The sequence below is a fragment of the Pseudomonas sp. RW10S2 genome (genome assembly GCF_014268985.1).
GTDB lineage: Bacteria > Pseudomonadota > Gammaproteobacteria > Pseudomonadales > Pseudomonadaceae > Aquipseudomonas > Aquipseudomonas wayambapalatensis.
Map to the genome: position 1 here is coordinate 1 of NZ_JABWRO010000003.1, position 56829 is coordinate 56829.

The following is a 56829-nucleotide window of genomic DNA, read 5'->3' on the forward strand; positions in this document are numbered from 1 at the left end:
TTTTTTTTGCATGGCTGGCAAGGAGTAGGGTAATGGCGTTTGGCAGAACGGGTCGGTTGCTGGCCTGCATGGTGGCCTTGGCATCCTCGCAGGCGATGGCCGCCGGCAAATGTGAAAAGCTGGTGGCCACCGGCAGCCCGGATGCACCGCCGTACTCCTGGCAGGACCCGAAAGACTCTCGGCACCTGATCGGTGCCAACGTCGACCTGCTGCGTCAGGTGGCGGACGAGTTGGGGGTGCGGGTCGAGGTGCTGCATGCCGGGCGCCGCGAGCAGGCGCTGGAAGAGGTGCGCAGCGGGCGGATGGACCTGTTGCTGGATACGCCGATGCAAGTCGGTCAGTTGACTGCGCTGGACTACATCCATCCACCCCTGCAGCTCAACGAGTACCTGGTCTGGACCCGCCACGACTCCGCACTGGATTTCGACGGTCCGGCGGATCTGGCCCGCTATCAGGGCAGCCTTTCGGAGAAGGCCCGGCTGACCCCGGCGTTCGAAGCGTTCGCCAAGTCCCAGCTTAAGCTGGTGCCTGCGCAGAATCTTACCCAGGCCTTCCAGAAGCTGGTGCTGGGGCAGGTCGATTACGTATTGGCGGGGCGCTATTCGGGGATGGCCATGACCCAGAGCCTGGGCATGAGCAACGACCTTGTCGCGCGCGGCCTGCCAGTGGATCGTCCGGGGCTGTACCTGGCCGTGTCGCACAATTCGGCCTGTAACGATGCCTGGCTGCGTGGGCAACTGGCTAAAAAGCTGACAGAATTGCCGATCTCTGGCGCCTCCGAGTCGGTGCTGCAGCGGAATGTGGAGCGCTGGAAAGCGCAGATGCAGATGACCGGGGACGCCCCCAAACAGTAGGAAGAATGCGTGAGAACCCAACCACTGATCCTGGTCCTGGCTTTTGCAGCCCTGGCCGGTTGTGCCAACGATCCGGCTCCTCATGAGCAGATGCGCCTGTCCGAGCAGGCGCTGGAGCAGGCCAAGGCTGTCGGCGCGACTGAGCAGGTCGAGGCGTTCAAGCTGGCCGAAGACAAGTTCGCTCGGGCCAAGACCAACATGGCCAGCGAAGATTTTCGTGATGCGCGCATGCGCGCCGAGCAGGCCGAGCTGGATGCGCGCCTGGCCGAGGCTCAGGTGTTGACCCAGAAAAGCGAAGAGCAGTTGAAGGTGACCGAGTCGCGGATCAAGCGCCTGCGCAAGCAGCTGGAGGTACAGCCATGAGCCGTACATTCAAGCCCGGCGCCGCCTTGGTCGTGCTGGCGTTGGCCGTCGGCCTGCAGGGTTGCGCGAGCCAGCGCAGCGAGTCGGCGCTGGACGATGCCACGGCTGCGTTCCAGAAGGTCAAGGACAACTCCGACGTGCTGCGCAGTGCGCCGCGTGATGTGATCCGTGCAGGTGAGTCGCTGGCGCGAGCAGAGCGCCTGGCCAGTTATGTCGGTAGCGGCACTGACGTACGCCACTATGCCTACCTCAGCCAGCGCTACAGCGAGATCGCCCGCGAGCATGCCAATCTGGCACTGAACCAGGAACGCCTGGCCAAGCTCGACCTGGAGCGCCAACGTCTGCAACTGGCGCTGCGTGAAGCGAAGCTGGCCAGCGTGCAGCAGCAGGGCAAGTGGGTCGAATCGCAGATCGCCGCACTGGCATCGGAGCAGGCCGACCGCGGCCTGGTGATGACGCTTGGGGACGTGCTGTTCGATACCGGCGAAGCGGAACTCAAGAACTCCGCCAGTCGCACGGTGCTCAAGCTGGTGCAGTTCCTGCAGCTCAATCCGCGCCGCGTGGTACGAATCGAGGGCTACACCGACAGCACCGGGGCGGCTGAAGACAACCTGAAGCTGTCCCGTGACCGCGCGCAGTCGGTGGCTGACATGCTGGTCGACCTGGGCATCGACGAGAAACGCATCGAGGTCCAGGGGTATGGCGACCAGTACCCGGTCGAGGTCAACGCCTCGGAGCGGGGCAGGGCGCAGAACCGCCGTGTGGAGATCGTGTTCTCCGATGAGAAGGGCAAGCTCGCGCCGCCGCGCTGAGGGCTGTTCGGGTGCTGCCTGGCACCCGTGCTGACGGTTCGTCTGTTCGCCGCTGTCAAGCAAGTGTAATGTCGACTATTCTCGGAACTGTCCCAGTACACTTTGCAACTGTTACGGTATTCTGTCTCGACTGTGAGTCGTACAAGAACAACGAACCCGTCCGCGCTTCGAGAATCACCATGACCAACCTGCTGTTGTACCAGCGCATTGCCCAGCAACTGGCCGATGACATCCGTCGCGGTGTCTACCAGCCAGGCGAGCGGGTGCCTTCCGTGCGCAAGATGAGCGCCCAGCTCAATGTCAGCCATGCCACGGTGCTGCAGGCCTACGCCAACCTCGAGGATCAGGGCCTGATTCGCGCCCGTCCGCAGTCTGGCTACTATGTCCACCAGACACCCGCCCTGACCGCGCAGACCCCGGATATCGCCCGGGTCGAACGCCCCGGGTTGGTTACCCGTGCCAGTATCATCCAGCAAGTGCTCACTGAAGCACGCCGCGATGGTGTTTTCCCTTTCGGGGCTGCTGTTCCGCATGTGGACTACTTGCCGGTTCGAGCGCTGCACCAGCAGATCGCCAAGGTGACGCGGTTCCACAGCCCGCGTGCCTTCAGCTACATGTTCAGCCCGGGGTTCGAGCCGCTGCGTCGGCAGATCGCCATTCGCATGCGTGACGCTGGCGTGCTGGTCGACCCGCGCGAGGTGATCGTCACCCATGGCTGTGTCGACGCCCTGCAGATGGCGCTGCGCGTGTTGACGCGTCCTGGCGACCTGATCGCCGCAGAGTCACCGACCTACTATGGGCTTCTGCAGTTGGCGGACCTGCTGGGTCTGAAGGTGATCGAGATCCCCAGCGACCCGTCCACCGGCATCAGCCTCGAGGCGCTGCAACTGGCCGCCAACCAATGGTCGATCAAGGCCCTGGTGCTGACGGCGCGCCTGAGCAACCCTCTGGGCGGGACCATTCCGGAAGAGCGGCAGAAACAGTTGCTGCGCCTGGCGTCAGACTTCGATATCCAGATCGTCGAGGACGATATCTATGGCGAGCTGATGTTCGAGCAGGGGCGAACCAAGGCGCTGAAGGCGTTCGACCGGCTGGATCGGGTGATTTACTGTTCGAGTTTCTCCAAGACGCTGTCGCCAGGGGTGCGCGTCGGCTGGATGATTCCTGGGCGCTACCAGGACGAAATCCAGCGCCTGCAGACCTTCACCACGCATTCGGCCTGCAGTGTCACCCAGATGGGCGTGGCGGCCTATCTCGAGAACGGCGGCTACGACCGTCACCTGCGCTTCATCCGTCAGGAGTACCGCAAGAACCTCAGCGCCTATCAGCTGGCGGTGCAGCAGCACTTCCCGGAAGGCACGCAGATGACTCGGCCGACGGGTGGGTTCATTCTCTGGGTCAGCCTGCCGGGGCGAGTCAATACTCAGGAGCTGCATGTGCGGGCGCTGGAGCAGGGCATCAGCATCGCGCCTGGCCTGATCTTCAGCAACACCGAGCAATTCAATCACTGCATCCGCCTCAATTGCGGGATTCCCTGGAGCAAGGAGGCAGAGCGGGCGGTGATGACCTTGGGGTTGCTGGCCCAACAATTGTGTCGAGAGTCTGCTGTCTCGATTTTGTAGCTTGTCATAAGGGCAGGGAACAGGGAGCATAAGCATTTTTATGCCATGCTCTTGATGCCCATGAATGCGTTTCGCCCTACTGCCCTGATGCTGTGTCTTGCGCTGTCCTGGTTGCCGGGGGCATCTGTGCAGGCTGCGCAGACGCATGCAAAGAGCGAAGTGTCCCAGGGCAAGACCGCCAAGCAAGCGGTAAAAACCCCGGCGAAGGCGGCCAGCAAGCCGGCAAGCAAGCCTAAGCCAAAGAGCAAGCCGGTCAGCAAGCCACTGCCCAATCCCAAGCTCGATCTCAGCCTGCCGAGCGAGATGGTTAAGAACCTCAAGCCGGATATCGGCAATGCCCCGTTGACGCGCAAGCCCTTGCTGCCGTCGATGTTCCCCGACAAACCCGCATCCGATGACAGCCCGTTCCAGCTCAATGGCCGGCTGATCAGCAACGAGATGCAGCTGCAGTTGCGCAACGACAGTCGCCGTGATGTCGAGGGTGCTGCCATCGATTTCGAATTTCGCAACTGACTACCGAGTCACTTCGGATTTCATCGGCTCGGTAATTTCAAACATATGTTTGAGCGGTTAGTATCCAGGGATGTCCGTCCCGTTCAGCTCCAGGGAGTCCAGTTGTCATGAAATGCCGTGAGGGCTGCGGTGCCTGCTGCATTGCCCCGTCCATCAGTTCGCCGATCCCTGGCATGCCCCAGGGCAAGCCGGCGGGCGAGCGTTGCCTGCACCTGTCCGTGGACAATCTTTGCGCCTTGTTCGGCAAGCCCGAACGGCCAAAGGTCTGTGGCGGGTTCAAGGCGGAGGTGGATGTCTGCGGTAGCGATCGCGACGATGCGATCAGGATCATTGGCTGGCTGGAGCAGATGACGGCGGCGTGACGTTTGGATCTTCGACAAAAGGAACAAGATGATGAGATCGATCAAGCGCGTTGTACTGCTGTGTGGCATGGGTGTCTTGCTGGCGCCGACGGCCTGGGCTGAGAATTGGCAGGTGGCCAAGGACGAGGAGGGTATCAAGGTGTCCCTCAGCGAGGTGGCGGGCTCCAAGTACAAGGCCTATCGCGGGGTGACCTTGATCAAGGCGCCACTGGCCAAGGTCAAGGCGCTGCAGGAGGATGTGGCCGGTGCCTGCGCCTGGGTGCATGAGTGCAAGTCGCAGAAGCTGCTCAAGCATGAAGGTGACCAGAGCTGGACCTACACCCAGTTCAATACGCCATGGCCCGTGACGCCGCGCGATTCGATCCTGCATGTCACCACGGTGCAGGAGGCTGATGGCAGCCTTACCCGCAAGCTCGAGGGTGAGCCGAAGTACCTGCCGGAGGAAAAGGGCTTCGTGCGCGTGGCGCAGGTCGAGGGCTTCTGGAAGCTGGTGCCCAAGGGCGACAGTACCGAGGTGACCTATCAGGTGCACACCGAGCCGGGTGGTAGCGTGCCTTCGTGGTTGGCCAACAAGTTCGTGGTGGATGCGCCGTTCAATACGCTGAAGGGCTTGCGTGAGCGGGCCGAGAAGAACTGAGGTTCTTTCGTCTAATGGCCCAATGAAAAAGGCTGCCGGAGGGCAGCCTTTTTGCGTTCAGCCTGGGCGGCTTACTTGCGGTCTTTCAGTGCGGTGATGTCGCGCTGCGGCTCGCCGGTGTACAGCTGGCGCGGACGGCCAATCTTGTATGGGCCGGAGAGCATTTCCTTCCAGTGCGAGATCCAGCCCACGGTACGTGCCAGGGCGAAGATCACGGTGAACATGCTGGTTGGAATGCCGATCGCCTTGAGGATGATCCCCGAGTAGAAGTCGACGTTCGGGTACAGCGAGCGCTCGATGAAGTAAGGATCGGTCAGGGCGATCTCTTCCAGGCGCATCGCCAGTTCCAGCTGCGGGTCGTCCTTGATGCCCAGCTCGCGCAGGACTTCGTCGCAGGTCTGCTTCATCACGGTGGCGCGCGGGTCGCGGTTCTTGTAGACGCGGTGACCGAAGCCCATCAGCTTGAACGGATCGTTCTTGTCCTTGGCCTTGGCGATGAACTTGTCGATGTTCGAGACATCGCCGATTTCATCGAGCATGGTCAGGACCGCTTCGTTCGCGCCGCCGTGGGCAGGGCCCCACAGTGCAGCGATACCGGCGGCGATACAGGCGAACGGGTTGGCACCCGAGGAGCCGGCCAGGCGCACGGTGGAGGTGGAGGCGTTCTGTTCGTGGTCGGCATGGAGGATGAAGATCCGGTCCATCGCCTTGGCCAGCACCGGGCTGATCGGTTTGATCTCGCACGGGGTGTTGAACATCATGTGCAGGAAGTTTTCTGCGTACGACAGGTCGTTGCGCGGGTACATCATGGGCTGGCCCATGGAGTACTTGTACACCATCGCTGCCAGCGTCGGCATCTTCGCGACCAGGCGCACGGCGGAGATTTCGCGGTGCTGCGGGTTATTGATGTCCAGCGAGTCGTGATAGAACGCCGACAGGGCGCCGACCACGCCACACATGACGGCCATCGGGTGGGCGTCGCGGCGGAAGCCGTTGAAGAAGGACTTCAGCTGCTCGTGGACCATGGTGTGGTTCTTCACGGTGCTGACGAACTGGGCTTTCTGCTCTGCGTTCGGCAGTTCGCCGTTGAGCAGCAGATAGCAGGTTTCCAGGTAGTCCGATTGCTCGGCGAGCTGTTCGATCGGGTAGCCGCGGTGCAGCAGCACGCCCTTGTCGCCGTCGATGTAGGTGATCTTCGACTCGCACGAGGCGGTCGCCATGAAACCAGGGTCGAAGGTGAAGTGACCGGATGCCCCCAACCCGCGGACGTCGATAACATCGGGACCAACGGTGCCGGTTAAAATGGGCAGCTCTACGGGGGCTGCGCCCTCGATGACCAACTGCGCTTTTTTGTCAGCCATGTGGCCTCCTATTAATGCTTGAAATCATCAGACAGACCCCCCACGCAGGGCCCGCACCACTATAGAGGGATAAATTCGAATGTCAATTTGCCTAAAGGCTGGTTGAAACACCCTCCAAGCCCATGATTTTCACGAAATTGCCGCCCATTTACGCCTTTTGTTCGCTAAAGGCAATGCGCTATTCGGGCGAGCCCCTCACGTTGTCATAAGCAGCCTAACTGTCTATACTCGGCAGCCGACTCCCAGGGGCTTTCCAGCCCGCCCTGCTGGGTGTCGTGTTCTCTTCGGTGGTGGGTACCTGACCAGTACACTTACCAACAACTTTGCCCTGTTCGCTAGGGGCTCTTCAGTGTGAAAAAAGCCGTGAAAAGCCAACGACCTGTAAACCTAGACCTAAGGACCATCAAACTCCCGATCACCGCGTACACGTCCATTCTTCACCGTATTTCCGGCGTCATCCTGTTCCTCGGCCTTGCCATCATGCTGTACGCATTGGGCAAGTCGCTGGGTTCCGAGGAAGGCTTTGCCGAGGTGAAGGCGTGTCTGACCAGTCCGCTGGCCAAACTGGTGACCTGGGGCCTGCTGTCCGGCCTGCTGTATCACCTCGTCGCAGGTGTTCGCCACCTGATCATGGACATGGGTGTCGGTGAGACGCTGGAAGGCGGCAAGCTGGGCTCGAAAATCGTGATCGTCATCTCCGTGGTGCTGATCGTTCTGGCGGGAGTTTGGGTATGGTAACTAATGTCACGAACCTGTCGCGTTCGGGCCTCTATGACTGGATGGCGCAGCGCGTCTCGGCGGTCGTTCTCGCGGCTTACTTCATCTTCCTGATCGGCTACCTCGCGATCCACCCGGGCATCGACTATGCCCAGTGGCACGCTCTGTTCTCCAACAACGCGATGCGGATCTTCAGTCTGCTGGCACTTGTCGCACTGGGCGCTCACGCCTGGGTCGGCATGTGGACCATCGCCACCGACTACCTGACACCGATGTCGTTCGGCAAGTCGGCGACTGCGATTCGTTTCCTGTTCCAGGCGGTATGCGGCGTTGCGATGTTCGCTTACTTCGTCTGGGGTGTGCAGATTCTCTGGGGTATCTGATTCATGGCTAACATTCCAACCATTTCCTTCGACGCCATCATCATCGGTGGCGGCGGTGCGGGCATGCGCGCCGCACTGCAGCTGGCTCAAGGCGGCCACAAGACCGCAGTAGTCACCAAGGTGTTCCCGACCCGTTCGCACACCGTTTCCGCCCAGGGCGGCATCACCTGCGCCATCGCTTCGGCCGACCCGAACGACGACTGGCGCTGGCACATGTACGATACCGTCAAGGGTTCCGACTACATCGGTGACCAGGACGCTATCGAATACATGTGTCAGGAAGGCCCGGCTGCGGTCTTCGAGCTGGACCACATGGGCCTGCCGTTCTCGCGTACCGAAACCGGCCGTATCTACCAGCGTCCGTTCGGTGGCCAGTCCAAGGACTTCGGCAAGGGCGGCCAGGCCGCGCGTACTTGCGCCGCGTCCGACCGTACCGGCCACGCCCTGCTGCACACCCTCTATCAGGGCAACCTGAAGGCGGGCACCACCTTCCTCAACGAGTACTACGCCGTTGACCTGGTCAAGAACCAGGACGGCGCTTTCGTCGGTGTGATCGCGATCTGCATCGAAACCGGCGAAACCATGTACATCAAGTCCAAGGCCACCGTTCTGGCCACTGGCGGTGCGGGCCGTATCTACGCTTCCACGACCAACGCCCTGATCAACACCGGTGACGGTATCGGCATGGCCCTGCGTGCAGGCGTACCGGTACAGGACATCGAGATGTGGCAGTTCCACCCCACCGGCATCGCCGGCGCCGGTGTACTGGTCACCGAGGGTTGCCGCGGTGAGGGTGGCTACCTGATCAACGCCCACGGCGAGCGCTTCATGGAGCGTTACGCGCCGAACGCGAAGGACCTGGCTGGCCGCGACGTGGTCGCCCGTTCCATGGTCAAGGAAATCATCGCCGGCAACGGCGTGGGCCCGAACAAGGACCACGTACTGCTGAAGCTGGACCACCTGGGCGAGGAAGTGCTGCACAGCCGCCTGCCAGGTATCTGCGAACTGTCCAAGACCTTCGCCCACGTCGACCCGGTGGTCGCGCCGGTTCCGGTCGTACCGACCTGCCACTACATGATGGGCGGCGTTGCCACCAACATTCATGGCCAGGCCATCACCATGGACGCCGAAGGCAAGGATCAAATCATCCCAGGCCTGTTCGCTGTGGGTGAAGTGGCGTGCGTATCGGTTCACGGTGCCAACCGCCTGGGCGGCAACTCGTTGCTCGACCTGGTGGTCTTCGGTCGCGCTGCCGGCCTGCACCTGGAAAAAGCACTGAGCGACGGCGTCGAGTACCGCGACGCGAGCGACACCGATGTCGACGTTGCCCTGAACCGCCTGAACAAGCTCAACGAGCGTACCACTGGCGAAGACGTTGCAAGCCTCAAGCGCGAGCTGCAGAGCTGCATGCAGAACTACTTCGGTGTATTCCGTACTGGCGAATACATGCAGAAGGGTATCGAGCAGCTGGCCGGCCTGCGTGACCGCATTGCCAACGTCAAGATCAACGACAAGTCCCAGGCCTTCAACACCGCGCGTATCGAAGCGCTGGAGCTGCAGAACCTGCTGGAAGTTGCCGAAGCGACCGCCATCGCAGCCGAAGCCCGTAAAGAGTCCCGCGGCGCTCACGCCCGTGAAGACTTCGAAGACCGTGACGACGAGAACTGGCTGTGCCACACCCTGTACTACCCGGGTGAGAAGCGCGTCGCCAAGCGTGGCGTCAACTTTGCGCCGAAGACAGTTCCAGCCTTCGAACCAAAAGTCCGGACTTACTAAGGGTGGCCGCTATGTTGAAAGTCGAAGTTTATCGTTACAACCCGGACACCGACTCGGCGCCCAAGATGGAGTCGTTCGACGTCGATACCGGTGGCAAGGACCTGATGGTGCTGGACGTACTGGCACTGATCAAGGAGAAGGACGAGGGCTTCTCGTACCGTCGCTCCTGCCGTGAAGGCGTTTGCGGTTCCGATGGCATGAACATGAACGGCAAGAACGGCCTGGCCTGCATCACCCCGCTGTCGGGTGTGGTCAAGGGCAACAAGCTGGTCCTGCGTCCGCTGCCAGGTTTGCCAGTCATTCGTGACCTGGTCGTCGATATGAGCATCTTCTACAAGCAGTACGAGAAGGTGAAGCCATTCCTGCAGAACGACACCCCGGCTCCGGCCATCGAGCGTCTGCAGTCGCCGGAAGATCGCGACAAGCTGGACGGTCTGTACGAGTGCATCCTGTGCGCTTGCTGCTCGACCTCCTGCCCATCGTTCTGGTGGAACCCGGACAAGTTCCTGGGCCCCGCCGCGTTGCTGCAGGCCTATCGTTTCCTGGCCGACAGCCGTGACACCAAGACGCAAGAGCGTCTGGCGTCGCTGGATGACCCGTTCAGCGTATTCCGCTGCCGCGGGATCATGAACTGCGTGAACGTCTGCCCGAAGGGTCTGAACCCGACCAAGGCGATCGGCCACGTACGTAACATGCTGCTGCAAAGCGGCACCTGATTCGAAAATGTTGCACCAGCAGTAAGCCGAAGCGCGGGTGGTGAGCCCGCGCCGAGGTAAAACCCGAGCAAGGGCCCAAAAAGCCCGCGCTCATTACCTATGAAGATATGAGACCAGCAGGGGCTTCCGGGCTGGTACCCGGAAAATCTGCAGGATCCAGGTGGCGTGGTTAGTCGCTGTGTTCGGACTTTTCCAGGTTTGCGTGGCTCTTGCCGATCCGTCCCCTAACCGAGGGTGACCAAGCATGCAAGAAAGCGTGATGCAGCGCATGTGGGAAAGCGCCCACCTTTCAGGTGGTAACGCTGCATATGTGGAAGAGCTCTACGAGCTCTACCTGCACGACCCTAACGCTGTGCCAGAAGAGTGGCGCACCTACTTCCAGAAGTTGCCCGCCGACGGCAGCACCGCTACCGACGTATCGCACTCTACGATCCGCGACCATTTCGTACTGCTGGCAAAGAACCAGCGCCGCGCCCAACCGGTTTCCGCCGGGAGCGTGAGCAGTGAACACGAGAAGAAGCAGGTTGAAGTGCTGCGACTGATCCAGGCCTATCGTATGCGCGGCCATCAGGCTGCCCAGCTCGACCCGTTGGGGTTGTGGCAGCGCCCTGCGCCCGTAGACCTGTCGATCAATCACTACGGCTTGACCAATGCCGACCTTGATACGACCTTCCGTGCCGGCGACCTGTTCATCGGCAAAGAGGAAGCGAGCCTACGCGAAATCTTCGAGGCGCTGCAGAAGACATATTGTCGCACCATTGGCGCCGAGTTCACCCACATCGTCGATTCCGAGCAACGCAGCTGGTTCCAGCAGCGCCTCGAAAGCGTTCGTGGCCGTCCTGACTTCTCCGTTGACGTGCAGACTCACCTGCTCGAGCGCGTTACCGCGGGCGAAGGCCTGGAAAAATACCTGGGCACCAAGTATCCGGGTACCAAGCGCTTCGGTCTGGAAGGCGGCGAAAGCCTGATTCCGATGCTGGACGAAATGATTCAGCGTTCCGGCTCCTACGGCACCAAGGAAGTCGTGATCGGCATGGCCCACCGTGGCCGTCTGAACGTGCTCGTCAACACCTTCGGCAAGAACCCGCGCGAGCTGTTCGACGAGTTCGAAGGCAAGAAGATGAACGAGCTGGGCTCCGGTGACGTGAAGTATCACCAGGGCTTCTCCAGCAACGTCATGACCCCTGGTGGTGAAGTCCACCTGGCAATGGCGTTCAACCCGTCCCACCTGGAAATCGTCTCGCCAGTGGTAGAGGGTTCGGTTCGTGCCCGCCAGGACCGCCGCAACGACACCGTTGGCGACAAGGTCCTGCCGATCTCGATCCACGGCGACGCGGCCTTCGCAGGCCAGGGCGTGGTCATGGAAACCTTCCAGATGTCGCAGACCCGCGGTTTCAAGACCGGCGGTACCGTGCACATCGTGATCAACAACCAGGTCGGCTTCACCATCAGCAACCCGCTGGACGCGCGCTCCACCGAGTACGCCACCGACGTGGCCAAGATGATCCAGGCGCCGATCCTGCACGTGAACGGCGACGATCCGGAAGCGGTGCTGTTCGTGACACAACTGGCCATCGACTACCGCATGCAGTTCAAGCGTGACGTGGTGATCGACCTGGTCTGCTACCGTCGTCGCGGCCACAACGAGGCCGACGAACCGAACGGCACCCAGCCGCTGATGTACCAGCAGATCACCAAGCAGCGCACCACCCGTGAGCTGTACGCCGACGCGCTGATTCAAGCCGGTCGCATCGACGCCGAGCGCGCCCAGGCCAAGATCGACGAATACCGCAACGCGCTGGACAACGGCCTGCACGTGGTCAAGAGTCTGGTCAAGGAGCCGAATCGCGAGCTGTTCGTCGACTGGCGTCCGTACCTGGGCCATGCCTGGACTGCGCGTCACGACACGCGCTTCGACCTCAAGACCCTTCAGGAACTGTCGGCCAAGCTGCTCGAGCTGCCAGAAGGTTTCGTCGTCCAGCGCCAGGTCGCCAAGATCTACGAAGACCGTCAGAAGATGCAGGCCGGTGGCTTGCCGATCAACTGGGGTTATGCAGAGACCATGGCCTACGCCACCCTGCAGTTCGAAGGTCACCCGATCCGCATGACCGGCCAGGACATCGGCCGTGGCACCTTCTCGCACCGTCACGCGGTGCTGCACAACCAGAAGGACGCCAGCACCTACGTTCCGCTGAAGAACCTGTTCCCAGGCCAGCCGAAGTTCGAACTGTACGACTCCTACCTGTCGGAAGAAGCCGTACTGGCCTTCGAATACGGCTACTCCACCACCACGCCGAATGCGCTGGTGATCTGGGAAGCCCAGTTCGGTGACTTCGCCAACGGTGCGCAGGTGGTGATCGACCAGTTCATCACCAGCGGCGAGCACAAGTGGGGTCGTCTGTGCGGCCTGACCATGCTGCTGCCGCACGGCTACGAAGGCCAGGGCCCCGAGCACTCCTCGGCCCGTCTGGAGCGTTACCTGCAGCTGTGCGCCGAGCACAACATCCAGGTGTGCGTGCCGACCACGCCGGCGCAGATCTACCACCTGCTGCGTCGTCAGGTCATCCGCCCGCTGCGCAAGCCGCTGATCGTGCTGACGCCAAAGTCGCTGCTGCGCCACAAGCTGGCCATCTCGACGCTGGAAGATCTGGCAGAAGGCTCGTTCCAGACAGTGATCCCGGAAATCGATGCCATCGATCCGGCCAAGGTCGAGCGCCTGGTGCTGTGCAGCGGCAAGGTCTACTACGACCTGCTGGAAAAACGTCGTGCCGAAGGCCGCGAAGACATCGCCATCGTGCGTATCGAGCAGCTGTATCCGTTCCCTGAGGACGACCTGGTCGAGATCCTGGCGCCTTACACCAACCTCAAGCATGCAGTGTGGTGTCAGGAAGAGCCGATGAACCAGGGTGCCTGGTACAGCAGCCAGCATCACATGCGCCGTATCCTGGGCCGCCACAACAAGGCGCTGGTCCTGGAATACGCCGGTCGCGACGCTTCTGCCGCGCCAGCCTGTGGTTACGCATCGAAGCACGCCGAGCAGCAGGAAAAACTGCTGCAAGACGCGTTCACTGTCTAACGCCTTCGCGCACCTGAAACCGAATTTAAGGAAACACTGATAATGGCTATCGAGATCAAAGCCCCAACCTTCCCGGAATCGGTTGCCGATGGCACCGTTGCCACCTGGCACAAGAAGCCGGGCGAAGCCGTCAAGCGTGACGAGCTGATCGTCGACATCGAGACCGACAAGGTCGTCCTGGAAGTTCTGGCCACCGCTGATGGCGTGCTGGGCGACATCGTCAAGGGCGAGGGCGACACCGTCCTGTCCGACGAAGTCCTGGGTTCGATCGTTGAAGGTGGCGCCGCTGCTGCTGCGCCTGCTGCTGCCGCTGCTCCGGCTGCCGCTCCGGCCGCCGCCGCCGATGCAGGTGAGGACGACCCGGTTGCCGCGCCTGCCGCGCGCAAACTGGCCGAAGAGAACGGTATCGACCTGGCCACCGTTTCCGGTACAGGCAAAGGCGGTCGTATCACCAAGGAAGACGTGGTGGCTGCAGTCGCCAACAAGAAGTCGGCCCCTGCCGCACCTGCTGCCAAGCCGGCTGCCGCTGCCGCTGCTCCGGTTGTCGTCGCTGCTGGCGATCGCACCGAGAAGCGTGTGCCGATGACCCGTCTGCGCGCCAAGATCGCTGAGCGTCTGGTTGAAGCCCAGTCGAGCATGGCCATGCTGACTACCTTCAACGAAGTCGACATGACCGAAGTCATGGCCCTGCGTTCGAAGTACAAGGACCTGTTCGAGAAGACCCACAACGGCGTACGCCTGGGCTTCATGTCGTTCTTCGTCAAGGCCGCCACCGAGGCGCTGAAGCGCTTCCCGGCAGTCAACGCTTCGATCGATGGCAACGACATCGTTTACCATGGCTACGCGGACGTCGGCGTTGCCGTCTCCAGCGACCGTGGCCTGGTGGTACCGGTGCTGCGCAATGCCGAGTCGATGTCGCTGGCCGAGATCGAGAACGGCATCGCCACCTTCGGCAAGAAGGCCCGTGACGGCAAGCTGTCGATCGAAGAGATGACCGGCGGTACCTTCACCATCACCAACGGTGGTACCTTCGGTTCGATGATGTCGACCCCGATCGTCAACCCGCCGCAGGCCGCGATCCTGGGTATGCACAACATCATCCAGCGTCCGATGGCGATCAATGGCCAAGTGGTCATTCGCCCGATGATGTACCTGGCGCTGTCCTATGACCACCGCCTGATCGACGGCAAGGAAGCGGTAACCTTCCTGGTGACCATCAAGAACCTGCTGGAAGATCCGTCCCGTCTGCTGCTGGACATCTAATCACGCAGCTGCACGCTGCAGGCGACAGGCTCCCGACCGGAGCAGGTCGCCTTGCCGCGTGCGGCTTGTAGCTTGAAGCTGATAAGGAATCTTTTATGACCCAGAAATTCGACGTAGTGGTGATTGGTGCGGGTCCTGGCGGCTATGTTGCTGCCATCAAGGCTGCCCAACTTGGTCTGAAGACTGCCTGTATCGAGAAGTACACCGACGCCGAGGGCAAGCTGGCCCTGGGCGGCACCTGCCTGAACGTAGGTTGCATTCCTTCCAAGGCGCTGCTGGACAGCTCCTGGAAATACAAGGAAGCAAAAGAGAGCTTCAACGTCCACGGCATCTCCACTGGCGAAGTGAAGATGGACGTCGCCGCGATGGTTGGTCGCAAGGCTGGCATCGTCAAGAACCTGACCGGTGGCGTTGCCACCCTGTTCAAGGCCAACGGCGTTACTTCGATCCAGGGCCACGGCAAGCTGCTGGCTGGCAAGAAAGTCGAAGTCACCAAGGCTGACGGTACCACCGAAGTCATCGAAGCCGAGAACGTGATCCTGGCCTCCGGCTCGCGTCCGATCGACATCCCGCCGGCTCCGGTCGACCAGAATGTGATCGTCGACTCCACCGGCGCCCTGGAATTCCAATCGGTACCCAAGCGCCTGGGCGTGATCGGCGCTGGCGTCATCGGCCTGGAGCTGGGCTCGGTCTGGGCTCGCCTGGGTGCTGAAGTGACCGTGCTGGAAGCGCTGGACACCTTCCTGATGGCTGCCGACACCGCCGTGTCGAAAGAAGCTCAGAAGACCCTGACCAAGCAAGGCTTGGACATCAAGCTGGGCGCGCGCGTCACCGGCTCGAAAGTCAACGGCGACGAAGTCGAAGTGACCTACACCAACGCCGAAGGCGAGCAGAAGATCGTCTTCGACAAGCTGATCGTTGCGGTCGGCCGTCGTCCTGTGACCACCGATCTGCTGGCTGCCGATAGCGGTGTGAACATCGACGAGCGTGGCTACATCTTCGTCGACGACTACTGCGCCACCAGCGTGCCGGGCGTCTACGCCATCGGCGACGTAGTTCGCGGCATGATGCTGGCACACAAGGCCTCGGAAGAGGGCATCATGGTCGTCGAGCGCATCAAGGGCCACAAGGCTCAGATGAACTACGACCTGATCCCGTCGGTTATCTACACCCACCCGGAAATCGCCTGGGTCGGCAAGACCGAACAAGCATTGAAAGCCGAAGGCGTTGAGGTTAACGTGGGCACCTTCCCGTTCGCGGCCAGCGGCCGTGCGATGGCTGCCAACGACACCGGTGGCTTCGTCAAGGTCATCGCCGATGCCAAGACCGACCGCGTCCTGGGTGTTCACGTGATCGGCCCATCGGCTGCCGAGCTGGTTCAGCAAGGCGCGATCGCAATGGAATTCGGCACCAGTGCCGAGGACCTGGGCATGATGGTCTTCAGCCATCCGACCCTGTCCGAAGCGTTGCATGAAGCAGCGCTGGCTGTGAATGGCGGTGCCATTCACGTGGCCAACCGTAAGAAGCGTTAATTATAAAAACCACGGCGGGCTGCCCGTCGTGGGTCTTGCGTGCAAGATCCACCGCGGAATGTCCGCCGGACCGGGCCACCGGAAAAATCCGGGGTTAACGGTCACAGGTGGCGCGGCTCTGGAAACAGCGCAGCGCCGAAGCGCAGTACCTAACGAAGACGGTAAAAAGCATGAATCTTCACGAGTATCAGGGTAAACAGCTGTTCGCTGAGTACGGCCTGCCAGTTTCCAAGGGTTTCGCTGTCGATACCCCTGAGCAAGCCGCAGAAGCCTGCGACAAGATCGGCGGTTCCGAGTGGGTTGTAAAAGCCCAGGTCCACGCTGGTGGTCGCGGTAAGGCGGGCGGCGTCAAGCTGGTTCGCAGCAAGGAAGACGCCAAGGCGTTCGCTGCGCAGTGGTTGGGCAAGAATCTGGTGACCTACCAGACTGACGCCAACGGTCAACCAGTCTCCAAGATCCTGGTCGAATCCTGCACTGACATCGCCAAAGAGCTGTACCTGGGCGCTGTAGTGGATCGTTCGAGCCGTCGTATCGTGTTCATGGCTTCCACCGAAGGTGGCGTGGACATCGAGAAAGTCGCTCACGAAACTCCTGAGAAGATCCTCAAGGCTACCATCGACCCGCTGGTCGGCGCTCAGCCGTTCCAGGGTCGCGAGCTGGCTTTCCAGCTGGGCCTGGAAGGCAAGCAAGTACAACAGTTCGCCAAGATCTTCGTAGGTCTGGCCAAGCTGTTCAAGGACCATGACCTGGCCCTGCTGGAAGTGAACCCGCTGGTGATCAAGGCCGACGGCGACCTGCACTGCCTCGATGCCAAGATCAACATCGACGCCAACGCCATGTACCGTCAGCCTAAGCTGAAGACCTTCCACGACCCGTCCCAGGACGACGCCCGTGAAGCCCACGCTGCCAAGTTCGAACTGAACTACGTAGCGCTGGAAGGCAACATCGGCTGCATGGTCAACGGTGCCGGTCTGGCCATGGGTACCATGGACATCGTCAACCTGCACGGCGGCAAGCCAGCCAACTTCCTCGACGTTGGTGGTGGTGCTACCAAGGAACGCGTTACCGAAGCGTTCAAGATCATCCTGTCCGACAGCAATGTCGCGGCCGTTCTGGTCAACATCTTCGGTGGTATCGTTCGTTGCGACATGATTGCCGAAGGCATCATCGGTGCAGTGAAAGAAGTCGGCGTGAAAGTACCGGTCGTTGTCCGCCTCGAAGGCAACAACGCCGAACTGGGCGCTAAAGTACTGGCAGAAAGCGGTTTGAACATCATTGCGGCAACCAGCCTGACCGACGCTGCTCAACAAGTTGTCAAAGCTGCGGAGGGCAAGTAATGAGCGTCCTGATCAATAAAGACACCAAAGTCATCTGCCAGGGCTTCACCGGCTCGCAGGGTACTTTCCACTCCGAACAAGCCATCGCCTACGGCACCAAGATGGTCGGCGGCGTCACCCCAGGCAAGGGTGGCACCACCCACCTGGGCCTGCCGGTGTTCAACACCGTCAAGGAAGCCGTGGAAGCTACCGGCGCTGACGCTTCGGTCATCTACGTTCCGGCTCCGTTCTGCAAGGACTCGATCCTGGAAGCGGCCTTCGGCGGCATCAAGCTGATCGTCTGCATCACCGAAGGTATTCCTACCCTCGACATGCTGGACGCCAAGGTCAAGTGCGACGAGCTGGGTGTCACCCTGATCGGCCCTAACTGCCCAGGCGTCATCACTCCGGGCGAGTGCAAGATCGGCATCATGCCAGGCCACATCCACTTGCCAGGCAAGGTCGGTATCGTTTCCCGTTCCGGCACCCTGACCTACGAAGCGGTCAAGCAGACCACCGACGCCGGCTTCGGCCAATCGACCTGCGTCGGCATCGGCGGCGACCCGATCCCAGGCTCCAACTTCATCGACATCCTGAAGCTGTTCCAGGAAGACCCGAAGACCGAAGCGATCGTCATGATCGGTGAGATCGGCGGTTCGGCTGAAGAAGAAGCTGCTGCCTACATCAAGGCCAACGTCACCAAGCCTGTCGTTTCCTACATCGCTGGTGTTACCGCTCCTGCGGGCAAGCGTATGGGCCACGCTGGCGCCATCATCTCCGGCGGTAAAGGCACTGCAGACGAGAAATTCGCTGCACTGCAGGACGCTGGCGTGAAGACCGTGCGTTCCCTGGCTGACATCGGCAAGGCCCTGGCCGAGCTGACTGGCTGGGAAGCCAAGAAGTAAGTAACACGCTATACCCCCCACGCGCACAAAGGCCACCTTCGGGTGGCCTTTGTCGTTCTGGGTCGTCCCGCGATGGGCCCGGAAATGACAACTCAGATTATTCGATCGGGCCCATAGGGTTTTTCCAGCAGACGATGGTTTCAATCCGAGGATAATCCAGCCATCCTCGGTCACGCAGACGACAAACACATACGCACATCGGACAACCAGCACCATTGCAGTGCGTTTGCCCGGCAAATTCTGTAACCTACGCGTTCACTCTGTGCCCGTACCCCAAAAGGGAACGACACGCTAAACGGGTCTGGCTCATCAAGCCGGGCAGCATTTCCCTCATCCATGTGGAAATCCCTTCTCGAATCCCGATTTCAGCAGTGTGGTACTTCCTTAAATGAAAGTGTTAAAAGGCCAGGATATCCTGGCGCTTGGCTTTATGACGTTCGCGCTTTTCGTCGGTGCGGGCAATATCATCTTCCCGCCTATCGTTGGCCTGCAGTCCGGCCCGCACGTATGGATGGCGGCGCTGGGCTTCCTGGTCACCGCTGTGGGTCTGCCAGTCATTACCGTGGTTGCCCTGGCGAAGGTCGGTGGCGGGATGGATGCCCTGAGCAGCCCGATCGGCAAGTTCTTCGGCGGCCTGTTGGCGGCAGTCTGCTACCTCTCGGTCGGCCCGCTGTTCGCTACCCCGCGCACCGCGACCGTTTCGTTCGAGGTGGGTGTGGCGCCACTGACCGGTGAAAGCCCGCTGGCGCTGTTCATCTACAGCCTGGTGTACTTCGCTGTGGTGCTGGCCGTGTCGATGTATCCGGGCAAGCTGCTCGACACTGTCGGTCGCTTCCTGGCACCGCTGAAGATCATCGCCCTGGCGGTGCTCGGCATTGCTGCCTTCGCGCTGCCAGCGGGCTCGATTGGTGACGCGCAGCCGGCTTACGTCGCAGCTCCGTTCTCCCAAGGCTTCATCAATGGCTACCTGACCATGGATACCCTCGGTGCCCTGGTGTTCGGCATCGTCATCGTCAACGCCATCCGTTCGCGCGGTGTGGAGTCGCCCAAGCTGATCACTCGCTACGCCATCATCGCCGGCCTGATCGCCGGTGTCGGCCTGGCGCTGGTGTACATCAGCCTGTTCCGCCTCGGCGCCGGCAGCCATGAGATCGCTGCGAACGCGAGCAACGGTGCTGCGGTTCTGCATGCCTACGTGCAGCACACCTTCGGCTCGCTGGGCAGTGGTTTCCTGGCCGTGCTGATCGCGCTGGCCTGCCTGGTCACTGCCGTGGGGCTGACCTGTGCCTGTGCCGAGTACTTCAGCCAGATCCTGCCGCTGTCGTACCGTGCCCTGGTGGTGATCCTGGCGGGCTTCTCGCTGCTGATCTCGAACCTGGGCCTGACCAAGCTGATCATGTTCTCGATCCCGGTGCTGACCGCCATCTACCCGCCATGCATCGTGGTCGTGGGCCTGAGCTTCGTGAAGGACCTGTGGAACTCGCCGGTACGCATTCTCGCGCCGGTCATGCTCGTTTCGCTGCTGTTCGGCATGGTCGATGCGATCAAGGGCAGCAGCCTGGCGCACATCCTGCCGGACGCGGTGGCGCACTTGCCGCTGAGCGAGCAGGGCCTGGCCTGGCTGGTGCCTTCGGTGATCGCCCTGGCCGCCGCGGTGGTCTGTGATCGTCTGCTCGGCAAGCCACGCGAGGCGCTGGCCTGATGGGTGAAGCCTGCAGCGGGTGCTGGCCACAAGCCTATTGGCACTTGCTGGATGTTTGAACCCGAAGCCCCGTATCCGAAAGGATGCGGGGCTTTTTGCTGGCTACTGTTTCTGTAGGAGCGGGCTTGCCCGCGAACAGGCCCGCCCTGGCAAGATGGTTTTCACAACCTCAGTGTGCCTTTCATCGATAGCCAGCGTCGAATCCGCAGGCCAACCTCTTTATGCCCCGCCTTACGGAAACCCTGCATGACCTTCATCCAAAGCAATCTCCACAACCTGCTGGCCGTCGCCTGGTTTGCGCTGTGCTGGGGCGGCTACACCCGCTACGCCACCTGGAAGGGGCGCGACACTGCGTGCCTGGCCAGCGTCCTGCATCTCTACCGGGAAGATTGGATGCGTCGCATGCTGCTGCGCGACAACCGCATCGCCGACGCCAGCGTGATCGGCAACCTGGAGCGCAACGCGTCTTTTTTTGCCTCGAGCACTCTGATCATCCTGGCAGGCATCCTCACCGTGCTCGGCGCCTCCGATCGTGCGCTGTCGCTGTTAGCCGACCTGCCGCTGGTGCAGCAGGCCTCGCAGGGGATGTCGGAGATCAAGCTGCTGTGCCTGGCGCTGGTGTTCGTCTATGCCTTCTTCACCTTCAGCTGGTGCATGCGCCAATACAATTTTGCTGCGGTGCTGGTGGGGTCGGCGCCGATGATTGGTGAGCGGCAGGTCAGCGAGCTTGAGCGCAAGGCCTTCGCCTCGCGGGCGGCGCGGGTACTGTCGCTGGCGGCCAACCAGTTCAACCTTGGATTGCGTTCTTACTATTTCGGCATGGCCATGCTGAGTTGGTTCGTCAGCCCGTGGATGTTCATGCTGCTGAGTATCGGCGTCGTATTCATTCTGTACCGACGGGAGTTCCACTCCCATGTACTGGAAGTGATGGTCTTCACTCCCACCGAAAGTGTGCAGAGTGAAGCGGGCAAGGACACTTCGGTGAATATGAATTGATCAACGCTGACTGAAGCGTTTCATCAGTTAATTGCAGGTACAAAAAAACCCGACGCAAGTCGGGTTTTTCCGTTCAGCATAATTACTGCTTGGCAGGTTCGGCCGGAGCAGTGGAAGGCGCCGGGGTGGAAGGCTGGGCTTCCTCGGCGGCTTTCTGCTGCGCTTCGGCCTGATCTTTGGCGGCTTCGGCGTTTTCCTTGGCGGCCTCGTTCACTTTATCCTGAGCCTCGCCCATCTTCTCCTGGGCTTGCTCGGCATGTTGCTGTGCGTCCTGGGCTTTGTCTTCGCTCGCCTTGTCGCAAGCAGCCAGGCCCATGGCAGCGGCCAGCATCAGAGCAAAAGCAAAAGGTTTACGCATGGGGTGTTTCTCCTTGGTGGAATAACTTACTTGAAACCTTCGAGTCCATCCGCCAGCCATAAGTTCAACGTAGGTTGCAGATATATAACACCCCGTTCTATATCGACTTTTCCCTGGGTTTGTGAAATGTCGAGTCGGCAAGGAGTACGCGGACCATGAGTGAGACGGCCTTGATGGCGATGGCTGGACGTTTTCTTTCAGCGCTCAGGCATTGCCAGGTGTTGCAGATGCGTGTCCATCACGCTGATGCCGAGGGCATGACCCTGATACTGCCCTGGTCGGAAGCGATCGTTGGCAATCCACAGACTGGCGCCGTCCATGGCGGTGTGCTGACCACGCTGATGGACACCACCTGCGGCATGGCCACCCTTTGTGTACTGCCGCAGTTCGAAGTCTGCCCGACCCTGGACCTGCGTATCGACTACATGCATCCTGCGCAGCCTGGCAAGGACATCCATGGCCATGCCCAATGTTATCGCGTCACCCGTGATGTGATCTTCACCCGCGGTACGGCCTATCAGGACGACCCTGCTCAGCCGATCTGTCAGGTGGTCGGCACCTTCATGCGTCTTGGGCAGGAGGCCCGAGGTGGTATCCGTTTCGGCAGAGGCCTCAAGGAGGGCAGGGCATGATTCCCGAGGATGTTCGCAAGCAGCTGATTCAGGCCCATGCCCGCGGCGACTATGCGCCGTTGCTGGCGCTGATTCCCTACGCCGCGCTTATCGGCATCGAATGCGAGCGCCAGGGCGATGACCTGCTGTTCCGCCTGCCGGCCAATCAGGACAACATCGGCAACCCCTTGCTGCCGGCCATCCATGGAGGTGTCATTGCAGGTTTCATGGAGCTTTCGGCGGCGCTCTATTTGTTGATCTTCAGCGAAAGCCTCAGTATTCCCAAGATCATCGACTTCTCCATCGACTACCTGCGCGCCGGGCACTACCGCGACACTTATGCCCAGTGCCAGCTATGGCGCCAAGGCCGTCGAGTGACCAACGTGGCGATCACCGCCTGGCAAGGCGATCGCGACTCGCCCATCGCCACCGCTCGGGCGCATTTCAAGATCGAACCGCATAAGCCCTTGAAATAGTCGGACATGCCCCCATCTGTTGAGCATCTGCCCGGCCACGCGCAATTGCCGTCGGGTGCAATGACCAACAGATCGGAGTTTGAAGACGATGAGTGTGGAGACTCAAAAAGAAACCCTGGGCTTCCAGACCGAGGTCAAGCAACTGCTGCACCTCATGATCCATTCGCTGTACTCGAACAAGGAGATCTTCCTGCGCGAGCTGATCTCCAACGCTTCCGACGCTGCTGACAAACTGCGTTTCGAAGCCCTGGCCAAGCCTGAGCTGCTCGAAGGCGATGCCGATCTGAAGATTCGCGTCAGCTTCGACAAGGACGCTGGCACCGTGACGCTGGAGGATAACGGCATCGGCATGAGCCGCGCCGATGTCATCGCGCACCTGGGCACCATTGCCAAGTCCGGCACTGCCGACTTCATGAAGAACCTCACCGGTGACCAGAAGAAGGATTCGCACCTGATCGGTCAGTTCGGTGTGGGCTTCTACTCTGCCTTCATCGTCGCCGACAAGGTCGATGTCTTCAGCCGTCGTGCCGGCGCACCCGCAGCCGAAGGCGTGCACTGGTCGTCCAAAGGCGAGGGCGACTTCGAAGTCGCCACCATCGACAAGCCGCAGCGCGGCACTCGCATCGTCCTGCACTTGAAGAAGGACGAGCAGGAGTTCGCCGACGGCTGGCGTCTGCGCAACGTGGTCAAGAAGTACTCCGACCACATTGCCCTGCCGATCCAGTTGCCCAAGGAGCAGGCTGCTGCCGCCGAAGGCGAAGAACAGCCGGCCGAGGAATGGGAAACCGTCAACCGCGCCAGCGCCCTGTGGACCCGTTCGCGTACCGAGATCAAGGACGAGGAATACCAGGAGTTCTACAAGCACATCGGCCATGACTTCGAGAACCCGCTGGCCTGGAGCCACAACAAGGTCGAAGGCAAGCTTGAGTACAACTCGCTGCTGTACGTACCGGCCCGCGCCCCCTTCGACCTGTACCAGCGCGAAGCGCCGCGCGGCCTGAAACTGTATGTGCAGCGCGTGTTCATCATGGACCAGGCCGAGTCGTTCCTGCCGCTGTACCTGCGCTTCATCAAGGGTGTGGTCGACTCCAACGACCTTTCGCTGAACGTGTCGCGCGAAATCCTGCAGAAAGACCCGATCATCGACTCGATGAAGTCGGCCCTGACCAAGCGTGTATTGGACATGCTGGAGAAGCTGGCCAAGAACGAGCCCGAGCAGTACAAAGGCTTCTGGAAGAACTTCGGCCAGGTGCTGAAGGAAGGCCCGGCAGAAGACTTCGCCAACAAGGAGAAGATCGCAGGTCTGCTGCGCTTTGCCTCCACCCACGACGACAGCGGCGAACAGAGCGTCAGCCTGGCGGACTACCTGGCCCGCGCCAAGGAAGGCCAGGACAAGATCTACTACCTCACCGGTGAGTCGTATGCGCAGGTGAAGAACAGCCCGCACCTGGAAGTCTTCCGCAAGAAAGGCATCGAAGTGCTGCTGCTGACCGATCGCATCGACGAGTGGCTGATGAGCTACCTGAGCGAGTTCGAAGGCAAGGGCTTCGTTGACGTCGCTCGTGGCGACCTGGACCTGGGCAAGCTGGATTCCGAAGAGGACAAGAAGGCCCAGGAAGAAGTCGCCAAGGACAAGGAAGGGCTGGTCGAGCGTCTGAAGAGTGCGCTAGGTGACAGCGTGGCTGAAGTCCGCGTTTCCCACCGCCTGACCGACTCGCCGGCGATCCTGGCCATTGGCGAGCAGGACCTGGGCTTGCAGATGCGCCAGATCCTCGAGGCCAGCGGGCAGAAGGTGCCGGATTCCAAGCCGATCTTCGAGTTCAACCCGACTCACCCGCTGATCGAGAAGCTCGACAACGAGCAGAGCGAGGACCGCTTCTCGGAGCTGTCACACATCCTGTTCGACCAGGCGGCCTTGGCTGCCGGTGACAGCTTGAAGGATCCAGCGGCCTATGTACGTCGCTTGAACAAGCTGCTGGTCGAGCTGTCGGCCTGAGTTCGAGCTTCATGAAAAAACCCGCTTCGGCGGGTTTTTTTGTGCCCGTTCACACTTATCAATTGCAGGCTCGCTTTTTTCTAATGTGACCTTTCTGGCAATCATGAAGATCGTCAGCATCGGCTAGCCTTTTGCACCGGGGTCCGTACACACTAGGGTCGTGATACCGAACAGTTCCAGGTTCAGGAGGAGTTTGATGAGCAAGGTAATCGTCGAGTCGCTGGTCTATCACGTTTCCGGCAAGGGCTATGAAAGCCGTCTGGTTTATGAGCCGGGGGCGCTGGGGCGGCCGGGGCTGGTGATGGCGCCGAATTGGATGGGCATCGGTGAAGGCGCCGAGCGAATCGCCAAGGAAGTGGCCGAGAAGGGCTATGTGGTGCTGATCGCTGATCTGTACGGCCAGGGCGTGCGTCCGTCGAACGCCGATGAGGCGGGTGCGGCGATGATGCCGTTGAAGAATGACCGGGCCGAGCTTCGCAAGCGCATGCAGGAGGCCCTGGCGCAACTGCTCGGGCAGTCCAAGGCGCTGTTGGCGCCGGGCAAGGTCGGTACTTTCGGTTTCTGCTTCGGTGGCTGCTGCGCCCTGGAGCTGGCGCGTACTGGCGCCGACCTGAAGGCGGCGGTGTCGTTCCACGGCACCCTGGACACGCCGAACCCTGAAGACGCCAAGCGCATCAAGGGCTCGGTGCTGGTGCTCCACGGTGCTTCCGACCCGCTGGTGCCCCGAGAGCAATTGCCGGCGTTCGAGGCTGAAATGAACGCGGCCAAGGTCGATTGGCAACTGTTGAGCTATGGCGGCGCGGTGCATTCGTTTACCGACCCGAATGCCAACGTGCCGGGCAAGATGCAGTACGACCGTCGTACCTCGGAGCGGGCCTTCCGCGCGATGCACAATCTGCTGGAAGAAGTGTTTACACACTGATAGCGTATTGGGGCTGCTATGCAGCCCTTCGCGGGCAAGCCCGCTCCCACAGATGCGGCGCTGCTTGTCAAGGTTGCTCCATCCTTGTGGGGGCTTGCCCGCGAACGGCCGCAAAGCGGCTCAACCTAGCGAGGTAGCTCGATCCGGGAGGTCTCCCCCGGCACCTGTGGCCAGTCACCTGCGGCCCAGCGTGCCCGGGCCTGTTCGATCAACTGCGGATCGCTGGCAACGAAGTTCCAGTTCATCCGCCGAGGTCCGTCCAGCGGTGCGCCGCCTATCAGCACCAGCTGGCACTCGCCTTCGGCATACAGCTCCACTTCTTCGCCCTCCGGCAACACGACCAGGCTGCACGCTTCCACCTCCTTACCATCGAGCACCAGCTCGCCATCGAGCAGGTACAGTGCCCGTTGTGCGTGCTCGTTCGGCACGATCAACGAGGTTGCCGCCTGCATCTGCACCTGGGCGTAGAGGGTAGGAGAGAGCACCGGTACTGGCGACTCCAGACAGAATCCGGTGCCGGCGATCAGGCGGATGCGTACCCCGAGGTTGTCACTTACCGGCAAGCTGCTTGCGGGGTGGTGGCTGTAGCTGGGATCGCCCTGTTCGTGGGTCTTGGGTGATGCCAGCCAGACCTGCAGGCCGTGCAGTCGCGAGCCTTTGGCGAAGGCTTGTGCCGGCGTACGTTCCACATGTGCGACGCCGCGCCCAGCAGTCATCCAGCTGACGTCACCGGGTAGCACGCGCTGATCGGAGCCCAGGCTGTCCTTGTGCAGGATCTCGCCTTCGAACAGGTAGGTCAGGGTCGACAAGCCGATATGCGGGTGCTGGCGGATGTCCATGCCGCTGCCGGGGGCAAAGTCAGTATCCAGCATGTGGTCGAAGAATACGAAGGGGCCGACGCTGCGGCACTGAGCCGAGGGTAGCGGGCGCAGGATCGGTTGGCCCTCCACCGATTCGGCGCGTGGGCGGATGATCAGGGGGCTGCTCATGGTCGGGCTCCGGACGGGCAGGGGGTGCGCCTAGCATAGCGGGTCGCGGCGGCGTGCTGAACCGTCTTGCAGGCGCGCGGGTCTACCCTGTTCCTGACTGGAACAAGGAAGCTGCTCCATGATTGCCAGAGTGCTGGCCTGCATTGTGTTATCCGGGTGCCTGTGCCAGGCGGGGCAAGCGCGCGACTATCGCTACAGTGACGCCCATCTGCATTACGTCGACTTCTTCCAGGAAACCGAAGGCATGCCTGCACTGCTGAAAGCCATGGATGAAGCCGGCGTCGAGCACGCGATGATTTCCGGTATTCCGGTGGCGAAGAAATGGCATGAGGATGAACCCAAGCGCCCACGCTATTACGCGGGTGACGACGCTGATGCCTACTGGTTCAGTGCTACCGATATCCATGTAGTGGCAGCGGTGCAGAAGTTGCCGGCCGAGCAGCAGAAACGCTTTCATCCGTTCCTGTCGGGTTTCAACCCGGTGGACAAGAACGCGGTCAGCCACATCGAGCGGATGCTCGAATTGCACCCAGGGTTCTGGCAGGGCATCGGTGAGGTGTTCACCCGGCATGATGACCTCACGGCGCTGACCAGCGGTGACACGCCGCGGGCCAACAACGAAGCAATGGCGCGCATTTACCATCTGGCGGCCGAGCGAGACTTGCCGGTGCTGGTGCATTCGAACATCACCTCCAAGCGCGAGCGTAACCCGCTGTACCTGGCGGAGATCGAAGAGCCGCTGCGCAATCACCCGCATACGCGTTTCATCTGGGCCCATGCCGGTACCAGCATGGAGATTCATCGTCACCAGACGCAGATGGACTTCATCCTGCCAACGCTGGAGCGCATGCTCGAGGCTTATCCGAACCTGTATATCGACCTCTCGTGGAGTGTGCTGCGGCCTTACCTGCTGGATGAGCGAGGCGCCCCGCGCAAGGCGTGGCTGGCGTTGGTCGAGCGCTTCCCGGAGCGGTTCATGCTGGGTTCGGATGTGGTCGGCAAGTTCGGCAGTGTCGGTGAGCAGATGCACGGATTCGAGCCGTTTCTGGACGCGTTGCCTGAGGCGGTTGCGCGCAAGGTGGCGCGGGATAATTTCCTTGCGGTACTGCCCAAGCAGCGTTGAGCTACCGGCTCTTTCGCGGGCAACACAAATGAAAACGCCCCGAACCAGTCGGGGCGTTTTCGTTGTCGCAGCAGCGTCTTACTTGCCAGTCCAGCGCTTGAGCACCAGGGTGGCATTGGTGCCGCCGAAGCCGAAGCTGTTGCTCATGACCGTATCGATCTTGGCGTTTTCTTCGGTTTTACGCAGTACCGGCAGGTCAGCGACCTCTGGGTCCAGTTCGTCGATGTTGGCGGAGCCGGCGATGAAGTTGTTTTCCATCATCAGCAGGCAGTAGATCGCTTCGTGCACGCCAGCGGCGCCCAGCGAGTGGCCAGACAGGCTCTTGGTCGAGCTGATCTTGGGTGCCTTGTCGCCGAACACTTCGCGCACGCCTTTCATTTCAGCGACGTCGCCGACCGGCGTCGAGGTGCCGTGGGTGTTCAGGTAGTCGATCGGGGTGTCGACGGTGGACAGCGCCTGCTGCATGCAGCGGATCGCGCCTTCGCCGCTTGGAGCGACCATGTCGTAACCATCGGAAGTCGCGCCGTAGCCGACGATTTCGGCGTAGATCTTGGCGCCACGGGCCAGAGCGTGCTCCAGCTCCTCGACCACCACCATGCCGCCACCGCCGGCGATGACGAAGCCATCACGGTCGGCGTCGTAGGCGCGCGAGGCCAGCTCAGGGGTTTCGTTGCGCTTGGTCGACAGGGCGCCCATGGCATCGAACAGGAACGACTGGCTCCAGTGCTCTTCTTCACCGCCGCCGGCGAAAACGATGTCCTGCTTGCCCCACTGGATCTGCTCCAGCGCGGTGCCGATGCAGTGTGCGGAGGTGGCGCAGGCCGACGAGATCGAGTAGTTGATGCCCTTGATCTTGAACGGGGTGGCCAGGCACGCCGATACGGTGCTGCCCATGGTGCGGGTGACACGGTATGGGCCGACACGCTTGACGCCTTTCTCGCGCAGGGTGTCCAGTGCTTCCATCTGGTTCAGGGTCGAAGCGCCGCCGGAACCTGCAACCAGGCCGGTGCGCGGGTTGGACACCTGCTCTTCGGTCAGGCCTGCGTCCTTTATCGCGTCTTGCATCGCCAGGTAGGCGTAGGCGGCGGCGTGACCGACGAAGCGATAGACCTTGCGGTCGATCAGCTCCTCCAGGTTCAGGTCGATGGAGCCGGAAACCTGGCTACGCAGCCCCATTTCCTTGTATTCCGGGTTGTAACGGATACCCGGACGGCTGTTGCGCAGGTTTTCGGTGACGGTAGCTTTGTCATTGCCCAGGCACGAAACGATGCCCAGACCAGTGATAACGACGCGGCGCATGCGAATAACCCTTAGAAATTGTCAGTGGAGGTGAACACGCCGACCCGCAGGCCTTCGGCGGTGTAGATCTCGCGACCGTCGACGCTGACCGAGCCATCGGCGATGGCCATGTTCAGCTTGCCCTTCAGGACGCGCTTGATGTGGATGTTATAGGTGACTTTCTTGGCGGTAGGCAGCACCTGGCCGAAGAACTTCACTTCGCCCGAACCCAGTGCGCGACCGCGGCCCGGCAGGCCCTGCCAGCCGAGGAAAAAGCCAACCAGCTGCCACATGGCGTCAAGGCCCAGGCAGCCCGGCATCACCGGATCGCCTTCGAAGTGGCAGGCGAAGAACCACAGGTCTGGAGTGATATCCAGCTCGGCGACCAATTCACCTTTGCCGAACTTGCCGCCTTCCTCACTGATGTGGGTGATGCGGTCTACCATCAGCATGTTCGGGGCGGGCAGTTGCGCATTACCGGGGCCGAACAGCTCACCGCGACTGCAGCGCAGCAGGTCTTCCCGAGTAAAGGCGTGTTGTTTGGTCATGCGAGCTCCTCAATAACCCCCTGTGGCAGGGGATGAATCTTCCCGGCCGACCCGAAATCCTACAGATTCCAGGGCAGCAGCCTACAGGTAGACTATTGCGTTGTGGTGAAAGTCACAGCGCACCTGGCAAAAGAAGTACAGGTGTGCACTGAAAGTTTTATTCTCAAGGCCAACGACGGCCCTGTCCAGTCTTTAAGACTGCCGCACTTTATCATTAATCGCCAGTCGCGGCTGTCCGCCCGGGCAACCAGCGCTGCAGAATACGTTGCAGATCGGTGCGTTTGAACGGTTTGCTCAGGTAATCGTTCATTCCTGCCGCCAGGCAGCGTTCACGATCGCCCTGCAGGGCATTGGCGGTCAAGGCGATGATCGGCAGTTGTGCGCCGTGCTGGCGGATGCGGCGTGTGGCTTCGTAGCCGTCCATCTGCGGCAGGCGACAATCCATGAGGATTGCCGCAAAACTTTGCTGGCCCGCCATTTCCACCGCCTGCGCGCCGTCCAGTGCCACGCTGACCTCGAAGCCCAGACTGCGCAGCATGGCTTCGATGACGCTCTGATTGACCGGGTTGTCTTCCACCAGCAGGATCCGCTGGCCTTCGCCACCCGGCAGTGCGTCACGCTCGTGACCGAGCAGGCGCGCTGCTGGCTTGCTCGACAGCATCAGAGGAACTTCCAGGGTGAAGGTCGAACCCATGCCCTCGCGGCTTTCGCCGCGCAACTTGCCGCCCATGCGCTCGGCCAGGGTACGGGCGATGGACAAGCCCAACCCGGTGCCGCCGTAACGCCTTGAAATAGAACTGTCGGCTTGCTGGAAGGCGACGAACATCGTTTCCAGGCGATCGCTGTCGATTCCTATGCCGGTATCGCGCACCGCGCAGGTCAGCCAGAGCAGTTGGCGGTCGAGCATTTGCCAGCGGCTCTCGATCTCCACTTCGCCGCGCTCGGTGAACTTCAGCGCGTTGCCCACCAGGTTCAACAGGATCTGCCGAATGCGTGTCGGATCGCCGATCACCTGCAGGCGGTCCATGCCTGGCGGCAAGTGCAGGCGCAGGGCCAGGTTGCGCTGTTGGGCGCTGTGCTGGAACGACTGCACGCTGCTGGCAATCAGCTCGCCAAGGTTGAAATCGATGTGCTCCAGTTCCAGGCTGGTGCGTTCGATTCGCGAGAAGTCGAGGATGTCGTTGATCACCTTGAGCAGGTGGCCGGTGGACTCGCTGGCCACCGCCGTGTATTCGGCCTGCTCGTCGGTCAGTGTAGTGGTTTCCAGCAGCTGCAGCATGCCGAGTACGCCGTTCATCGGGGTCCGCAGCTCGTGGCTCATCATCGCCAGGAAGTCCGACTTGGCGCGGTTGGCCTGCTCGGCCTCTTCACGAGCCTGAGTCAACTGGGCGATGGCCTGTTTCTGCTCGTGGCTGGCCTGGTCGAGGGCGCTGGCAAGGTTGTTGATGTGCCGTGCCAGGTGACCCAGTTCGCTGTCGTCGACCACCGGCAATGGCGCGTTGAATTCACCCAGCTGGATGGCTTCGACCGCATGGCCCATGTCACTGATCGGCTTGGACAGGCTTCTGGCCAGGCGCCGGGCGAGGAGGAAGGTAAACAGCAAGGCGAACAGGGCGAGAATGCCGGCCTTGATCACGATCTCCTGCTGGCGTTCGCTGAAGGCGTCGTCGGACATGCCGACGATCACTCGCCCCAGGTAATCGTCGCCAATGCTGGGTGGCGTCTTGCCTTCCTGCAGGAAGTCGTTGTCCAGGCGGATCTGTTGCAGGCGAATGGGCGCCTGGAACACTTCGACGCGCTGGGCGCGGTTGATGCTTTCACCCGACTGCTCGACGTAGACCAGGATGTGGTTGCGGCTGTCCTGCACCTCGAGAAAACGCACGTGCGGGATGCTCAGGGTCGCCCGCATCAAGCTTTCGAGCACCTCGTTGTTGCCTGAGATCACCCCGTATTCGGAGGCTGGCGCCAGTTGGTTGGCGATCAGTTGACCGGTGTGGTTGAGCTCCTGCCGCAAGTCCTGGATACGCACGAAGGTGAAGAAGCTGATCAGCAGCAGGGTCAGCAGCAGCGCGGGGCCCAGGCTGATGATCTGGGTGCGTGTGTGGATATCCCAACTCAGGCGCTTGGTCATGGGGTGGATTCTCCTTCGGCCAGGGCCAGGGCGGCGGCGTTCGGATCGATGGGTTCCAGGCCCAGGGCGCGGGCTACCTGCTGGTTGCCGCTGACCCCGTAGTGTTTGGGGTAGAGGCTGCGGGGCCAGTGTGTCGGCGGCTGGTCGAGCAAGTCGTCGAGCACCGCCAGCCAGTCGTCCTGATCGCTGTAGGTGCTGGCAAGGGCGCCAGCGCGAACGAAGCCGGCGTTGGGGCCAATCAGCGCCATCTGTCGGCCATAGCTGCTGAGCAGGACGTTCTTGGCGGTCTTGGAGTTGTACAGGTCGGGGTCGTCGATTCCCAACAGGACGTCGCTGCTGCCCAGCAGGTGCTGCAGCGGGCGACTGTCACGCAGGTCGGCCCAGTCCTGGGCGACGATCTCCAGGCCCAGGCCACGCGCAGCCTGGCGCAATTCGTCGATCAGAAAGCGGCTGCCGGGGCCGTACAGTACGCCAATGCGTCGCGCTTGCGGCAGCAGGTAGCGGGTCAGGCGCAGTTGCCGTGGTAGCGGCGGGTCGCTCCACAGCAGGCTCAGGTAGGAGGGGCGCGACTTTCCCAGGCGCTGCTCGGCCTGAACGCGACTGACCCGCATGGCCAGCGCCGCGGGACCTGCGGTTTCGCCCATGCGCCAGTCGAGTGCGGCGTTGTCCAGCAGGATCAGTCGGGTGTCGGGTTTGAGCAGCGCAGGGCGGGGCAGTTGCGCCACGGTCTGGAAGCGCACATGGTCGTGAGGGCGACGGGCCTCCAGTGCGGCAACGAAACTGCGCACACCGGGCTGGTCTTCGGCACCCACCAGCAGAATTTCGCTGGCCGAAAGCGCGCCCATCGGCCACAGGCACAGCAGCAGCAGGCGCAACAGGCGCAACATCAGAACTCCAGCTCCGCGCTGAAACTCAGGCGGTGGCGGCTGTCGTAGCGGTTCTGCTCGACGGTGGTGGGCTGGTCATCCAGGCGTTGCTGCCACAGCGCCGCCAGCTCCAGCGAGCTGCCATACACCCGCAGGCGCTTGGCCACGCGCAGGTCGACACGCTCGTAGCGATACTGGTTGAGGGCGTCGTCGCCATAATAGAAGAGGGCACTCGACCATCCCTGGCCCCAGTCGCGCATCCACCCGGCCGAGCCACTGTTGCGAGCGCTGAGGCGGCGGTCGTCGGGGTTGCTGGCCCAGGCGTCGACGTAAGCATAGGTCAGGCGCAGGCGGTCGCGCATGCCCAGGCGCCAGTCCAGTTGCGTCTCGGTGCCGCTGAAGCGGGCCTTGTTGGCGTTGCTGGCGATGTACTGGTTGTTTTTCAGTGGCTCGCTGATCATCCCGGTGATTTCGTCGTAGAACAGCTTGACGTCCAGGCTCAGGTCGAGGTCGGCGAAGTAGCCGTTGTAGCCCAACTCGCGTGAACGCATGCGCTCCTGGTCGAGGTTGCCCGGGCCACGGGTCTTGACGAAGTATTCACCATTGTGCAAACCCAGCACGTTGGGCGTGAGGTTCTTGACCGTGTAGCTCCAGTTGACGTTGTTCTCGAACATGTCAGGCGAACGTACGGCCTCGGAGTACACCGCGCGCAGGCCGTGGCGCGGGGTGATCAGGTAGTTGACCGCCACGCGCGGGGTGAACGAGCTGCCGGACAGCTCGCTGTCCTCGAACATGGCCCCACCCTGGAGGATCCAGTGTTCGTCGGCGCGCCATTCGAGCTGCCCGAACAGGCGCCAGGTGCGGTCGTCGAGGCTGCCGTTGAAGTAGGTCTGCGAGTCGGCGCGGTCATAGCGGTAGTTGAAGCCGCTGAGCAGGCGCAGGGTGTCGGTGAGGCTGAGGGTATCCTGGATTTCAAGGTCGTAGCGGGTTTCGCGGGTGCTCTGGTCGACATCACCGCAGACCTCACGGTTACCGCCGCTGTCCCATTGACTCTTGATCTGGTTGCGCAAGCCCTGCAGCACTGGGTCGCTGTTGTTGGGCGGATTGTTGGCGTTGCGCGCGACCTGTTCGGCGTAGTCCGGGTTGAGCTGCCACAGCCGGGTCAGCTCGGGGCTGAAGGCCAGCGTCGCATCGCAGGCACGCCATACTTGCTGGCGGTCGAACTGTTGCGCCGAGCCCTGTACGTACAGGCTGTGTTCGGGGCTGAAATCGATGTTCCAGCGCACTGAGCCTGCGTAATCCTTGGCGTTGAGGTCGGCGTTGTCGCCGCGCCCGGTGACGAAGGGGAACACCGGGGTATAGGTGTAGGGGCGTTGGTTGCTGCCTTCCTTGGCCGCCAGTTGCCATTCGAGGGTCTGGTCGGGCGCCAGGGTGTGGCTGGCGCTCAGGTTGAAGCGCGTCAGCCGACGGCTGTCGCGGTAGTCCTGGCCGTATTGGTTCTTGTCGAAGCCATCGTCCTGCATGCCGGACATCGACAGGCGCAGATCGCCGCCTTCCCAGCCGAGGCCCTGGCTGGCGTAGAAATCATTGATGCCATCCTGGCCCTGGGTGATCTTCAGTCGCGTGCCGTGGCTGTCGGCGGGGCTGCGGGTGAGGATGTTGACCACGGCCATCAGGGCGTTGGCACCATAGCTGACGGTATTGGGGCCGCGGAACACTTCGATGCGTTCGATATCCTCGATCGCCAGCGGGATATCGCTCCAGTCCACGGTGGCGAGGCCTGCTCGATACACCGAACGGCCGTCGATCAGCACCTGCATGCGCCGGGCGTCGTTGACGTTACTGCCGTGGTAGTTGACGGTCGGCTGGTTACCGGCGCCGTAGCCGATCATCATGCCGGGCACTAGGCGCAGCAGCTCGGGGATGTCTCGTGCACCGCTGGCGCGGATCAGTTCGCTGTCGAGCACGGTCATGCTGCCGGGCACTGCCGCCGGGGATTGTTTCAGGCGTGTGGCGGTCAGAACCTGCGGCAGGTTCTGGTTGTCGATGAACAGGTCATCGGCCATGGCCGAACCACCGAGCAGGACGGTCAGCAAGAGCAGGCGAGGGGCAGGAGGCGTGCCTGGGAACACGTGACGGCCTTGTTTGCGGGATAAACCAGGCATGGTAACCGACCGTGGGGGTTTTTCCAGTGATCTGCGCTGGATTTGCCGCCCTCTTCTCGGATGAATCCCCTCTTGCGGGGCATACGTTCGTGCGCCATGCCGGCGGGTTTACCCGTGAAGAGGCCGGTGCTGACACTGGTTCTGTCGCAGACGAGCCGTATAATGCCCCCGTCGCCACTCAACTTAATGGCTTTAACGGATTGAATATGACTGAACAGCAACCTGTTGCAGTTCTGGGAGGCGGGAGCTTCGGCACCGCCGTGGCGAACCTGCTGGCGGAAAACGGCAATCCAGTACGTCAATGGATGCGCGATCCCGAGCAGGCCGAGGCCATGCGCACCAACCGCGAGAATCCTCGCTATCTCAAAGGCATTCGCCTGCATGACGCTGTCGAACCGGTCAATGACCTGCTGGCGACCCTGCAATCGAGCGACCTGGTCTTCGTTGCGCTACCGTCTAGCGCCTTGCGCAGCGTACTGGCGCCGCATGCCGAGTTGCTGCGCGGCAAGTGCCTGGTCAGCCTGACCAAGGGTATCGAGGCGCAGACATTCAAACTGATGAGCCAGATTCTCGAAGAGATCGCCCCCCAGGCGCGTATCGGCGTACTGTCCGGGCCGAACCTGGCCCGTGAGATCGCCGAGCATGCGTTGACCGCTACTGTGGTTGCCAGTGAGGACGAGGCGCTGTGCCAGCGCGTGCAGGATGTCTTGCACGGGCGTACCTTCCGCGTCTATGCCAGCGCCGACCGATTCGGTGTGGAGCTTGGGGGCGCGCTGAAGAACGTCTACGCGATCATCGCCGGCATGGCCGTGGCGCTGGAGATGGGCGAGAACACCAAGAGCATGCTGATCACCCGGGCGCTGGCCGAGATGACCCGTTTCGCCGTGAGCCAGGGCGCCAACCCCATGACCTTCCTGGGTCTGGCAGGGGTGGGCGACCTGATCGTCACCTGCTCCTCGCCCAAGAGCCGCAACTACCAGGTCGGGCACGCCCTGGGGCAGGGGTTGAGCCTGGAAGAGGCGGTCAGCCGCCTGGGCGAAGTGGCCGAAGGGGTGAACACCTTGAAAGTACTCAAGGCCAAGGCCCAGGAAGTGCAGGTCTACATGCCGTTGGTGGCCGGGCTGCACGCGATCCTGTTCGAAGGGCGAACCCTGGCCCAGGTGATCGAGCACCTGATGAGGGCCGAGCCCAAGACCGACGTCGATTTCATTTCCACCAGCGGTTTCAACTGAGCCGTAAGCGGCCTCTAATCAGAGCAAGGAGCGACACATGAACGATACGCCCGAGCGCGCCCAGCGCGAGTCGATCATCCTGCGGGTGCTGTGGATGCTGGTGTTCCTGGTGGTCTGGCAACTGGCCGAGCTGCTGCTTGGCGGGCTGGTGCTGGTGCAGCTGATCTACCGCCTGGTGTATGGCGCGCCGAGTGCCAGCCTGATGAGCTTCGGCGACAGCCTCAGCCAGTACCTGGCGCAGATCGGCCGCTTCGGCACCTTCCACACCGACCAGAAGCCCTGGCCGTTTGCCGACTGGCCGACGCCCCGCGCGCCTGAGGGCGAAGCGCCCCACACAGTGGCTGCGGCGCCGCACCCGGTGCGTGACGAGGAGCCGAAACTGTGAAGCTGTGGATTCTGCGCCACGGCGAAGCGGAGCCGCGGGCCAATACCGATGCCGAGCGTCGTCTCACGGCCCATGGTCGCGAGCAAGTGCTGCACAGTGCTGCACATCTGCTGGGCCAGCCGCTGCAGGCGATCATCGCCAGCCCCTATGTGCGCGCCCAGCAGACCGCCGCCCTGGTGCACGACACCCTTGGCTTTGCCGAACCGGTGCGCACCGTGCCGTGGTTGACCCCGGAGAGCAATGTTCGGCAGGTGATCGGCGAAATCGAGCGGCTGGCGCTGGAACATGTATTGCTGGTCAGCCATCAGCCATTGGTGGGCGCGCTGGTGGGGATGCTGGAGCATGGGCATTTGCAGCAGCCGGCACGGATGAGCACTGCGGACCTGGCAGAACTCGAGGGGGAGTTGTCACCTTTCGGTGTGATGACATTGCTGAGCCCGAGATTCAACCCCTGAGTTCATCTGCAGCTCCTGCGCTTGCGTGGTGGGAGGCCGATCGCGATGATGCGTTCGGCCATCTTCGTATGCAGCATGGACCTGGTGAGCCTCAGCGATTGAATATTCCCCAGCCCACAGCCGTATCTCCACCGAAATTCGTTGCACGCAAGGAAACCCTGTTGCCGTTGGCAACGTCTATCGCATAGCGTCTGCCTGTTCCCGCCGAGTCCGCACTCCACGCCCGATCACCGATGCCTGGGTTGTTGTTGTAGCTAGCGCGCATTGCATCCCATTCTCCAAGCGTAGGTAATGCTCCGCCTCTCTCTGTGGCCAGATCTCGGCACCAATACCACACATTGACTGAGCCCATGCCTTCAATCCGTCTGACATTGGATACGGTCACCGGATAGCTGGCACTGGCACCAGCGGTATCGGTCACGATCACATTGGCCGTCCCGCTGCCATAAGACACCGCTCGCCCAGTGGAAGGGTTGACCTCGATCACGTTGCCGTTGCTCGTCGAGTAGGTGTAGGGCGGTTGGCCGCCGCTGGCGGTGCGCTGCACGAAAGCGTTGGCGGGGGGGTGGGTCACCGGGTTGCTGTTGCGGTGGATCACGCCATTGAGTGTTGCCGGTGAGGTATCGATGGTCAGGGGCGGCGTCAGTGCGTTGATCCGCAGGTTCACGACAGGCGAGGGGACCGCAGCCCCTCCCGAGCCTCGGGTGACCAGGTACTGCACGGTTACCGTTCTGCCAGCATTGGCGTCTACCTGAGTCTTGGGAACAGAAAACGTGAGCCGACTTACGCTGCCGACAGTCTGTGGGGAGCCAGCGATTCCCGCAAAAGTCACCGACACCACATCACCGATGGCCATACCGCCGTAGACCTCGACCAGGACGGGCAGGCCGGTGGACGGGACATCTCCAGGTGGTAGTACATCGCCTGGTGCCAGGGGAATCACCGGTTTTGCAAGGACCAGCTCCTGGACCCTGTGTACAGTCCATACATCGGATTCAGGATTGTCTGCGTAGCGCCCTCGGACTTTGAAATCGTAGGTTTTCACGCTCAAGTTTGTCCGAGTGCTCGTCCAGCTGCCGTTCGCTGCGACAGGCTCGGTACTTATCACGCTGGCGCCATCAAGTACCTCGACCTGCTGGTTGGCTGATGCCTGACCGCTCAACACCAGGCTTGGCGAGGTTGTCGAACTGCCGTTTGGCACCTCTGTTCCCTTGTCGTCTTTTACGGAAACGATAGTGGGCCTGACCACAATGATCTTCTCGAGCGTGTAGAGCGCGTTTGGGAATACTCGGGCCTGCCCCTCGTTACTGGTGGCGTCGAATGCTACCGAAACTGTCGCCGTGAGGCTGGAGCCGCTGCTGAGCTTCTCCAGCTCGGTGCGCGGCAAGACCAGGTCCAGCCCTGCTGTTACCTGTTCAGGGACGACCTCTTCGCCTCGGGCCAGGTAGACCGTATGGGCCGAGCCATTTTCGAGGGTCCCGTCCACACGGATCCACACCCGTTGACCCACCGCTATCAATGGCCATGGTTCAACCTTGACCTGTGCATTGCCGGTGAAGTTGTTGAGATCGAGTACCCTGGTGGTCGCGTTGGCCTGGGGAATCACAGGGGCAGGCAAATCGCTTTGCGCCAGGGTTCCCACCGCCAGCAGCATTGGCAAGGATAATCTTGCAGCCTGGCCACTGCGTGCTACTGCGTAGCGGAGGGTGACCGTCTTGCCCTGGCTGGCAGCCACCACGCTGACAGGCGCCTGGAAATCGACATAACCAAAGAGGCTTCCGGGTTGTTGGTCGCTCTGCCAACTGTCCGTAGCAGTGCTCCCGGACCAGTCTGCCGCCAGAGTGTCGCTGGGCAGCATGGCCGGATACTGTGCTCTTACGGTAGCGCCGTTGAGCGCGTCGATGGGGTCGAGCCTGTCGTCCGTTGCCTGCAGTACGGAAGGTGCGGGGTAATCTGTCTCAGCCCTGCGTGTGACCTTGAAAGTCAAAGGCTTCGAGACCAGGCCTTGTGCATGCAGTTGCTGCTCGTCCTCAGCGGTTGACATCGTCGACTCCTCAGGTTTCCAGGGGTTCATGGCGCAGTGTGAACGAGGCAGGAAACGAGTGAAACTGACAGAAATACCAGGTATCGCGCTGGCTCAGCGGGGTGTTGCGTCGCCTTGACCTGATTGCCCTCGCCGATGACCTTTCCGAACGTTGCCGCCAACCGGCAGGTTGCTGACAATGGGCTATCACTCTCCAGTCGGACCAGGCGGTCATGTCGCAGCAGATCTTCTTCGCCCATGCCAACGGTTTTCCTTCGGCCACCTACGGCAAGCTGTTCGCGGCCCTGGCCCCGGACTACCAGGTCTGCCACCTGGAGCAGCACGCCCACGACCCGCGCTTTCCGGTGGATGACAACTGGCAGAACCTGGTCGACGAGCTGCTGCATCATCTGGCGCAGCAGCCAGCCCCGGTCTGGGGTGTCGGTCATTCCCTCGGTGGTGTGCTGCACCTGCATGCCGCCCTGCGCCGACCCGAGCTCTACCGCGGTGTGGTGATGCTCGACTCGCCCGTGCTCACCCGTGCCGACCAATGGCTGATCCGCACTGCCAAACGCTTCGGTTTCATCGACCGCATCACGCCGGCCGGGCGAACCGAAGGACGGCGCGAGGCGTTTCCTGATCGCGACAGCGCGCGCAGTTACTTCGCCAGCAAGGCGCTGTTCCGCCAGTTCGATCCCGATTGCCTCGAAGCCTATCTCGAGCACGGTTTGCAAACAGTGGATGAGGGTGTGCGTTTGCGCTTCGATCCCAGCACCGAAATGCGCATCTACCGCAGCATTCCCCATGTCAGTCCGGCCCCTGCGCGCCAGTTGCAAGTACCGCTGGCCATGGTGCGTGGCGATCGCAGCCGGGTGATCCGCAAGTACCACGCCCTGGCGGTGCGGGCGATGCCACGGGGGGAATATCACAGCGTCCCGGGCGGGCATATGTTTCCGCTGGAGCGGCCCACCGATACTGCCAGTCTGATCAAGGGCCTGTTTGATCGCTGGAGCCAGGCATGAGCGCGCAGGTCGAGGAGATTCGTCTGAGTCTGGGCCATATCGAACTGGCCGCACACCTGTTCGGTCCTGCCGACGGCCTGCCGGTGATCGCTCTGCACGGCTGGCTCGACAATGCCAACAGCTTCGCCCACCTGGCCCCGCGCCTGAAAGGCCTGCGCATTGTCGCGCTCGACCTGGCCGGGCATGGCTACTCACAGCATCGTCCGGCCGGGGCGAGCTACAACCTGGCCGATTATGCCCATGATGTGCTGCGGGTTGCCGAGCAACTGGGCTGGGAGCGCTTTGGCCTGCTCGGGCATTCGCTGGGGGCGATCATCTCGGTGCAGTTGGCTGGCGCACTGCCCGAACGGATCAGCCATCTGGCGTTGATCGATGGCGTCATCCCGCCCACGGTCGCCGAGCAGGATGCCGCCGAGCGCCTGGGCATGGCGCTGCAGGCTCAGTTGCGCCTGGAGGGCAAGCGCAAGTCGGTGTACCCGACCCTGGAGGCGGGCGTGCAGGCGCGAATGAAAGGCATGGTTGCGGTCAGTCGCGAAGCTGCCGAACTGCTGGCCCAGCGTGGGCTCATGCCAGTGCCGGGTGGTTACAGCTGGCGCAGCGACAGCCGTCTGACCTTGCCGTCGCCGGTGCGCCTGAACGAAGCCCAGGCCATGGCGTTCGTACGGCGGGCGAGCTGCCCGGCCTGCCTGGTCGTCGCGGGGGACGGCATGTTGGCGCGCCACACAAGCCTGCTGGAGCAGCTACCCTTCGAGCAGGTGACCTTGCCCGGTGGCCACCACCTGCACTTGAATGACGAGCAGGGCGCGGCCCTTGTCGCAGACTGTTTCAATCGCTTCTTTGGCTTTGCTTGACTTGCACCGGACAAGTGTCGAGGCTTGGCGGGTTGAACAGGGAGACAACCATACATGCCAGACATTCACGATCTTCGCCACGGCGCCCGGCGCCGCAAGGATGGCCGATGAGCGCGCCGTTTTTCCTCCGCAGCGCCATCGCCGCCTGCTTCACACTTGCCAGCCCGCTGTTGTGGGCCGGCAGCCTGCCGGTGCCGGCTGACGCCAAGGTGGTCGACCAGCGCCCTGCCGTTGAGCAGGAACGGGTCTACCCGATGGGACCGGTGCGCAAGATCAGCGGCCGCCTGCGGGTCGAGGGCAAGGTCGAGAGCCGTGGCCAGGTCAGTTCGGTCACCTATGAACTGCCGGTGGAGCGCACTGCCCGCGAGGCCTTTACCAGCGCCCGTGAAGAGCTGCAGCGCGACGGTGGTTATCCACTGTTCTGGTGCCAGGGCCGTGACTGCGGCGAGGCCAGCATCTGGGCCAACGATGTGTTCAACAACGCCCGCCTCAATGGCGGCGACGAGCAGCAGGCCTTCATTCTTTTGCGCCGCTCGGCCGAAGAGGCCGACACGCTGGTCGCCCTGTACAGCGTCACCCGCGGCAACCGCCGCGCCTACCTGCATGTCGAAGAGTTCGTCGCTGACAGCCCGCTGGGCGAAGTACTGCCGACGGCCGCCACGGTGCTGCGCGAGATGCGCGATACCGGCAAGCTCGACTACCCTGACCTGAGCGCGCCACAGCCTGCCTGGGTTTCGCTGTTGGCCCGCAGCCTGAACCTGGACAGCACCCTGCGCGCCAGCCTCAGCGGCCAGGCGGCGGAAGCCTGGCGCGAGCAACTGGTCAAGGCCGGTGTACGCAGTGCCCGTCTCGAAGTGGGTACGGCGCCTACCGATGGTCTGCATCTGGAACTGATTCGTTGAACGAGGGCCATCATGGCCAACAATGACCGTCTGCTGATCCAGATTCTGTTGCTGGCGCTGTTGGGCGCCGCCCTGTGGGTCATGGCGCCGTTCATCTCGGCGTTACTCTGGGGGGCGATCCTGGCCTTTGCCAGCTGGCCGCTGATGCGCTTGCTGACGCGTTGGCTGGGCGGGCGCGAAACCCTCGCGGCCAGCATCCTCACGACGGTGTGGATCCTGGTGGTCGCGCTGCCGCTGGTGTGGCTGGGCTTCAATCTGGCCGACCATGTGCGCGACGCCACCAACTTCGTGCGTGACGTACAGGTGGAGGGTTTGCCGGATGCGCCGGACTGGGTGCGTGGCATTCCCTTCATCGGCGAGCGCCTGGTCAACTGGTGGGAGTCCCTCGACCAGCAGGGCGCGGCCTTGATCGCGTCGGCCAAACCGTACTTCGGCCAGGTTGGCAATTGGTTCCTGGCGCGTAGCGCGCAGATCGGCAGCGGCGTGCTGGAACTCACGCTCAGTATCGTCTTCGTGTTCTTCTTCTACCGCGACGGTCCACGCCTGGCCGCGTTCGTGCAGCGCTTGCTGCAGCGCCTGGTCGGCGAGCGTGCCGAGTACTACATCGACCTGGTGGCCGGCACCGTGCAGCGGGTGGTCAACGGCGTAATCGGTACCGCCGCGGCGCAAGGGCTGCTGGCTCTGATCGGCTTCCTCATCGCCGGCGTGCCCGGGGCGATCGTGCTGGGCCTTGTGACCTTCATGCTCAGCCTGATCCCGATGGGCCCGCCACTGGCCTGGATTCCGGCCACCGGCTGGCTGGTGTGGAAGGGCGAGTACGGGATGGCGGTGTTCCTCGGGATATGGGGCACCTTCATCATCAGTGGCGTGGACAACGTGCTCAAACCGTACCTGATCAGCCGCGGTGGGAACCTGCCGCTGGTGATCGTGCTGCTCGGCGTGTTTGGCGGGTTGATCGCGTTTGGCTTCATCGGCTTGTTCATCGGACCGACCTTGCTGGCCGTCGGTTACAGCCTGTTGCTGGACTGGAGCCGGCATTCGGGGCAGGTCAAACCGTAAGCTGTTGCGGTCTCTTCGCGGGCAAGTCCGGGGCGCCGCGAAAAGGCCGCGACAGGCAGTCCGAAACCTGATCTTTACGCATTCTTTATGCCCTGACCCGCCCCCCGATCTCGTCTCTTTACGCCCCTCCCTCCGACAATTCCTCCAAAGCGGCCGACGCCGCAAGACGGGGAGATTCACAGATGAACATGCTCGACGGAGTGTCACTGCTGCTGGCAGTGGCGTTGTCCATTTACCTGCTGGTGGCGCTGCTGCGCGCCGATCGCAGCTAGGGAGCGGCCATGCACAGCTACGACTTCGCATTGCTGCTGGCGTTCCTGGCCCTGGTGCTGCTGCCAGCACCCTGGCTTGGGCGGTTCTACTACAAGGTCATGGAGGGCCAGCGTACCTGGCTGTCGCCGATCCTCGGCCCGGTAGAGCAGGGTTGTTACCGGTTGTCCGGGGTACGCGCCGAACAGGAGCAGAACTGGAAGCAATACACCCTGGCGCTGCTGGCCTTCAACCTGATGGGCTTCCTGGTGCTGTTCGCCGTGCTCCTGCTGCAGGGTTCGTTGCCGCTCAACCCGCAGCATCTGCCGGGCCAGGAATGGTCGCTGGCATTCAACACCGCCGTCAGCTTCATGACCAACACCAACTGGCAGGCCTACAGCGGTGAGGCTTCGCTCAGCTACCTGAGCCAGATGATCGGCCTGACCGTGCAGAACTTCGTCAGCGCTGCCACCGGCCTTGCCGTGCTGGTCGCCCTGTGCCGTGGTATCGGCCGGCGCTCGACCCACAACCTTGGCAACTTCTGGGTCGACATGACCCGTGCCACCCTCTACGGTCTGCTGCCACTGTGCATCGTACTGGCGTTGCTGCTGGTGTGGCAGGGTGTGCCACAGACCTTCGCCGACTACGCCCACGCCGTCACCCTGCAAGGTGCCGACCAGAGCATCCCGCTGGGCCCTGCTGCCAGCCAGATCGCGATCAAGCAACTGGGCACCAACGGCGGCGGCTTCTTCGGCGTCAACTCGGCGCATCCGTTTGAGAACCCCACGGCCTGGAGCAATCTGTTCGAGGTGGCTTCGATCATTCTGATTCCGGTGGCGCTGGTGTTCACTTTCGGCCACTACGTCAAGGACCTGCGCCAGAGCCGCGCGATCCTGGCCTGCATGTTGGGCCTGTTCCTGATCGGCGGTGCGGTCGGCCTGTGGGCCGAATACCAGCCCAACCCGGCCCTGGACAGCGCTCAGGTGCAGCAGGGCGCGCCGATGGAAGGCAAGGAAAGCCGCTTTGGCACCACCGCTAGCGTGCTGTGGACCGTGACGACGACCTCCGCCTCCAACGGTTCGGTCAACGCCATGCACGACAGCCTCAATCCGCTGACCAGCATGGTGGCGATGGTCAACATGATGGTTGGCGAGGTGATCTTCGGCGGCGTCGGCTCGGGCCTCTACGGCATGCTGCTGTTCGTGCTGATCGCGGTGTTCCTGGCCGGGTTGATGATCGGTCGCACACCCGAATACCTGGGCAAGAAGTTGCAGGCCCGTGAAGTGCAATTGTTGGTGGCGACGCTGCTGGTGATGCCGGTTGGCGTGCTGGTGCTCGGCGCCATCGCCGCCAGCCTGCCGGGGCCGGCAGGTGCGGTGAGCAATCCGGGGCCGCATGGTTTCAGCCAGTTGCTGTATGCCTACACCTCCGGCACCGCCAACAACGGTTCGGCCTTCGGCGGCTTCGGTGCCAACACCGTGTTCCACAACCTGATGATCGGCCTGGCCATGCTGATCGGGCGCTTCGGCTACATCCTGCCGGTGCTGGCCCTTGCAGGCAGCCTGGCTGCCAAGAAAAGCGCGCCGCAGGGCCAGAACAGCTTCCCCACCCATGGCCCGCTGTTCGCCGGCCTGCTGTTGGTGACCATCCTGCTGGTCGGTGGGCTGACCTTCCTGCCGACCCTGGCCCTGGGGCCGATTGCCGAACAGTTGAGCCTGGGTTTCTGAGGATCCGAACATGAACATGCCCATTTCTGAAGTGAAAGCTACCCGCGCCGCCGACCAGACCCGCTTCGCCGCGCTCTGGCGCCCGGCCCTGGTACAGGCCTTCGTCAAGCTCGATCCGCGCCAGCTCAAGCGCTCGCCCGTGATGCTGGTGGTCGCCCTGACGGCGGTGCTGACCACGGTCCTGTGCCTGGTGCCTGGTAGCGGTGTGAGCACTGGCGTTGCGGTACAGATCGCCCTGTGGCTGTGGTTCACCGTGCTCTTCGCCAACTTTGCCGAAGCCTTGGCGGAAGGCCGCGGCAAGGCCCGTGCCGACAGCCTCAAGGCCGGCAGCCAGGGCCTGATGGCCCAGCGCCGTCTGGCCAATGGCAGCTTCGAAACCGTCGCTGCCACCGCATTGCGCAAGGACGATGTGGTGCGGGTGGTGGCCGGTGAGCTGATCCCGGGTGATGGCGAGGTGCTCGAAGGCATCGCCGCCGTCAACGAGGCGGCGATCACCGGCGAGTCTGCGCCGGTGATCCGCGAGTCCGGTGGCGACCGTTCGGCCGTGACCGGCAATACCCGGCTGGTTTCCGACTGGCTGCTGATCCGCATCACCAGCAACCCTGGTGAGTCGACCCTGGACCGCATGATCGCCCTGGTCGAAGGCGCCAAGCGCCAGAAGACCCCCAATGAGATTGCCCTGGATATCCTGCTGATCGGCCTGACCCTGATTTTCCTGATCGTAGTGGTGACCTTGCAGCCGTTCGCCCATTTCGTGGGTGGCAGCCTGCCACTGATCTTCCTCGCCGCGCTGCTGGTGACGCTGATTCCGACGACCATTGGTGGCCTGCTGTCGGCCATCGGTATCGCGGGTATGGATCGCCTGGTGCGCCTTAACGTCATCGCCCGCTCCGGACGTGCGGTGGAGGCTGCGGGCGACGTGCACACGTTGATGCTCGACAAGACCGGCACCATCACCTTCGGTAACCGCCGCTGCAGCGCCCTGCACGCAGCGCCCGGTGTTACCGCCAAGGAGCTGGGGGAGGGAGCCTTGCTTGCCTCGCTGGCCGACGATACGGCCGAGGGCAAGTCCATCGTCGACTACCTGCGCCAGTTGCACGATTTCGACGAACCGGCTGCCGCGCAGTACAGCGCCATCGCTTTCAGCGCCGAGACGCGTCTTTCGGGTATCGACTTCGGGCAGCGCCACTACCGCAAGGGTGCCGTGGACGCGGTGCTGGCGTTCGTCGGCCTGCAACGCCTGGAAATGCCGGCTTCGTTGGCCCGTGAAGTCGAGCGCATCGCCCAGAGTGGTGGCACACCCTTGCTGGTATGCGTCGACCGCCACCTGCTGGGGGTGATCCACCTCAAGGACGTGGTCAAGCCCGGCATCCGTGAGCGTTTCGCCGAGTTGCGCAAGCTGGGTATCCGCACCGTGATGGTGACCGGTGACAACCCACTGACCGCCGCAGCCATCGCCGCCGAGGCCGGTGTCGATGACGTGCTTGCCGAGGCCACCCCCGAGAAGAAGCTGGCGCGCATTCGCCAGGAGCAGAATGACGGCCGCCTGGTCGCCATGTGCGGCGACGGTGCCAACGATGCTCCGGCCCTGGCCCAGGCGGATGTCGGCATGGCCATGAACGACGGTACCCAGGCGGCGCGCGAGGCGGCCAACATGGTCGACCTGGACAGCGATCCGACCAAGCTGCTGGATGTGGTCCAGGTCGGCAAGGAACTGCTGGTGACCCGTGGTGCACTGACAACGTTCTCCATCGCCAACGACGTGGCCAAGTACTTCGCCATCCTGCCGGCCCTGTTCGCCTCGATCTACCCGCAACTGGGTGTGCTCAACCTGATGCGCCTGACCAGCCCGCAAAGCGCGATCCTTTCGGCGATCGTCTTCAACGCGCTGATCATCATCGTGCTGATCCCCCTGGCCTTGCGCGGCGTGCGCGTGCAGGCGGCAAGTGCCGCGCACCTGCTGCGACGCAACCTGCTGATCTACGGCGTGGGTGGCATCCTGGTGCCGTTCGCCGGGATCAAGCTGATCGACATGCTGCTCACTGCCCTGCACCTGGTCTGAAGGAGAGACTAACATGAGCACCTACGTACGCCCGGCCGTGAGCCTGGTCCTGCTGATGACCCTGGTCACCGGCGCGCTGTACCCGCTGGCGGTGACCGGTATCGCCCAGGTCGCCTTCCCCGATCAGGCCAATGGCAGCCTGGTGCGCGATGAGCAGGGGCAGGTGCGCGGCTCGGCGTTGATCGCCCAGGAGTTCAAGGGCGACGGCTGGTTCCAGTCGCGTCCTTCGGCCGGCGCCTTCGCTACCGTCTCCAGCAGCGCGAGTAACCTGGCGCCAAGCAACCCGGCGCTGGCCGAGCGGGTCAAGACCGATGCGAGCGCGCTCTACCAGCCTGAGCTGGGGCCGGTGCCGCAGGCCCTGCTGACCACCTCCGGCAGCGGGCTCGACCCGCAGTTGCCGCCGGAGGCGATTGCCTACCAGCTGCCGCGTGTGGCGGCGGCCCGGCAGATCCCTATCGAGCGCTTGCAAGCGCTGGTGGATGAGGCCACTCTGCGGCCATTGGTCGGCCCGCCCGTGGTCAATGTGCTGGCCTTGAACCAGGCGCTGGAGCGGTTGGCGCCTGTGACTGATCGCTGACATCCAGACCATGTCGCGGCCATCGCGGGGCAAGCCCGCTCCTACAGGTTCACCGGTGTTCACGAGAACGGCGCAGTACCTGTGGGAGCGGGCTTGTCCCGCGATGGCCTGCGAAGCAGGCCCCGGCCCCTTACCAAAGGATCAAGCATGAGTGATTCCGCCCGCGCCGATGCGCTGTTGGCGAGCCTGCCCCGCAACGGTCGCGGCAGGCTTAAAGTATTTCTGGGCGCCGCTCCCGGCGTGGGCAAGACCTTCGCCATGCTCCAGGCCGCCCATGCCCAGCAGCGCCAGGGGGTGAAGGTGCTGGCGGCGGTGGTGGAGACCCATGGTCGTGCTGAAACCGAGGCGCTGCTCGGTGGCTTGGCGCAGCAGCCTCTGCTGCGCAGCGAGTACCGTGGCGTCACCCTCGAAGAAATGGATCTCGACGGCCTGCTCAAGGCTGCACCGCCCCTGGCGCTGGTCGACGAGCTGGCGCATACCAACGCCCCAGGTAGCCGCCACGCCAAGCGCTGGCAGGATGTTCAGGAACTGCTCGCTGCCGGTATCGATGTGTATACCACGGTCAATGTCCAGCACCTGGAAAGCCTCAACGACAAGGTCCGCGACATCACCGGCGTGCAGGTGCGCGAAACCCTGCCCGACTGGGTGCTGCAGGAAGCCTTCGAGCTGGTGCTGATCGACCTGCCGCCCCGTGAACTGCTCGAGCGCTTGCGCGAAGGCAAGGTCTACGTGCCTGAGCAGGCACGGGCGGCGATCGATGCGTTCTTCTCCCAGACCAACCTCACTGCCTTGCGCGAGCTGGCCATGCAGACCGCCGCGGCCCAGGTCGATGCCGACCTTGCCCATGGCTACCGCCAGCGCGGCGAGCAGGCGCCGACCTTGCGAGGGCGCCTGCTGGTCGGGGTCGATGGCGATGAGCAGGCCGAGCGCCTGGTGCGCCATGCCAGCCGCGTCGCCCAGCGTCGGCATCTGCCGTGGAGCCTGGTGCATGTCGACAACGGCAGGCTGCGTGACGAGGGCGCGCGTCAGCGCCTGCAGGCTGCGCAGCAGTTGGCCGAGCGCCTGGGTGGCGAAGTCGTGGTACTCAGGGCCGGGGAGGTGGCGCGCACGCTCATACAGCATGCGCTGGAACGGCGGGCGAGCCTGGTGCTGGTCGGCCAGTCTCGCGATCGCCTGCGCCGTCGCCTGTTCGGTGCGGGCGTCGCCGCACGCTTGCTGCGCGACAGCCGGGGGTTGGAGATCAACGTGCTCGACCGCGACGCTCAACCCGCAGCGACACGGGCGGTGGTCAAGCGCGCCTGGGTCTGGCGCCACTATTGGCTGGCGCTGCTGGCGACCGTACTGGCGGCGGGGCTGGCCTGGGCCGTGTCCAGCGTGCTGGCATTGCCTAACATTTCGCTGGTGTTCCTCGCGGCGGTGCTGCTGGTCGCGGTGCGCAGCAGCCTGGGGCCTGCGCTGGCCTGTGCGGCGCTGTCGTTCCTGACCTATGACTTCCTGTTCATCCCGCCGAACTTCTCGTTCAGCATCCAGCGTGAAGAGGATGTGCTGACCCTGGTGTTCTTCCTGCTCATGGCCGCCCTGACCGGCAACCTCGCCGCTCGCCAGCGCCGTCAGTTGCAGGCGCTGCGCGAAACCCAGGGCGAGACCCGGCAACTGCTCGATCTGTCGCGCCGCCTGACCGTGGCCACGGATCGCCAGGCGGTGTTCAGTGCCGCTGGCCAGCACCTGGACGATTGGCAGGATATCCAGATCTGCCTGCTCGAACGCGATACCGAGGGTTTGTTGCAGGTCGCCAGCGGCGGGCCGCAGGCTTTTACCGACAACGAGCGCGCCGCTGCCGAATGGGCCTGGCAACATGGCCAGGCGGCAGGGCATGGCAGCGATACCTTGCCCCATGGTCGCTGGTGGTGGTGGCCGCTGGCGGTCGACGAGTCTCCCATGGCCTTGCTGGGTGTGCAGCCCGCCGCGGGCGAGCCCTTGAGCGCTCAGCGTCGACGCCTGCTGACGGCGCTGGCCGAGCCGCTGGCCCAGGCCCTGGCCCGCGCACGCCTGGCCGAGCAGCTCGAAGCTGCGCGCCTGCATGGCGAAACCGAGCAGTTGCGCAGCGCCTTGCTTGCCTCGGTGTCCCATGACCTGCGCACCCCGCTGACCGCCATGCGCGGCAGCATCGACAGCTTGTTGGCGCTGGGCGATGCGATCCCGCCGGATGATCGTCGTGAGCTGCTCGAAGGCACCCGCAACGAAGCCGAGCGCCTGGATCGTTACATCCAGAACCTGCTCGACATGACCCGACTGGGCCATGGCGGCCTGAAGCTTGCGCGTGACTGGGTGTCGCCCGGCGATATCGTCGGCAGTGCCCTCAACCGCCTGCGCGCGGTGCTTGCACCGCTGCGCGTGGTCACCGAGGTGCCCGCCGAGCTGCCACTGCTGTTCGTGCATGCAGCGCTGATCGAGCAGGCGCTGGTCAACGTCCTGGAGAACGCTGCGCGTTTCTCGCCGGCCAATGGTCGCCTGGCGCTGCGGGTGGCGGTGCAGGACGAGCGCCTGTGCTTCTCGGTTGCTGACCAGGGCCCGGGCATCCCGGTGGCCGAGCGCGAGAAGATCTTCGACATGTTCTACACCGCTGCCCGTGGCGACCGCGGCGGGCAGGGCACGGGCCTGGGGCTTGCGATCTGCCAGGGCATGATCGGCGCCCATGGCGGCAGCATCCTGGTCGGCGAGGGCATCGATGGCCAGGGCACCTGCATCACTCTATGCTTGCCATTGCCCCCTCAACCCGACAGCGACAGTGAAGCCCCATGAGCCAAGCCGCCACCCTTCTGGTCATCGACGACGAACCGCAGATCCGCAAGTTCCTGCGCATCAGTCTCGTGTCCCAGGGCTACAAGGTGATCGAGGCTGCGACCGGTGGCGAAGGCCTGGCCCAGGCGGCACTGAGCAAGCCTGACCTTGTGGTGCTCGATCTCGGCTTGCCGGACATGGACGGCCAGCAGGTGCTGCGTGACCTGCGCGAGTGGAGCAGCGTGCCGGTGATGGTGCTCTCGGTGCGTGCCAGCGAGGTGCAGAAGGTCGATGCATTGGATGGCGGCGCCAACGACTACGTGACCAAGCCGTTCGGTATCCAGGAGTTCCTTGCCCGGGTGCGCGCGCTGTTGCGGCACAAGCCCCAGGCGGGCTCCGGGCAAGCGGCCAGTGCCAGCTTCGGTGCGCTGGTGGTCGATTTCGCCTATCGCAAGGTCACCCTCGACGGCGTCGAGGTGGCATTGACGCGCAAGGAGTATGCGCTGCTGGCGCAACTGGCCGGACATCCGGGGCGGGTGATCACCCAGCAGCAGTTGCTCAAGGATATCTGGGGCCCGACCCATGTCGACGACACCCACTACCTGCGTATCGTGGTGGGGCATCTGCGGCACAAGCTGGGTGACGATCCGACCGCCCCGCGGTACATCATCACCGAGGCGGGGGTGGGGTATCGGTTGGTGGCGCCGCCATCGGTTTAAATGTTGCGGGCGATGCATCAGGCCGCAGCCCATCGAGGGATATAAGCCCGGTCAATGGTGGCAGACGTCTTGCACCTTACCCTCTAGATTTCGTCAGGCGTGCTGGAAGCCCTGAATAACGATAACGAGGGACCCGACCATGACCACCGCCACCCAAGCGTCCAACGCCTGGCGCATCTTGTTCCTGCTGTTCCTGGCCAACCTGTTCAATTTCTTCGACCGCACCATCCCCGCGATCATCATCGAGCCGATCCGTCTGGAGTGGCACCTGAGTGACTTCCAGATCGGCCTGATCGGCACGGCCTTCACCTTGGTGTACGCCATCGCCGGCTTGCCGCTGGCGCGGATGGCCGATACCGGTTCGCGCGCCAAGCTGATGGGCTGGGGCCTGGCGGCCTGGAGCGGGTTGACGGCAGTCAACGGCATGGTCGGCAGCTTCTGGAGCTTTCTGCTGGTGCGCATGGGCGTGGGCATCGGCGAGGCCAGCTATGCACCCGCCGCCAACTCGCTGATCGGCGACCTGTTCCCGGCCGAGCGGCGCTCGCGTGCGATGGGCATCTTCATGCTCGGCCTGCCGCTGGGCTTGTTGCTGGCGTTCTTCACCATCGGTGCCATGGTCCAGGCGTTCGACAGCTGGCGCGCGCCGTTCTTCATCGCGGCGGTGCCCGGCCTGCTGCTGGCGCTGTTCATCTTCATGATCCGCGAACCTGCGCGCGGCGCTGCGGAAACCGTGGCCATCTCCCAGGCGCCGGTTGATCGTCCGCTGCGGCGGGTGCTGAGCGTACCCACGTTCGCCTGGCTGGTACTGGCGGGGTTGACCTTCAACTTCGCCTCGTACGCCTGCAACTCGTTCATGGTGCCGATGCTGCAGCGCTACTTCGCCTTGCCCTTGCACGATGCGGCCGTGGCAACGGGGATGATTGTCGGTCTGAGTGGCCTGGTGGGCCTCACGCTGGGTGGCTGGGTGGCCGACAAGGTGCATCAGCGCTTTGCCAATGGACGCCTGTTGTTCGCCGCGCTGAGCATGTTGGTGGCCACCCTTGCCACCGCCTGGGCACTGTACGCCGGGCGTATCGAGCTGGGGCTGTTCGTCGCGGTGTTCGGTGTCGGCTGGCTGTTCTCCTACAACTTCTACACCTGCGTGTACACGGCGATCCAGGATGTGGTGCAGCCACGCCTGCGTGCGACTGCCATGGCGTTGTACTTCGCCGGGCTCTACCTGCTCGGCGGTGGCCTGGGCCCGGTGGTGGTCGGCGGGTTGTCGGATCATTTTGCCGTGTCGGCCATGGAGGCGGCGGGGCAGGTGGTGATGAGCGAGGCGTTCAAGGCCCAGGGGCTGCATGACGCGATGTACCTGATCCCGGTGGCGCTGATGTTGACCTTGGTGTTTCTGCTGGCGGCGTCGCGTTGCTTTGTGCGTGATGCGCAGAAGATGCGCGAGGGGATGGTGCTCGACCGCGAGCCTCTGGCAGGTCAACCCGCCGAAGCCTGAGCCTGTTCATCGTCGATCACGGCTGCCGCCCTGTTCCGATCAGGCCCTGTTCAAGGGCCTGCGTCATCACCTGCCATGTCTGGCTGTCGGCAGGAATCAAATGCTCGATCCGCAATGACGCCACCGTAATGTCCAGTGGCATGCCGAAGGTGGTGAAAGTCGACAGGAACCGCAGTTCGCCTTGCAGCGTGCGGACGCGGGTCAGTACCACGGGAGAGGGCGACGGGGGCAGTGACAGGGAGGGTGGCGTCGGCAGCCCTTGCAGCAGACGCGCCAGTTGTGGGTTGCCTATCGCCTCCCTGGCTGCCCGCTGCCAGGCGATTGCACGGATCTCATCGGCATTGATCAGATGATCGCCAAGCCCCCCTGGGCGCAACAGCGTGTCCAGCAGGTTGAAGCCGGTCTGTTGATTCACGGCGACGCTGGCCAAAGCAAACAGTACACCCGTGCTGGTATTGGCAGAGGTCACGTTCCAGTCGCTGTCGATGACGATTGCCGGCGCCGGGTTGTTGGCCTGGAGGATGTGCTCCAACGCATCGTGCACCATCTTCAGGGCTGGCGCATCCGGCGCCGACGCGCCGTAGCGCGGCGCATAACCCGCCGCGAGCAGCACTTCGTTGCATTGGTCCAGGGGCACCGCCAGCGCCGATAGCAATGCATGCAAGGTGCTGGGGCTGGCGCGTGCGCGCCCGGTTTCCACGCAGCTCAGATGGCGCTGGGAAACTCCGGCGATCAGCGCCAGGTCGAGCTGGCTCAGCCCTGCCTGGCGGCGCAGATGGCGCAGATGGTTGCCCGCGCCCTGGCTGGGCGTCGGCTGGAGTGTAGGAAATGGCAAGTGGCTCATGCTTGCACTCTGACTGTCCTTGTATGAAGCGTCCATGACCTGTCAGGTCATTGAGGCATGCACGATTCTATCACTACCTTGGATGCCCGACTTGCCGAGGAGTGGATGATGAAAGCCGAACATCTGGCGTTACCTGTGTTGATCGCCTTTGCGCTGTACACCGGCTGGACCATGGTGCTGGCCGAGCAGTCGCTCATTGCCTTTGGCTTGCAGTTGATGGCCAGGCCCGATACTGCGCAGGTGGTGATCGACCTGTACCTGATGGCAGCGCTTGCCTGCCTCTGGATGATTGACGACACCCGCGCACGTGGCGGGCGAATGATGGGGGTGTTGCCCTATGTGTTGCTCACGGCGGTGTTCGTCTCGATGGGACCGCTGCTGTACCTGGTAGTCCGGGGGAGGCGCATGCAATGAGCAGCGCCCTGTCCGTCTATGCCAGTTGCGTGGTGCTGTTGTTCCTGAAGATGCTGGCGATTTCCTGTTACCAAGGGTACTACCGGCTGCGCTGGCACGCCTTCGTCAACCCGGAGGATGCGGCCATATTCCGGCGTTCACCCCAGCGGGCGGAACGCCCGGAAGTGGTCCGGGCGATGCAGGCCTGGAGAAACGACCTGGAGAACATCCCCCTGTTCATTGCGCTCGGCGGGCTGGCGCTTGCGCTGGGTGCACCAGCCTCCATGACGGCATGGCTGAGTGGTGTGTTCACTGTGGCGAGGGTGCTGCACACGATGATGTATCTGACGGGCCTGCAGCCGTGGCGGACGCTGAGTTATGGCGTGGGGGTGATGTGTCTGATGGGGTTGGCCGGGACAGTCTTGCTGGAAGTCGGAGCACGGGCTATTGAATGAACCTGCGTGCAGGCGCCGTCTACAGCGGCGCCTGCTTCGCGGGCAAGTCGCAACGGCGCACAGGCGCAGGTTCAGTTGTCAGCCGTCTCCAGAAACGCCGCCTCCAGCAACTGCCGGGTATACGGATGTTGCGGCGCATGGAAGATCCCCTGCGCGTCGCCTTGCTCCACCACATGCCCATGCTTGATCACCATCAACTGGTGACTCAATGCCTTGACCACGGCCAGGTCATGGCTGATGAACAGGTACGTGAGGTTGTACTTCAACTGCAGGTTGCGCAGCAGTTCCACGACCTGCCGCTGTACGGTCCGGTCCAGCGCCGAGGTTGGCTCGTCCAGCAGGATCAAGGCCGGCTTCAACACCAGCGCCCGGGCGATCGCGATCCGCTGGCGCTGCCCGCCAGAGAATTCGTGTGGATACCGGTGCCGTGTACGCGGATCCAGCCCCACTTCCTCCAGCGCCGCAATGATCGCGGCTTCCTGCTCGGCGGGGGTGCCGATCTTGTGAATCCGTAACCCTTCGCCAACGATATCGGCCACGCACATGCGCGGGCTCAGGCTGCCGAACGGGTCCTGGAACACCACCTGCATCTCGCGCCGCAGCGGCCGCACTTCCTGCTGGTTCAGCCCTTCCAGCGACTGTCCGTGGAAGCGAATCCCACCCTGGCTTGCGATCAAGCGCAAGATCGCCAGCCCCAGCGTTGATTTACCGGATCCGCTCTCGCCGACGATCCCCAGGGTTTGCCCCTGCGGAAGGCTGAAATTGATCCCATCGACGGCTTTCACATGATCGACAGTGCGACGCAGCAGGCCCTTCTTGATCGGGAACCACACCTTCAGGTCGTTGACCTCCAGCAGCGGTTTGCCGACCGCGTTCGCCGCCGGGCCGCCGCTGGGCTCGGCATTGATCAGCATCTGCGTATAGGGGTGCTGCGGGGCCTTGAACAGCGTCTCGCAGTCGGCCTGCTCGACGATCTTGCCGCACTGCATCACGCACACGCGGTGGGCGATACGCCGCACCAGGTTGAGGTCGTGGCTGATCAGCAGCAGCGCCATGCCCAGGCGTGCCTGCAGGGATTTGAGCAAATCGAGGATCTTGAGCTGCACGGTGACGTCGAGCGCGGTGGTGGGCTCGTCGGCGATCAGCAGTTCGGGTTCGTTGGCCAGGGCCATGGCGATCATCACGCGCTGGCGCTGGCCGCCGGAGAGCTCGTGGGGCAGGGCCTTGAGGCGCTTCTTCGGGTCGGGAATGCCGACCAGTTCGAGCAGCTCCAGGGTGCGGGCGGTGGCCTGCTTGCCGGTGAGGCCTTTGTGCAGCAGGAGGATCTCGTTGATCTGCTTCTCGATGCAATGCAGCGGGTTCAGCGAGGTCATCGGTTCCTGGAAGATCATCGCGATGCGGTTGCCGCGGATGCGCTGCATGGGCTTTTCGCCCAGGTGCAGGAGGTCCTTGCCGCCATAGTGGATGGTGCCGCCGGGGTGGCGGGCGAGCGGGTAGGGCAGCAGGCGCAGGATCGAGTGAGCGGTGACCGATTTGCCCGAGCCGCTCTCGCCGACCAGGGCGAGGGTCTCGCCCTTGCGGATGTCGAAACTGATGCCATCGATCACACGATTGACCTGTTCGCCGGTGACGAACTCCACCGCCAGGTCGCGCACTTCGATCAGGGTGTCTTGGCTCATGTCATTTCCTTGGGTCGAAGGCATCGCGGGCGGACTCGCCGATGAACACCAGCAGGCTCAGCATCACTGCAAGCACGGCGAAGGCGCTGATACCCAGCCATGGGGCCTGCAGGTTGGACTTGCCCTGGGCGACCAGTTCGCCCAGCGACGGGGAGCCGGCAGGCAGACCGAAGCCCAGGAAATCGAGGGCGGTGAGGGTGCCGATGGCGCCGGTGAGGATGAACGGCATGAAGGTCATGGTCGAGATCATGGCATTGGGCAGGATGTGCCGGAACATGATCGGGCCGTTGCGCATGCCCAGTGCGCGTGCGGCGCGCACGTACTCGAGGTTGCGCCCGCGCAGGAATTCGGCGCGCACCACGTCCACCAGGCTCATCCACGAGAACAGCAGCATGATGCCGAGCAACCACCAGAAGTTTGGCTGTACGAAGCTTGCGAGGATGATCAACAGGTAGAGCACCGGCAGGCCCGACCAGATTTCCAGGAAACGCTGGCCAGCCAGGTCCACCCAGCCGCCATAGAAGCCCTGCAGGGCCCCGGCGATGACGCCGACGATGGAGCTGGCGATGGTCAGCGTCAGGGCGAACAGCACCGAGATGCGGAATCCGTAGATCACCCGGGCGAGCACGTCGCGACCCTGATCGTCGGTACCGAGCAGGTTGTCGGTCGAGGGCGGCGCGGGGGCAGGGACCTTCAGGTCGTAGTTGATGCTCTGGTAGCTGAACGGGATTGGCGCCCACAGCACGAAGCTGTCCTTCTTTTCCAGCAGTTCGCGGATATAGGGGCTCTTGTAGTTGGCTTCCAGCGGGAATTCGCCGCCGAAGGTGGTTTCCGGGTAGCGTTTGAACGCCGGGAAATACCACTCGCCGTCGTAGCGCACGGCGATGGGCTTGTCGTTGGCGATCAACTCGGCACCCAGGCTCAGGCCGAACAGGATCAGGAACAGCCACAGCGACCACCAGCCGCGACGGTTGGCCTTGAAGCGCTCGAAGCGCCGGCGGTTCAGGGGAGAGAGGGCCATGTCAGTGCTCCCGGCTGGCGAAGTCGATGCGCGGATCGACCAGGGTGTAGGTGAGGTCGCCGATCAGTTTCACCACCAGCCCCAGCAGGGTGAAGATGAACAGGGTGCCGAACACCACCGGGTAGTCGCGGTTGATGGCCGCTTCGAAACTCATCAGGCCCAGGCCGTCGAGGGAGAAAATCACCTCGATCAGCAGGGAACCGGTGAAGAAGATGCCGATGAACGCCGAGGGGAAGCCGGCAATCACCAGCAGCATGGCGTTGCGGAATACATGGCCGTAGAGCACGCGGTTACGGCTCAGGCCCTTGGCCTTGGCGGTGATCACGTACTGCTTGTTGATCTCGTCGAGGAAGCTGTTCTTGGTCAGCAGGGTCATGGTGGCGAAGTTGCCGATCACCAGCGCGGTGATCGGCAGCACCAGGTGCCAGAAGTAGTCCATCACCTTACCGGCGGTGGACAGTTCGTCGAAGTTGTTCGAGGTCAGGCCCCGGAGCGGGAACCAGTCGAAATAGCTGCCACCGGCGAACAGCAC

General features: G+C 62.8%; 52 protein-coding genes (1 of these 52 only partly in view). 39 read left to right on the forward strand and 13 right to left on the reverse strand.

Going from position 1 to position 56829, the window contains the following annotated elements; translation table 11 throughout:
* The first annotated feature begins 32 nt into the window (after positions 1-32).
* The 7 genes from HU729_RS01340 to HU729_RS01370 all read left to right on the forward strand — a co-directional run bounded on the left by HU729_RS01340 (position 33) and on the right by HU729_RS01370 (position 5163).
* Positions 33-854, forward strand: coding sequence for a transporter substrate-binding domain-containing protein (locus tag HU729_RS01340; RefSeq protein ID WP_186707975.1), 822 nt, complete (start codon positions 33-35; stop codon positions 852-854).
* A 9-nt stretch (positions 855-863) separates the two neighbouring features.
* Entirely contained in the window at positions 864-1217 is a 354-nt protein-coding gene (locus tag HU729_RS01345; RefSeq protein ID WP_065864902.1) for a DUF4398 domain-containing protein, read from the forward strand.
* Positions 1214-2029, forward strand: a complete 816-nt coding sequence (locus HU729_RS01350) for an OmpA family protein (protein ID WP_186707977.1) — start codon at positions 1214-1216, stop codon at positions 2027-2029. Before HU729_RS01345 ends, HU729_RS01350 begins: the two co-directional genes overlap by 4 nt.
* A 179-nt stretch (positions 2030-2208) precedes the next feature.
* Entirely contained in the window at positions 2209-3651 is a 1443-nt protein-coding gene (locus HU729_RS01355) for a PLP-dependent aminotransferase family protein (protein WP_186666236.1), read from the forward strand.
* Positions 3652-3711: 60 nt separating this feature from the next.
* On the forward strand, positions 3712-4164 hold the full coding sequence (locus HU729_RS01360) for a hypothetical protein (RefSeq protein WP_186666666.1): 453 nt from the start codon (positions 3712-3714) through the stop codon (positions 4162-4164).
* A gap of 107 nt (positions 4165-4271) precedes the next feature.
* Positions 4272-4526, forward strand: coding sequence for a YkgJ family cysteine cluster protein (locus HU729_RS01365; RefSeq protein ID WP_186666234.1), 255 nt, complete (start codon positions 4272-4274; stop codon positions 4524-4526).
* Between the two features lie 31 nt (positions 4527-4557).
* Entirely contained in the window at positions 4558-5163 is a 606-nt protein-coding gene (locus tag HU729_RS01370; RefSeq protein WP_186707979.1) for an START domain-containing protein, read from the forward strand.
* 71 nt (positions 5164-5234) lie between these two features.
* Here the strand turns inward: HU729_RS01370 and gltA are convergent, their stop codons facing one another.
* Positions 5235-6524: a citrate synthase gene (gene gltA / locus HU729_RS01375; protein ID WP_054894257.1), complete on the reverse strand. Its 1290-nt coding sequence runs from the start codon at positions 6522-6524 to the stop codon at positions 5235-5237.
* Positions 6525-6875: 351 nt separating this feature from the next.
* Between gltA and sdhC the strand changes: the two genes are divergently transcribed.
* The 11 genes from sdhC to HU729_RS01430 all read left to right on the forward strand — a co-directional run bounded on the left by sdhC (position 6876) and on the right by HU729_RS01430 (position 20906).
* Complete coding sequence (gene sdhC, locus HU729_RS01380) at positions 6876-7262, forward strand: succinate dehydrogenase, cytochrome b556 subunit (RefSeq protein ID WP_023628897.1); 387 nt, start codon at positions 6876-6878, stop codon at positions 7260-7262.
* Complete coding sequence (gene sdhD, locus HU729_RS01385) at positions 7256-7624, forward strand: succinate dehydrogenase, hydrophobic membrane anchor protein (RefSeq protein ID WP_054894255.1); 369 nt, start codon at positions 7256-7258, stop codon at positions 7622-7624. The genes sdhC and sdhD overlap by 7 nt, the downstream gene beginning before the upstream one ends.
* Before the next feature lie 3 nt (positions 7625-7627).
* Complete coding sequence (gene sdhA / locus HU729_RS01390; RefSeq protein ID WP_054894254.1) at positions 7628-9400, forward strand: succinate dehydrogenase flavoprotein subunit; 1773 nt, start codon at positions 7628-7630, stop codon at positions 9398-9400.
* 11 nt (positions 9401-9411) lie between these two features.
* Positions 9412-10116, forward strand: a complete 705-nt coding sequence (locus HU729_RS01395) for a succinate dehydrogenase iron-sulfur subunit (protein ID WP_012315348.1) — start codon at positions 9412-9414, stop codon at positions 10114-10116.
* Positions 10117-10360: 244 nt separating this feature from the next.
* Entirely contained in the window at positions 10361-13192 is a 2832-nt protein-coding gene (locus HU729_RS01400; protein ID WP_186666232.1) for a 2-oxoglutarate dehydrogenase E1 component, read from the forward strand.
* Positions 13193-13234: 42 nt separating this feature from the next.
* Positions 13235-14455 (forward strand): 2-oxoglutarate dehydrogenase complex dihydrolipoyllysine-residue succinyltransferase, encoded by a 1221-nt coding sequence (odhB, locus tag HU729_RS01405; protein WP_186666231.1) that lies wholly within the window; start codon positions 13235-13237, stop codon positions 14453-14455.
* A 95-nt stretch (positions 14456-14550) separates the two neighbouring features.
* Positions 14551-15987, forward strand: coding sequence for a dihydrolipoyl dehydrogenase (gene lpdA / locus HU729_RS01410; RefSeq protein ID WP_054894251.1), 1437 nt, complete (start codon positions 14551-14553; stop codon positions 15985-15987).
* Between the two features lie 170 nt (positions 15988-16157).
* Positions 16158-17324: an ADP-forming succinate--CoA ligase subunit beta gene (gene sucC / locus HU729_RS01415; protein WP_011534748.1), complete on the forward strand. Its 1167-nt coding sequence runs from the start codon at positions 16158-16160 to the stop codon at positions 17322-17324.
* Positions 17324-18208: a succinate--CoA ligase subunit alpha gene (gene sucD / locus HU729_RS01420; protein ID WP_016393102.1), complete on the forward strand. Its 885-nt coding sequence runs from the start codon at positions 17324-17326 to the stop codon at positions 18206-18208. Before sucC ends, sucD begins: the two co-directional genes overlap by 1 nt.
* Before the next feature lie 388 nt (positions 18209-18596).
* Complete coding sequence (gene brnQ / locus HU729_RS01425) at positions 18597-19910, forward strand: branched-chain amino acid transport system II carrier protein (protein ID WP_054894250.1); 1314 nt, start codon at positions 18597-18599, stop codon at positions 19908-19910.
* Positions 19911-20156: 246 nt separating this feature from the next.
* Positions 20157-20906: a DUF599 family protein gene (locus HU729_RS01430; RefSeq protein ID WP_186707981.1), complete on the forward strand. Its 750-nt coding sequence runs from the start codon at positions 20157-20159 to the stop codon at positions 20904-20906.
* 82 nt (positions 20907-20988) lie between these two features.
* Here HU729_RS01430 and HU729_RS01435 read toward each other — a convergent pair whose 3' ends face one another.
* Positions 20989-21264, reverse strand: coding sequence for a hypothetical protein (locus HU729_RS01435; protein ID WP_054894248.1), 276 nt, complete (start codon positions 21262-21264; stop codon positions 20989-20991).
* A gap of 155 nt (positions 21265-21419) precedes the next feature.
* Here HU729_RS01435 and HU729_RS01440 point away from each other — a divergent pair, with 155 nt between their 5' ends.
* From HU729_RS01440 to HU729_RS01455, 4 genes are all read left to right on the forward strand, one after another.
* Positions 21420-21896 carry a PaaI family thioesterase gene (locus tag HU729_RS01440; protein WP_186707983.1) on the forward strand — a complete coding sequence of 159 codons (477 nt, stop codon included), beginning with the start codon at positions 21420-21422 and terminating at the stop codon, positions 21894-21896.
* Entirely contained in the window at positions 21893-22351 is a 459-nt protein-coding gene (locus HU729_RS01445; protein ID WP_186666227.1) for a PaaI family thioesterase, read from the forward strand. The genes HU729_RS01440 and HU729_RS01445 overlap by 4 nt, the downstream gene beginning before the upstream one ends.
* 88 nt (positions 22352-22439) lie before the next feature.
* On the forward strand, positions 22440-24347 hold the full coding sequence (gene htpG / locus HU729_RS01450) for a molecular chaperone HtpG (RefSeq protein ID WP_054894245.1): 1908 nt from the start codon (positions 22440-22442) through the stop codon (positions 24345-24347).
* Between the two features lie 196 nt (positions 24348-24543).
* Positions 24544-25269: a dienelactone hydrolase family protein gene (locus HU729_RS01455; protein WP_151925645.1), complete on the forward strand. Its 726-nt coding sequence runs from the start codon at positions 24544-24546 to the stop codon at positions 25267-25269.
* Positions 25270-25394: 125 nt separating this feature from the next.
* On the opposite strand, the gene HU729_RS01460 is transcribed toward HU729_RS01455, so the two are convergent.
* Positions 25395-26258: a pirin family protein gene (locus tag HU729_RS01460; protein ID WP_186707985.1), complete on the reverse strand. Its 864-nt coding sequence runs from the start codon at positions 26256-26258 to the stop codon at positions 25395-25397.
* A gap of 118 nt (positions 26259-26376) precedes the next feature.
* On the opposite strand from HU729_RS01460, the gene HU729_RS01465 reads away from it, so the two are divergent.
* Positions 26377-27381: an amidohydrolase family protein gene (locus HU729_RS01465; RefSeq protein WP_186707987.1), complete on the forward strand. Its 1005-nt coding sequence runs from the start codon at positions 26377-26379 to the stop codon at positions 27379-27381.
* A 78-nt stretch (positions 27382-27459) separates the two neighbouring features.
* Here HU729_RS01465 and fabB read toward each other — a convergent pair whose 3' ends face one another.
* The 5 genes from fabB to HU729_RS01490 form a co-directional block, all read right to left on the reverse strand.
* Positions 27460-28680, reverse strand: a complete 1221-nt coding sequence (fabB, locus tag HU729_RS01470; RefSeq protein ID WP_028690472.1) for a beta-ketoacyl-ACP synthase I — start codon at positions 28678-28680, stop codon at positions 27460-27462.
* Between the two features lie 11 nt (positions 28681-28691).
* Positions 28692-29207: a 3-hydroxyacyl-[acyl-carrier-protein] dehydratase FabA gene (fabA, locus tag HU729_RS01475; protein WP_054894238.1), complete on the reverse strand. Its 516-nt coding sequence runs from the start codon at positions 29205-29207 to the stop codon at positions 28692-28694.
* 214 nt (positions 29208-29421) lie between these two features.
* On the reverse strand, positions 29422-31338 hold the full coding sequence (locus tag HU729_RS01480; RefSeq protein WP_186707989.1) for a response regulator: 1917 nt from the start codon (positions 31336-31338) through the stop codon (positions 29422-29424).
* Positions 31335-32225 carry an ABC transporter substrate-binding protein gene (locus tag HU729_RS01485; protein WP_186707991.1) on the reverse strand — a complete coding sequence of 297 codons (891 nt, stop codon included), beginning with the start codon at positions 32223-32225 and terminating at the stop codon, positions 31335-31337. The genes HU729_RS01480 and HU729_RS01485 overlap by 4 nt, the downstream gene beginning before the upstream one ends.
* Positions 32225-34336 carry a TonB-dependent receptor gene (locus tag HU729_RS01490; protein ID WP_186708048.1) on the reverse strand — a complete coding sequence of 704 codons (2112 nt, stop codon included), beginning with the start codon at positions 34334-34336 and terminating at the stop codon, positions 32225-32227. Before HU729_RS01490 ends, HU729_RS01485 begins: the two co-directional genes overlap by 1 nt.
* A gap of 239 nt (positions 34337-34575) precedes the next feature.
* On the opposite strand from HU729_RS01490, the gene HU729_RS01495 reads away from it, so the two are divergent.
* Genes HU729_RS01495 through sixA form a run of 3 tightly spaced genes read left to right on the forward strand, consistent with a single transcriptional unit; the run spans position 34576 to position 36441 of the window.
* Positions 34576-35601: an NAD(P)H-dependent glycerol-3-phosphate dehydrogenase gene (locus tag HU729_RS01495; protein ID WP_186666218.1), complete on the forward strand. Its 1026-nt coding sequence runs from the start codon at positions 34576-34578 to the stop codon at positions 35599-35601.
* Between the two features lie 37 nt (positions 35602-35638).
* Positions 35639-35986, forward strand: a complete 348-nt coding sequence (locus HU729_RS01500; RefSeq protein WP_186666216.1) for a DUF4389 domain-containing protein — start codon at positions 35639-35641, stop codon at positions 35984-35986.
* Entirely contained in the window at positions 35983-36441 is a 459-nt protein-coding gene (sixA, locus tag HU729_RS01505) for a phosphohistidine phosphatase SixA (protein ID WP_186666214.1), read from the forward strand. Before HU729_RS01500 ends, sixA begins: the two co-directional genes overlap by 4 nt.
* 91 nt (positions 36442-36532) lie before the next feature.
* Here the strand turns inward: sixA and HU729_RS01510 are convergent, their stop codons facing one another.
* Complete coding sequence (locus tag HU729_RS01510; protein ID WP_186666212.1) at positions 36533-38485, reverse strand: hypothetical protein; 1953 nt, start codon at positions 38483-38485, stop codon at positions 36533-36535.
* Positions 38486-38697: 212 nt separating this feature from the next.
* On the opposite strand from HU729_RS01510, the gene HU729_RS01515 reads away from it, so the two are divergent.
* From HU729_RS01515 to HU729_RS01565, 11 genes are all read left to right on the forward strand, one after another.
* Entirely contained in the window at positions 38698-39486 is a 789-nt protein-coding gene (locus HU729_RS01515) for an alpha/beta hydrolase (protein ID WP_186707993.1), read from the forward strand.
* Positions 39483-40337 carry an alpha/beta hydrolase gene (locus HU729_RS01520; RefSeq protein WP_186666208.1) on the forward strand — a complete coding sequence of 285 codons (855 nt, stop codon included), beginning with the start codon at positions 39483-39485 and terminating at the stop codon, positions 40335-40337. Before HU729_RS01515 ends, HU729_RS01520 begins: the two co-directional genes overlap by 4 nt.
* A gap of 107 nt (positions 40338-40444) precedes the next feature.
* Positions 40445-41239 (forward strand): DUF4892 domain-containing protein, encoded by a 795-nt coding sequence (locus HU729_RS01525; RefSeq protein ID WP_186666206.1) that lies wholly within the window; start codon positions 40445-40447, stop codon positions 41237-41239.
* A 12-nt stretch (positions 41240-41251) separates the two neighbouring features.
* Positions 41252-42298 carry an AI-2E family transporter gene (locus HU729_RS01530; protein WP_186666204.1) on the forward strand — a complete coding sequence of 349 codons (1047 nt, stop codon included), beginning with the start codon at positions 41252-41254 and terminating at the stop codon, positions 42296-42298.
* Positions 42299-42480: 182 nt separating this feature from the next.
* On the forward strand, positions 42481-42570 hold the full coding sequence (kdpF, locus tag HU729_RS01535; protein ID WP_082421007.1) for a K(+)-transporting ATPase subunit F: 90 nt from the start codon (positions 42481-42483) through the stop codon (positions 42568-42570).
* 9 nt (positions 42571-42579) lie between these two features.
* Positions 42580-44274, forward strand: coding sequence for a potassium-transporting ATPase subunit KdpA (gene kdpA, locus HU729_RS01540; RefSeq protein WP_186707995.1), 1695 nt, complete (start codon positions 42580-42582; stop codon positions 44272-44274).
* Positions 44275-44284: 10 nt separating this feature from the next.
* Entirely contained in the window at positions 44285-46336 is a 2052-nt protein-coding gene (gene kdpB / locus HU729_RS01545; RefSeq protein WP_186707997.1) for a potassium-transporting ATPase subunit KdpB, read from the forward strand.
* Between the two features lie 13 nt (positions 46337-46349).
* A complete protein-coding gene (gene kdpC, locus HU729_RS01550) occupies positions 46350-46913 on the forward strand; it encodes a potassium-transporting ATPase subunit KdpC (RefSeq protein ID WP_186666198.1) in 564 nt (187 codons plus the stop codon).
* A gap of 147 nt (positions 46914-47060) precedes the next feature.
* Positions 47061-49715, forward strand: coding sequence for a sensor histidine kinase KdpD (locus tag HU729_RS01555; RefSeq protein WP_186666196.1), 2655 nt, complete (start codon positions 47061-47063; stop codon positions 49713-49715).
* On the forward strand, positions 49712-50413 hold the full coding sequence (locus HU729_RS01560) for a response regulator (protein ID WP_186666194.1): 702 nt from the start codon (positions 49712-49714) through the stop codon (positions 50411-50413). The genes HU729_RS01555 and HU729_RS01560 overlap by 4 nt, the downstream gene beginning before the upstream one ends.
* 139 nt (positions 50414-50552) lie before the next feature.
* Positions 50553-51905, forward strand: coding sequence for an MFS transporter (locus tag HU729_RS01565; protein ID WP_186707999.1), 1353 nt, complete (start codon positions 50553-50555; stop codon positions 51903-51905).
* A 16-nt stretch (positions 51906-51921) separates the two neighbouring features.
* Here the strand turns inward: HU729_RS01565 and HU729_RS01570 are convergent, their stop codons facing one another.
* Complete coding sequence (locus HU729_RS01570) at positions 51922-52749, reverse strand: helix-turn-helix domain-containing protein (protein WP_238348279.1); 828 nt, start codon at positions 52747-52749, stop codon at positions 51922-51924.
* A gap of 108 nt (positions 52750-52857) precedes the next feature.
* Here HU729_RS01570 and HU729_RS01575 point away from each other — a divergent pair, with 108 nt between their 5' ends.
* Positions 52858-53163: a DUF2834 domain-containing protein gene (locus HU729_RS01575; RefSeq protein WP_186708050.1), complete on the forward strand. Its 306-nt coding sequence runs from the start codon at positions 52858-52860 to the stop codon at positions 53161-53163.
* Positions 53160-53597: an MAPEG family protein gene (locus tag HU729_RS01580; RefSeq protein ID WP_186666189.1), complete on the forward strand. Its 438-nt coding sequence runs from the start codon at positions 53160-53162 to the stop codon at positions 53595-53597. Before HU729_RS01575 ends, HU729_RS01580 begins: the two co-directional genes overlap by 4 nt.
* Before the next feature lie 71 nt (positions 53598-53668).
* Here HU729_RS01580 and HU729_RS01585 read toward each other — a convergent pair whose 3' ends face one another.
* The 3 genes in view from HU729_RS01585 to HU729_RS01595 are tightly spaced (at most 1 nt apart) and all read right to left on the reverse strand, a layout consistent with a single transcriptional unit that may run on beyond the window.
* Positions 53669-55276: an ABC transporter ATP-binding protein gene (locus HU729_RS01585; protein WP_186708002.1), complete on the reverse strand. Its 1608-nt coding sequence runs from the start codon at positions 55274-55276 to the stop codon at positions 53669-53671.
* A gap of 1 nt (position 55277) precedes the next feature.
* Entirely contained in the window at positions 55278-56297 is a 1020-nt protein-coding gene (locus HU729_RS01590) for an ABC transporter permease (RefSeq protein WP_186666185.1), read from the reverse strand.
* A gap of 1 nt (position 56298) precedes the next feature.
* Positions 56299-56829, reverse strand: partial view of a microcin C ABC transporter permease YejB gene (locus HU729_RS01595; protein ID WP_186666183.1) — the final stretch only. Its footprint extends 543 nt past the window's final position; 531 of the gene's 1074 nt are visible here — the last part of the coding sequence; its start codon lies beyond the right edge, outside the window; it ends in the stop codon at positions 56299-56301.

Coding starts and splice junctions, on each gene's coding strand:
- fabA (WP_054894238.1), bottom strand. CDS start 29,207: ATGACCAAACAACACGCCTTTACTCGGGAAGACCTGCTGCGCTGCAGT.
- HU729_RS01590 (WP_186666185.1), bottom strand. CDS start 56,297: ATGGCCCTCTCTCCCCTGAACCGCCGGCGCTTCGAGCGCTTCAAGGCC.
- HU729_RS01360 (WP_186666666.1), top strand. CDS start 3,712: ATGAATGCGTTTCGCCCTACTGCCCTGATGCTGTGTCTTGCGCTGTCC.
- HU729_RS01570 (WP_238348279.1), bottom strand. CDS start 52,749: ATGAGCCACTTGCCATTTCCTACACTCCAGCCGACGCCCAGCCAGGGC.
- HU729_RS01520 (WP_186666208.1), top strand. CDS start 39,483: ATGAGCGCGCAGGTCGAGGAGATTCGTCTGAGTCTGGGCCATATCGAA.
- HU729_RS01585 (WP_186708002.1), bottom strand. CDS start 55,276: ATGAGCCAAGACACCCTGATCGAAGTGCGCGACCTGGCGGTGGAGTTC.
- HU729_RS01575 (WP_186708050.1), top strand. CDS start 52,858: ATGAAAGCCGAACATCTGGCGTTACCTGTGTTGATCGCCTTTGCGCTG.
- HU729_RS01530 (WP_186666204.1), top strand. CDS start 41,252: ATGGCCAACAATGACCGTCTGCTGATCCAGATTCTGTTGCTGGCGCTG.
- HU729_RS01400 (WP_186666232.1), top strand. CDS start 10,361: ATGCAAGAAAGCGTGATGCAGCGCATGTGGGAAAGCGCCCACCTTTCA.
- HU729_RS01565 (WP_186707999.1), top strand. CDS start 50,553: ATGACCACCGCCACCCAAGCGTCCAACGCCTGGCGCATCTTGTTCCTG.
- kdpB (WP_186707997.1), top strand. CDS start 44,285: ATGAACATGCCCATTTCTGAAGTGAAAGCTACCCGCGCCGCCGACCAG.
- HU729_RS01455 (WP_151925645.1), top strand. CDS start 24,544: ATGAGCAAGGTAATCGTCGAGTCGCTGGTCTATCACGTTTCCGGCAAG.
- HU729_RS01510 (WP_186666212.1), bottom strand. CDS start 38,485: ATGTCAACCGCTGAGGACGAGCAGCAACTGCATGCACAAGGCCTGGTC.
- HU729_RS01355 (WP_186666236.1), top strand. CDS start 2,209: ATGACCAACCTGCTGTTGTACCAGCGCATTGCCCAGCAACTGGCCGAT.
- HU729_RS01480 (WP_186707989.1), bottom strand. CDS start 31,338: ATGACCAAGCGCCTGAGTTGGGATATCCACACACGCACCCAGATCATC.
- kdpC (WP_186666198.1), top strand. CDS start 46,350: ATGAGCACCTACGTACGCCCGGCCGTGAGCCTGGTCCTGCTGATGACC.
- HU729_RS01430 (WP_186707981.1), top strand. CDS start 20,157: ATGACCTTCATCCAAAGCAATCTCCACAACCTGCTGGCCGTCGCCTGG.
- sucC (WP_011534748.1), top strand. CDS start 16,158: ATGAATCTTCACGAGTATCAGGGTAAACAGCTGTTCGCTGAGTACGGC.
- HU729_RS01445 (WP_186666227.1), top strand. CDS start 21,893: ATGATTCCCGAGGATGTTCGCAAGCAGCTGATTCAGGCCCATGCCCGC.
- HU729_RS01370 (WP_186707979.1), top strand. CDS start 4,558: ATGAGATCGATCAAGCGCGTTGTACTGCTGTGTGGCATGGGTGTCTTG.
- brnQ (WP_054894250.1), top strand. CDS start 18,597: ATGAAAGTGTTAAAAGGCCAGGATATCCTGGCGCTTGGCTTTATGACG.
- HU729_RS01465 (WP_186707987.1), top strand. CDS start 26,377: ATGATTGCCAGAGTGCTGGCCTGCATTGTGTTATCCGGGTGCCTGTGC.
- sucD (WP_016393102.1), top strand. CDS start 17,324: ATGAGCGTCCTGATCAATAAAGACACCAAAGTCATCTGCCAGGGCTTC.
- HU729_RS01555 (WP_186666196.1), top strand. CDS start 47,061: ATGAGTGATTCCGCCCGCGCCGATGCGCTGTTGGCGAGCCTGCCCCGC.
- htpG (WP_054894245.1), top strand. CDS start 22,440: ATGAGTGTGGAGACTCAAAAAGAAACCCTGGGCTTCCAGACCGAGGTC.
- HU729_RS01350 (WP_186707977.1), top strand. CDS start 1,214: ATGAGCCGTACATTCAAGCCCGGCGCCGCCTTGGTCGTGCTGGCGTTG.
- HU729_RS01460 (WP_186707985.1), bottom strand. CDS start 26,258: ATGAGCAGCCCCCTGATCATCCGCCCACGCGCCGAATCGGTGGAGGGC.
- lpdA (WP_054894251.1), top strand. CDS start 14,551: ATGACCCAGAAATTCGACGTAGTGGTGATTGGTGCGGGTCCTGGCGGC.
- fabB (WP_028690472.1), bottom strand. CDS start 28,680: ATGCGCCGCGTCGTTATCACTGGTCTGGGCATCGTTTCGTGCCTGGGC.
- HU729_RS01485 (WP_186707991.1), bottom strand. CDS start 32,225: ATGTTGCGCCTGTTGCGCCTGCTGCTGCTGTGCCTGTGGCCGATGGGC.
- HU729_RS01340 (WP_186707975.1), top strand. CDS start 33: ATGGCGTTTGGCAGAACGGGTCGGTTGCTGGCCTGCATGGTGGCCTTG.
- HU729_RS01580 (WP_186666189.1), top strand. CDS start 53,160: ATGAGCAGCGCCCTGTCCGTCTATGCCAGTTGCGTGGTGCTGTTGTTC.
- kdpF (WP_082421007.1), top strand. CDS start 42,481: ATGAACATGCTCGACGGAGTGTCACTGCTGCTGGCAGTGGCGTTGTCC.
- HU729_RS01560 (WP_186666194.1), top strand. CDS start 49,712: ATGAGCCAAGCCGCCACCCTTCTGGTCATCGACGACGAACCGCAGATC.
- HU729_RS01495 (WP_186666218.1), top strand. CDS start 34,576: ATGACTGAACAGCAACCTGTTGCAGTTCTGGGAGGCGGGAGCTTCGGC.
- HU729_RS01435 (WP_054894248.1), bottom strand. CDS start 21,264: ATGCGTAAACCTTTTGCTTTTGCTCTGATGCTGGCCGCTGCCATGGGC.
- HU729_RS01500 (WP_186666216.1), top strand. CDS start 35,639: ATGAACGATACGCCCGAGCGCGCCCAGCGCGAGTCGATCATCCTGCGG.
- gltA (WP_054894257.1), bottom strand. CDS start 6,524: ATGGCTGACAAAAAAGCGCAGTTGGTCATCGAGGGCGCAGCCCCCGTA.
- sdhD (WP_054894255.1), top strand. CDS start 7,256: ATGGTAACTAATGTCACGAACCTGTCGCGTTCGGGCCTCTATGACTGG.
- HU729_RS01515 (WP_186707993.1), top strand. CDS start 38,698: ATGTCGCAGCAGATCTTCTTCGCCCATGCCAACGGTTTTCCTTCGGCC.
- HU729_RS01525 (WP_186666206.1), top strand. CDS start 40,445: ATGAGCGCGCCGTTTTTCCTCCGCAGCGCCATCGCCGCCTGCTTCACA.
- HU729_RS01365 (WP_186666234.1), top strand. CDS start 4,272: ATGAAATGCCGTGAGGGCTGCGGTGCCTGCTGCATTGCCCCGTCCATC.
- HU729_RS01395 (WP_012315348.1), top strand. CDS start 9,412: ATGTTGAAAGTCGAAGTTTATCGTTACAACCCGGACACCGACTCGGCG.
- sdhA (WP_054894254.1), top strand. CDS start 7,628: ATGGCTAACATTCCAACCATTTCCTTCGACGCCATCATCATCGGTGGC.
- kdpA (WP_186707995.1), top strand. CDS start 42,580: ATGCACAGCTACGACTTCGCATTGCTGCTGGCGTTCCTGGCCCTGGTG.
- HU729_RS01440 (WP_186707983.1), top strand. CDS start 21,420: ATGAGTGAGACGGCCTTGATGGCGATGGCTGGACGTTTTCTTTCAGCG.
- odhB (WP_186666231.1), top strand. CDS start 13,235: ATGGCTATCGAGATCAAAGCCCCAACCTTCCCGGAATCGGTTGCCGAT.